The following is a 56,666-nucleotide window of genomic DNA, read 5'->3' on the forward strand; positions in this document are numbered from 1 at the left end:
TCCTGTTAAAAAACAAAGCCACTCAAGAAGCTGAGACGAAGGAGGCCGCGATTGATCGAGCCGCTGGTTCTATTGCCCGGATTGATGTGCGATTCTAGGGTATTCGCCCCTCAGATCGCGCACTTTTCCCGTCAGCGTGCGGTCACGGTTGCGCCGGTTTCGCTGGGCGAGCGGATTGAAGAAATCGCCTCGCGCCTTTTGGATCAACTGCCACACCGCTTTGCGCTTTCGGGGTTTAGTATGGGTGGTGTGGTGGCTCTTGAACTTATTCGTCGCGCGCCCGACCGGATTTCGCGCCTGTGCCTCATGGCCACCGATGCGCAGTCCGACACGCCGCAGATCGCGGCGACACGAGAAGAGCATATGGTTGGTGCCAAGGCCGGGCGGCTTGAAGAGGTTATGCGAAAGATCCTTGGGTCAGATACGTTGGCCCCTGGGCCAAGGCGCGTTCCCATTCTGAGTGACGTGACTGCCATGGCATTGGATCAGGGGGCAGATGTGTTCGAACGCCAGATGCGCGCTTTGCAGCGGCGTCCGGATCAGCAAGGTGCGCTGCGAATGATCAAGGTTCCCACACTGGTCTTGTGTGGGGCGCATGACCTGCTGACACCAGTAAGAAAGCACGCCTTTATGGCAGATCTGATCCCAAATGCGGAACTAAATGTGGTTGAGGACGCGGGGCATTTGCCAACGCTCGAAGCGCCTCAGGTTGTCAATGAAGCACTTGAGAACTGGTTAAACATGCCTGCGCGAACCACTTATGGGTAAAGGGCTGCACGGTCGGATTTGCTGAGGATCACAGGCTCGGCAATCGGGTCGAAGGTACCTGTGTCGAAGAAGGGTGTGTTCTTCCAACTGCCTGACATCCGCGATTTCGCGACGCGGGTCGCCAGCCCGTATATGGCCGACCCAATCTTTTCATGGGTCTGTTTGCCGCGGCTTGTGGGGATAAACCCGCGCGTGGTGATCGGCCCCAACCCACTTGGGTCGGGGATACGTTTAACGATAAAACCTGCGAATGGGAACTTCGGCGTTGTTGGTGTGGTCGCCAGTGGCGCATTGCAGCAACTGGCATACCAGCGCATCATCCCTTTGGGGCTCAGTTGCATCAGCGCGAGATGCTCGGCACCGCCGTCGAAAAGGATCTCTTCCGGAAGCATCTGCAGGATTTCAACAGGACCGGGGGCAGGATCGGGTTGCCCAAAGTACAACTGAGCCGCGCGGCAATCGTGACAGTAGCACACGACATGTGTGCCGTGTTTCACGCCTGCGGCGCTGATCCGTCCATGTAGGGAACCGCAAGAGCAGGAAAATGGGGTGTCTTTCGCCACTTTCCTGCTCATGATTTTTAAGCCACTTTGTTTTTGTTTGCGGCGCGACGTTTTGGTTTGCGCGTATTTGCATTCATGAAGTCAATCACAAGCGGCCGGATGTTATCCCGCCAACTGCGGCCTGCAAAAATGCCATAGTGACCCGCGCCGGGTTCGACATGGCTAGCCTTTTTTGCATCCGGCAAACCGGTGCAGAGTTCAAGCGCGGCAATACACTGGCCGGGCGCCGAGATATCGTCATTTGCGCCTTCAACCGTTTTGACCGCAACATCGGTGATTTTGCCGATATCGACCTTGTGACCTGCGACAACGAACTCATTGCGGGCGATCTCGCGGTCTTTGAACACGCGCTCGACCGTGGAAAGGTAAAACTCGGCGGGCATGTCCATGACCGCCAGGTATTCATCGTAAAAGCGGTTATGCGCATCGTGATCGGACGCTTCGCCTCGCATCACGCGCTGGATCTGATCGGTGAACGCTTTGGAGTGGCGATCCCCGTTCATCGACATGAAAGACGCCAATTGCAGCAAGCCTGGATATACCATGCGGCCGACGCCTTTGTATTTGAAGCCGACGCGCTGGATCATGGTTTCTTCCAGCTGTCCCATGGTCACACGACGGCCGAAATCGGTTACGTCGGTCGGGGTTGCATCAGGGTCAACCGGACCACCGATCAGGGTCAATGTGTTGGGCTGGGCCTTGGGCTCGACCTCGGCCAGATAAGCGGTTGCGGCAAGCGTCAGAGGGGCGGGCTGGCAAACTGCAACAACATGAGTGTCCGGGCCCAGCTCTTTCATAAAATCGACAAGATACAGCGTGTAATCCTCGACATCGAACTTGCCTTCGGAAACAGGGATATCACGCGCATTATGCCAGTCGGTTACGTAAATCTCACAATTGACCAGCAGGCTTTTGACCGTGGAACGCAACAAAGTCGCGTAGTGGCCGGACATTGGCGCCACCAGCAGCACCTTGCGGGGTTGTTCTTCGCGTCCATTGACGCGAATATGGATCAGGTCGCCAAATGGGCGCTCCATTACGGGAACAATATCAACAAGGTGGTCTTTGCCATCCTCACACGTGAACGTTCGAATACCCCAGTCCGGCTTTGCGATCATGCGCTGAAACGTGCGCTCGGTCACCTCGCCCCATGCAGCCATCATGCTGAACGCAGGATTGGGTATCATGGAAAACAGTGGGTAAGACGCCATAGCACTGGCAGTTGCCCCCATCCATTGGTTCGTGTTGCGCATGGTTTCCATAAGGTCGTAGGTCATCATGTAGCGCATTTAGGGGGCCTCCTGGCTGCCGGTGTGAGTGTCGGACCATTCGTCGCTTTGCTCCCCAAGCCCACGACGATTATTCTGCATAGCAGCGAGGTTAAGGGGGAATTGTTAAAATGACAACAAGTGAACACCGGACGCCGGAGCTATCCCCGGAACACCTTGAGAGGCTTAAAGAAAATATGGACAAGGTGGAGGAGCTTTCGAAGCGACTTGTTGATGCGATGTCGGGAAAGAAGGGACACAACCCTGCTTTGGACGGTCCGAATCAAGAGCTTTATGCAAAGGCAGCATCGGCGTATTGGGCTGAAGCGATGCAAAATCCCGCGCGGCTTATGGAGCAGCAGATCGAGTTCTGGGGTCAGTCTGTTATGAACTTTGCCGAGGCGCAGCAGGCGCTGGTGGGCAGCGAGGCAGAAGAGGCCGCATCCGGACCCCGGGACAAGCGGTTTTCCAACCCCTTGTGGGATACCAATCCGTATTTCAAATTCATCCGTCAGCAGTATCAGACAAATGCCGATGCCATCGCGCAAGCGGTGGCTTCGGTCGAGGATCTGGATGTGCAGGATAAGCAGCGGCTGGCGTTCTTCTCGCAGCAGATCATCGACATGATGTCTCCGACGAACTTTCTGGCGACCAACCCGGATGCGCTGGAAAAGGCGGTTGAGACGGAAGGTCAGTCACTGATCCAGGGTCTGGAAAACCTGGTGGCCGATCTCGAGGCCAATGATGGCGAGATGGTGGTGAAGCTGGCCGATGACAGCGCCTTTGAGGTCGGCGGCAATATCGCGACGACGCCCGGCGATGTGGTCTATCGCAACCGGTTGATGGAGCTGATCCAGTACAAGCCTGCGACCGAGACGGTGCACGAAACGCCGCTGGTGTTGTTCCCGCCGTGGATCAACAAGTTCTACATTCTGGATCTTAAGGCGCAGAACAGCCTGATCAAATGGGTGACCGAGCAGGGTTATACCCTGTTTGTGGTCAGCTGGGTGAACGCCGATGAATCCCATGCCGATATCGGCATGGAGGATTATATCCAGGACGGATTCCTGACCGCGATCGAAGAGGTCAAATCGATCTGCAAGGTCAAACAGGTCAACGCTGTCGGTTACTGCATCGCGGGCACCACGCTGAGCCTGACATTGTCGCTGCTCAAGCAGCGCGGCGACAAGTCGATCAAATCGGCCACGTTCTTCACGGCCCTAACCGATTTTGGCGATCAGGGTGAGTTCACGCCTTTCCTGCAGAACGACTTTGTGGACGGGATTGAGGATCAGATCTCGGAGGACGGTGTTCTAAAAGCGTGGATCATCGGTCGCACGATGTCGTTTCTGCGATCAAAGGATCTGATCTATGGGCCTGCGATCCGCAGCTATATGATGGGCGAGACACCGCCCGCGTTCGATTTGCTGTTCTGGAACGGGGATGGGGCCAATCTGCCCGGCCGCATGGCGGTCCAGTACCTGCGCGGCTTGTGCCAGCGCAATGACTTTGTCACCGACGGGTTCGAACTGCTGGGGCATAAGCTGCATGTGCGCGACGTGGACGTGCCCCTGATGGCGATCACCTGCGAGACGGATCACATCGCGGCGTGGAAGGCGTGTTATCGCGGGGTGCAGCAGATGGGGTCGCGGTCGAAGACCTTCATCGTCTCGGAGTCGGGGCATATTGCGGGCATCGTGAACCCGCCCAGCAAAAAGAAATACGGTCACTATACCAACACCGACCTGAAGGCAGATCCAGAGACCTGGTTGAAAGAGGCCACGTATCACGAAGGCTCCTGGTGGCCCCGGTGGGAGGCCTGGCTGAAGAAGCGGTCGGGTAAACAGGTGCCCGCGCGCGCGACTGGCGATTCGGCCCATCCTGCCCTGACCTCGGCGCCTGGGACCTATGTGCGAGTCAAGGCAAGTATTTGATTTCAATGCGCCTTGCAGAATTATGCCGCAGTGCAGCAAGAAAAATCTTGCAATGCTGCATTGCGGCATCCATATTGTCCTTAAGCTGATGAAAACCGGGGTGGGCTCGGTTCGGCAAAAGGATTTAGGACAATGGCAAAGACGCAAGACTTCACCGCGACCCTGAAAGACGTTATGGGCGCGTTCCCCGTTGACACCACCGCTCTGGAAGGTGCTTTCAAATCGACCGCGACGCTGAACGAAAAGCTGTCGGGTGTTGCACTGGAAGCGGCTGAAAAGTCGGCTGAGATCTCGAGCAAATGGACCAAGGACACCCTGGCCAAGCTGACCGAGATGTCGAAAGCCAAGGCAGAGCCTGCAGACTACGCCAAAGCGGCCACCGACTTCGCCAGCGCATCGGCTGAAGTTGCAGCTGAAAACATGGCGGCCTTCGCAGAGATCGCGAAAAAAGTTCAGTCCGAAACCGTTGAGCTGCTGATGGCGGCTGGCAAAGACGTAGCCGAAGACACAACCGCGGCTGTCAAAAAAGCCACCAACGACGTGACAGCAGCTGCCAAGAAAGCAACTGCCGCCAAGTAAGCAAACGCCGCGAGGCGCACCCACTCCTCCCAATCGGTGCTATCGCGCAGGGCAGGTCGAAAGACCTGCCCTTTCTTTTTGTGCTGCGCTCGCATAATCTCTGCTGCAATGCATCATCCTTGGGGAGGGTAAACGGTGTCGGAACAAGAAAAACCACTGTTGATCAAACGTTATGCCAGCCGTCGGCTGTATAACACCGAGACCAGCGACTACGTCACACTTGAAGATATCGCGTCATTTATTCGGGACGGGCGCGAAGTGCAGATCATTGACCTTAAATCTGGTGATGATCTGACGCGGCAATATCTGCTGCAAATTATTGCTGAACACGAAAGCCGCGGCGAAAATGTGCTGCCGGTCAATGTGCTGAACGATCTGGTGCGCAGCTACATGTTGCCGGGTGGCGGTGTGATGCCGCAATTCCTGCAAAGCTCATTCGAGATGCTGCGGGAAAACCAGAGCAAGATGATGGAAAACATGAGTGCGATGAATCCGATGTCTCAGATGCCGGGGTTTGATGCAATGCAGGCCCAGCAGCAAGCATTCCTGAAAGCTATGACTGGTGGTCTGTCCGGCGGATGGTCCGGCCCGGACAAAGACGATGACGCCAAATCCGAGCCCAAGGAAGATTTGGACGACATCAAAAAACAGTTGGCGGAACTGCAGCAAAAGCTGTCCAAGCTTAACTGACGCGGCCTAAGATGCGCTGGTTGATCCTGAGTATCACGATACTTTGGATGCAACCCGCGTTGTCGCAGGGCATTTTCTCAGACCAGTGGTCCCAAATTTGTACATTGGGGACACGGGCCGCAGCCGGATGTGATGCGATTCGTGCACGCGAAATTCTTGCGGCCGATCAGCCACCGTGGCGCGCGATTGGACGTGTTAATTTTGCCAGTCGGGATCAGAAGTCCCATTGCACCGGGGTTCTTGTTTCGGACAATCTTGTCCTGACTGCGGCGCATTGCCTGTACAACACACCGCGTCAGCGGTGGATTCCACCCTCAAGCATCCGTTTTGCCGCCGGTTATCAGCGCGGAGAAGCCGCTGTGGTTTCAGGAGTGAAAGCGTATCGGGTTCATCCTGAACAGGGCGTTGAAGGCCGGTTTGATGACAGAGCAAACTTGGATTGGGCGGTTCTGGAACTCAGTGCACCGATTGGGCAGCAAGTCGGCTATCTGCCGCTGGGGGATGATAGCGCCACTAGCACGTTTGTTGCGGGGTATCCCGGTATCCGGCCCCATGTGCTGAGCAAAACAAAGACCTGCCAGCCGCGCCGCCATTCAAGCGGGGTTTTGCTGGCGACATGTCCTGTCATGATGGGCGATTCTGGTGCACCTCTCTTGGTCGAGACGGAAACCAGTTTGCAGGTTGTCGGAATTCTATCCAGCGTGGCTGCAACCCCCAAGGGGATCACAGCACTGTTTCTGCCGGTCGATCTTTTTGACCTTGGACCCTAGTTTTCGTCAGGTTCCGTACACCGGAACCGGGCCTGTAACCTCGCCCACAGACGCCAGCAGGATATCCGAAATCACATCCAGCTCTTCGCGCGTCAGGCGCACAGGCAACCGGACATCGCAGGCCTTCATAAGCATTGCGCGGGTTTGCGTTAGCTCGAACTTTTCCGGCAGGAATTGCCAATTCCAGAATGCGCGGGCGTTGTCCTGACTCAGGCCAAAGACCTGAACTTTGACGCCACGCGCCTCAGTCGCCGCAGCGAAGGCGCGGATATCGTTGTCGTCCATGTCTACCAGGTTGAACTGTATGGAATCCGGTGCCCGGTGTTCGGGCTCCAGAGGGGCAGGGACGTCGATATGGGGTGATGTATTCAGCCGGTCTGCAACATAGTCGTGGTTGGACAGGCCATCACGCACACGACGCGCAAGTTCCGGGATTTGTGGCCGGATTACTGCAGCACTGAGATTGCTCATCCGCAAGTTATAGAGCGGCAATTGGTTCTGCCAGCGGGCAAATGCCTGCTCCAACTCGGGCGAGTTGTCGCCTTGCGGTCCCTTGTGCTTCTTCCAGTTATGTTCATAGGCGCCCGACATGATCACGGCTTGCGCCACCAGATCGGCGTCGTCGGTGATCAGAATACCGCCTTCGCCCGCGTTAATCATCTTGTAGGACTGGAACGAGAAACAGCCGATCTTGCCGATCGTGCCAATATTGCGCCCGTGCCAAGTTGTGCCTAGCGAGTGCGCCGCGTCCTCGATCACAGGGATGTCGCGTGCGTCACAAAGCGCCATGATGGCATCCATGTCCGAGGTGTGGCCGCGCATATGGCTGATGATCACGGCCTGAACGCCGTCCAGCTTGGCCTCGAAATCGGCCATGTCGATGCGATAATTTTCACCGACTTCGCACAGGACCGGAATGCAGTCTGCGTGCACGACCGAAGACGGAACGGCGGCGAAGGTGAAGCCGGGGATCAATACCCGCGCATCCCGCGGCAGGCCGAACGCTTTGAGGGACAGGAACAGAGCGGCCGAGCAGGAGGATACCGCCAGGGCATATTTACTGCCCAGCAATTTGGCAAATTCGGCCTCAAGCAAGGCAACCGGCGCGTCCTGCGGCGCGGTATAGCGAAACAGATCGCCTGACTGCATCAGGGCGTCGATGGCTTCTTTTGCTGCTGGGGGGATGGGTTCGGCGGCATGAACGTTTGGCGGAAGCGTCATATTTGATTTTCCCAAATTCTATCTTTGGGAAAGATAAAGCTATTTTTTCAGCAATCCAACCCTTCAATCGCCCCTAAGGCGAAATTTCACCGATCTGTCAAATTCGGATGCTCTGAGGGATTACGGAGCTTCGACCGGCCAGCTTTTGGTCTTGCAGCCGACGCGAAAGTAAGGTGCGATTGGTTGAACTCTGCTTTTGTTATTCACGGGTTGGACCCCAGATTTGATATTCAGACCTTTGACAAGGCTGTTGGCGATATCCTCGTTCGCAACAGTCGCACACGCCCAATATGTTCTCTCGGATGGAACCGAAGTCGCGCCGCTCGAGATATTTCAGGAATGCGATGTTTGCCCCGAGATGATTGTCTTGCCTTTGGGTGAGTTTCTGAGGGGCGGACCTCCGGGAGAGTCAAAGCAGAACATCAAGTTTGATGAGGCAGGCAACTGGATATCTGTTACGCCCGACAACCCGTATATCGCCTTTCATGAGGGGCCGGTTCACCAGGTCACGATAGACATGCCCGTCGCCATGGGCCGGAATGAGATCACCTATGATCAGTGGATGGCCTGTGTGCAGGATGGCGGCTGCGGCGGGTACGAGCCGCAGGACTTTATTCGACTGCCTAAGTCCAAGCGCGCAAAGGTCAGGGGCAACCATCCCGTTATCACGGTCTCTTATCTGGATGCGGTTTCTTACACCGATTGGCTGAACAGTAAGGTCGGGATGGACGTCTACCGCCTGCCGACTGAGGCAGAGTGGGAATACGCCGCCCGCGCCGGAACGCAGACACCCTTTGCGCAGGGCGAAGAAGTCACCACGGATCAGGTGAATTTTCTGGGCAGCGCGACCGAAATCATGCTGGGCGAAGAGCGGCCTGACCTTGTTTCGCGCGGCACGCCTGTACCTGTAGACCAACTGGACGCCGCTAATGCGTGGGGACTGCGCCACATGTCGGGCAATGTGATCGAATGCACGATGTCCTGCTGGACCGACACCTATGCGGGGTGGGAAACATCCAGCCGCTATCTGGAAATGGCTCTCGAAACGCCGTGCGCGAAAACAGTGAGCCGGGGTGGAGCGTATGCGGCAGCAATGAACACTTCTCGTGTTGCCAATCGTGGGAGAGCCTTGCGGGATACCCGATCGACTTTGGCGGGGTTCCGCGTTTTGAGAGAGTTCAAGCAAGCGCCTTAGCGTCACACCCCCAACCGGTCCCGCAACGCAAACCATGTCATCGCAAGCACCAGCAGCGGGCTACGCAGCGCGGGCCCTCCGGGAAAGGGCAGGGCGGGGACGCGGGCCATTGTGTTAAACCCTTCGGCTTGCCCCTGGATGGCCAGCGCCATCAGTTGACCCGCGTGCGTGGCCGTGCCGACCCCGTGCCCGGAATAACCCGACGCGGACAGGATATTGGGCGCGATCCGCGTCAGATACGGCATCCGACGCATTGTGATGGCCAGAGTGCCGCCCCAAGCGTAGTCGATCTTTACATCCCTCAAGTGCGGGAAAATCTCGGTCATCGGTTTGCGCACTGTTGCCGTGATGTCACTGGGAAAACGGTAGCCGTAGCTTTCGCCGCCGCCGAACAGCAGGCGGCCATCGGCGCTAAGGCGGAAGTAATTCACCACGAACTTGGTGTCGGCGACAGCCACGGCTTTTGTCAGAACGCGGGCGGCATCCGCGCCCAAAGGCTCGGTCGCGGCGATGAAGTTGTTGATGGGCATGACCTTGGTGGCCACCTTGCGGTTCAGATCGCCGAGATATCCGTTGCAGGCCAGAATGACGTGGTCTGCCGTCACATTGCCCTGCGCGGATTTCACAACGGCTGGGGTGGTTTCTTCGACGCCAAGAACCTCGGTGCTTTCATAGATGCGTACGCCTGCTTTTGCCGCTGCCTGAGCCAGCCCCAACGCAAAATTCAGCGGATGCAGATGCGCCGCGCCCATATCCAGATAGCCGCCCCGATAAGAGGGCGAAGGACACAATGCCTGACCTGCGCCTTCGTCCAGAACCTCCATCTGGTCATAACCATAGCGGTCGGACAGATGTGCCGCGTGATCGTGAAGCTCTTGCTGTTCACCATTGCTGAGGCCCAGAACGGCTACGCCGGGTTTCAGATCACAGTCGATCTGGTGCTTCGCGATCAGGGACTTGACCAGATCTTTTGCGTCTTCGGCTAGGTCCCACAGCTTGGCGGCGTCATCATCGCCGACCAGCCGCTCGAGGTCTTCCTGATCCATCCGCTGTGCGCTGCCCAATTGCCCGCCATTGCGGCCCGAGGCCCCAAAGCCAACGCGGTGCGCCTCAAGCAGAACAACATCGAACCCTGCTTCGGCCAGATGCAATGCGGCGGACAGGCCGGTATACCCGCCGCCGACAATGCAAACATCAGCCTTCACATCGCCGGACAGCGCGGGGAAGCGATCCACCGGATTGGCCGTAGCAGCGTACCAGCTGGCCGGGTACTCGGCCTTGCGGTCATTGGAATAAAGCAGGTTCATCGGGTGCCTCAGACATTCATCAGCAGATGTTCGCGCTCCCACGGAGAGATGACCTGCAGGAACTCTTCGTACTCGGCCCGTTTGACGATGCCATAGACGCGGGCGAACTCAGGGCCCAGAACTTCGTGCAAGGCAGTGGCCTCATCAAACAGGTCCAAAGCGTTGCCCATCACCTGCGGGATGTCACCTTCGCCCTCATATGCGTCACCATAGAATTGGCGGCGCGGGCGTTCTTGCCGGGTCAGGCCCAGATAACCACAGGCCAGGGACAGCGCGATGCCCAGATAAGGGTTGCAATCCATCCCTGCGATCCGGTTTTCCACGCGGCGTGCCTCGGGGCCGGACAGGGGCACGCGAATGCCGGTGGTGCGATTATCACGCGCCCATTCCAGATTGATCGGTGCGGCGTGGTCTTTCACATAACGGCGGTAGGAATTCACGTATGGGGCCATCACGGCCAGACCTGCCGGCAGGTGGTTCTGCAACCCGGCAATGAAGTTGTAGAACGCGTCCGTTTCACCGCCCTGAGGACCGGAAAAGATGTTCTGGCCTGTTTCCATGTCGATAATCGAGTGGTGGATGTGCATCGCCGAGCCTGGCTCATCCTCGATCGGTTTTGCCATGAACGTGGCAAAGCAGTTGTGGCGCAGCGCGGCCTCGCGGATCAGACGTTTGAAGTAGAACACTTCGTCGGCCAGTTTGACCGGGTCGCCATGGCGCAGGTTAATCTCTAGCTGACCCGCGCCCCCTTCCTGCGTGATGCCGTCAATTTCGAACCCTTGATGCTCGGCGAAATCATAGATGTCGTCGATTACAGGTCCGAACTCGTCCACCGCGGTCATCGAATAGGCCTGCCGCGCGGCCGCCGGGCGGCCCGAACGGCCCATCATGGGTTTGATCCCATGCGCCGGGTCGACATTGGGGGCGACCAGAAAGAACTCCATTTCGGGCGCGACGATCGGGTCCCAGCCTTTGTCGTGATACAGCTGCACAACACGCTTCAATACGTTACGCGGGCTGAAGGGGATCGGCTCACCATCCCGGTCGTAGGCGTCGTGAATAACCTGCAATGTCCAGTCACCCGTCCACGGCGCGGCAGATACGGTAGAGAAATCAGGTTTCAGGATCATATCCCGTTCGATAAACCCGTCCTCACCCGCTGCTTCGCCCCAATCGCCGGTGATGGTTTGGTAAAAGATGCTGTCGGGCAGGTGGAAATAAGTCTGCCGCGCGAATTTGCTGGCAGGTACGGCCTTGCCGCGTGCGATGCCCGGCAGGTCCGAGATGATGCATTCGACCTCATCCAGCCGGTGGCCGGAGATATAGGTTTTTGCTGCTTCTGGCAGCTGGTCTGTCCAGTTGGCCATCAGGCCCTCTCTTTCTTCAGAAATTCTGCCATGTGCCGTCCGATGGTCGCGTTGTCGTCGGGGCCGGGCAGCCGGTTAGCGGCAGCTTCCATCAACGGGTCGGGAACCACACCCTTGCCGCGCGTTTCCATCAAGCCCTGGATAAAGGCATCGCCGTATTCCGGGTGGGCCTGCACGGTCCAGATGTTGTCGCCATAACTTACCATCGCATTACGGCAAAAGTCGTTGGCGCCGATCACACGCGCGCCTTCGGGCAATTCAACAACCTGATCCTGATGCCAGGCATTCAGGGTGACGGATTGGCCATCCAAGTCATATTCGGTGCGCCCCACGGCCCAGCCACCGGTAAACTTTTCTACTTTGCCGCCAAGCGCCTGCGCGATGATCTGGTGGCCAAAGCACACACCGATCAGCGGGCGACCGCTGTGTTGAATGGCGCGGATTAGATCTTCGAGCGGTGGTATCCACGCATGATCCTCATACGCACCATGGCGCGAGCCGGTGATGATCCAACCATCAGCCTGAAACGCGTCCTTGGGGAATTGGCCGTCTACAACGGCGAAGGTTTCGTAGGTAAAGCCGTTGCCTTCCAGCAGCGCGGCAAACATCGCGTCATATTCGCTGAATTTGTCCTGCAGTTCATCAGGTGGATGGCCGGTCAGTAGGATGCCGATTTTCATGGGTCACCAAATTTGATCAAATTTATTCTAGCCCAGCGGATGCGGGCGGGCAAGAGGGCTCATACGGCTTCGACATAACTCAGCCAATGGTTTTCGGATGGGCGTTCGGCGAACCGCCTGATTTCCTGTCGCTTGGTCATGGCGAAATAGCGGATCAGGTCGGCCGGAAAGATGCGCGCGACATTGGGGTCTGTTTCGAATGCTGCAATGGCTTGGGTCCAGTCGGCAGCCAATTGCGGCAGCCCGTCGACTTCATAGGCATTGCCCGTAATAGGGGCAGGCGGTTCCGACTGATCTTCGATGCCGTTCATGGCGCCCCCCAGAACAGCGGCCAACATCAGATAGGGGTTGATGTCCCCACCGGCGACGCGGTGTTCGATCCGTCGCGCGACCGGCGCGCCACCGGGAATACGCACAGCCGCAGTGCGGTTCTCATAGGCCCAACACGCACCGGTTGGGGCGTGCGCGCCCGGGACCAGACGCGTGTATGAACTCCCGTGCGGTGCAAAGACAAGCGTACATCCGGGCATCGCCGTCAGGCATCCCGCCACCGCCCACCGAAGAAAATCGGTGCCTTCGGGTCCACCGTTGTCAAACACGTTGCGGCCCTGTTGATCCACGACCGAGAAATGGACATGCATCCCGTTGCCAGCGTCATCGGCGTAGGGTTTCGCCATGAAGGTTGCGGTGAACCCGTGTTTACGGGCAAGGCCACGCGCCAAGGCCTTGAAAAGCCATGTATCATCGGCACAGCGCATGGCGTTTTGGTGATTCAGGTTGATTTCGAACTGGCCAATACCGCTTTCCGAGATGGCGGTTTGCGCGGGAACTCCCATCGCAGCGCACCCGTCATAAAGGTCGGTGAAGAACGCATCGAAGGCATCCATTTCTGCCATCGACAGGACTGCCTCATCCTCCAGTCGTCGCTGGGTCACGGGATTGACCGGCGGCTGCGGATGCGCACCCGAGGCGTCTAGCAAGGTGAACTCCAGCTCTGTCGCCGCAATGACCGACCAGCCACGCTGTGCATAGCGATCAAGAACAGAGGCAAGTGCATGCCTGGGGTCGCCAGCAAACGGGGTGCCTTCGTCGTCATACAGGCACATGGGGACCAGTGCGGTTTCCGTTTCCAGCCAAGGCACTGGCACTGGGCCGCGCTCGGTCGGAAGCAAGACACCATCTGCGTCACCGGATTCGAATACCAGCGGGCTGCCGTCGATATCCGCGCCCCACAGGTCGACATTCAACGCTGAAAACGGCATGCGCAGCGTGCCTTTGTCCAGCTTGTCGGCGTAAGAGGGCGGCACACGCTTGCCTCGCATCTGACCATTCAGGTCACATGCGGCAACGCGAAAACTGTGCAGGGCGCTCAGATCCATCACTGACTCCATTACTCTGGCTACCCGAGGTGTAATAGAGGAGCGACCTGTTGTCACGAAATTTGATCAAATTTTCTTTGGCTGAGAAAAACCCCGCGCTCGTCCATTGGGACAGGCGCGGGGTTGGTCGTCAGACGAAGCTGACGCCGTTTTCCACCATCGGCAGAGTGGTGACTTTCACGCCGGAAAGCGCCCGGATCGCATTAGCCAGCGCGGGGGCCGAAGGCGGTGTGCCGGGTTCTCCAACACCAGTGGGGGCTTCGGCGGAAGGCACGATATGAACGTCAATCTCGGCAATATCGCCGATGCGCAGCGGTTCATAATCAGGGAAGTTGTACTGATCCACCGCGCCTTGGGTCAGCGTGATCTGATCACGCATGACGTGGCCGATACCATATCCGATACCGCCCTCCATCTGCGCGCGCACCACGTCCGGGTTCACGGCAATCCCGCAATCCACGGCGCATGTGACCTTCTCGATCTTGATGCCGTTTTCCGGATCACCGGACACCTCAACAACCTGTGCGGCATAAGACCCAAAGGACTTATGCACCGCGATACCTTGTGCGCGACCCGCAGGAGCATTGCCCCAACCGGCCTTCTCAACAGCCAGCTTCAGAACTTCTGCCTTGCGTTGCTGATCCGCATTATTGGTGTCCGCCAGATGGAATAGACGGAATTCTACCGGGTCACGACCCGCGGCCTCGGCCACGGTATCCATCATTGTCTCCATGACATACCCGGTGTGCGTGTGCCCCACCGAGCGCCACCAAAGAACCGTTGTTGCCTTGGGGGTGTCGGTTAAACCCAAGGCCATTCCGGGGATGTCATACGGGCTGTCGGGAATGCCCTCGACAGAGCTGTGGTCGACGCCGTCATGTACCGCGACGGCCTCAAACGGTGTGCCCTTGATGACCGACTGACCGGCGACCTGATGCTGCCAGCCGACGATTTTGCCATCGGCGTCCAGGCCAACGCGAACCCTGTGGCCGACGGCGGGGCGGTAGTAACCGCTGCGGATATCATCTTCGCGTGTCCACACCAGTTTGACCGGGCGCGAGCGGTCGGTGACCACAAAGGCCAGCGCAGCCTCAACCTGATAATCTGCATCTGGCGTCGCCCGCCGTCCAAAGGATCCGCCGGCCAGCATTGTTTTGATGTGAATCTTTTCTGGCGGCAGTTGGAAGATCTGCTGATAGGCCATATGCGGGCCGGTCGGCATCTGGGCACCATCGTGCAGGACAATGTCACCTTCGGCAGTTTGCTCGATGGTGCAGTTCAGCGGTTCCATCGGGGCATGTGCCAAAAGCGGGAAATAGAAGGTGTTTTCAACGACCGTGTCCGCGCCATCAATGGTCGCCGACACCGCTGCGACATCCGCCTTGTTCACGTTATACGTGGCTTCGGCGTCCAGAGCGGCCATGATTTCGGCCTTGATCTGGTCCGAGTCGCGGGTCTCAGATCCGGACATGTCCCAGTCTACCTCAAGCGCGTCGCGCGCCTGAATGGCGGCCCAGGTGTTTTCGGCATAAACCGCGACGCCTGCCTGATTTGGAAGAACTGCAGCGCTGATATAGCCTTTCACCTCTTTTGACGCGCTGTCGTCAAAACTGTTGGCGATACCGCCCTTCGATTCAGGGCGCTTGATCATGGCGACCATATGGTTCGGCAGATGGACGTCCATCGCGTACATTGCCTGACCGTTGCCTTTGATTGCCGAATCCTTGCGGCGCACCGTCTCGTTGCCGATCAGACGGAACTCTGACGAGTCTTTCAGGCGCGGCTCAGCCGGAGCCTCCAGTTGAGAGGCCGCGGCCACGAATTCAGCGATTGGGGCCGATTTGTCGCCTGCCTTGACGATACCTTCCTCAATGGTGATGCCGGATGCGTCCACGCCCCAGCTTTGCGCGGCGGCATTGATCAGCATCTCACGCGCTGCCGCACCTGCCTGACGGTATTGCATCCATGAGTTCGCCATTGCAGTCGAGCCGCCGGTGCCTTGGAAGGGGCCGAACAACAGGTTGTTATAGACCTGCGGGTTGGACGGGGCGAATTCGTATTCGATCTGGTCCATGGTCAGGCCGATTTCCTCTGCGATCAGCGTCGGCAGGCCGGTAGCTGGACCTTGGCCCTTTTCAAAGTGTTTTACGATGGCTGTTACGGTTCCATCTGCATCGATCTTCACGAACGGGTTGAATCGAGCGGTCTCTGACGAAGCAGCCGCCAGCGCCCCATCAGGGCGTGCGCCAACCAGCAGGACGGCACCGGCAGCAGCGGCACCTTTCAGAAATCCACGGCGGGAGGTGTTGATGGTCATGGATCAGGCCTCCAAAATTTCAGATGCGCGCTGGATGCCGGCGCGAATGCGTTGATAGGTGGCGCAACGGCAGGCGTTGCCATGCATGTAATCGTCAATCTCTTCGACGCTGGGTTTGGGGTTTTCGGACAATAGTCCAACCGCCGACATCACCTGACCCGACTGGCAATAGCCGCACTGGACCACGTCGAGTTCGATCCAAGCTTGTTGAATGGCCGCACCGATTTTGTCGTCTCCAACCGCCTCGATTGTGGTGATCTCAGCATCTTCGACATCTTCGATGTAAGTCTGGCACGAGCGCACAGGCTCGCCGTTCAGATGCACGGTGCACGCGCCACAGGATGCGACGCCGCAGCCGAATTTTGTTCCAGTCAGCTTAAGTTCATCCCGGATCACCCAGAGCAGGGGCGTGCCGGGTTCGGCGTCGACCGTGTGGGTCTCGCCGTTCAGTTTCAAAGTCAATGCCATGAGGGGGCTCTCCGTGTTGGGCTGGTTACCTGAGTCGGTAAACTGGCGGGTTTACACTAGGCCAGAAACCCGCGCGTGTAAACTGGTGAGTTTACGTAGTGTTTGACCTTGATCTGTCAATGGGTCTATAGCTTTAAAATATGAACGAATGCACAGCGCCGAATGCGTCCAAACATGCCCAGATCATCGAAGCGGCCGTAGCGGAATTCCAAGAAAAGGGGTTCGCCGCCGCCAGCATGGACCGTATTTCAGCGCAGGCCGAGGTGTCCAAGCGCACGCTTTACAAGTACTTTGAAAGCAAGGAAAACTTGTTTAGATCCATCGTGTTGGAGCTGTCTAACCGGTTCGCGGCCGTTCGGGATATCCGCTATGAAAAAGGGCGCGACATTCGTAAGCAGCTAACCGATCTGGCCTGGGCCGAGGGGCGCATTCTGATGCTGCCCGAAGTGATGGCGATGGCACGGATGGTGATCAGCGAAACTCTGCGCAACCCTGATCTGGCTGCCGCTGCGCAAGGCAAACTGGACAAAACAGCGATCTTTATCGAGATGCTGAGGGATGCAGCCGAAGACGGGCAGTTACGGATCGAAAACCCCGAACAGGCGGGACAGGAATTCATCGGCCTGATCAAGTCGAGAGCTTTCTGGCCGATGGTTTTCTCTGGCAATGTTCTGACCGAAGTCGAAATGACCGCGACTATAGACAGCAGTGTCGAGATGATACTGAGCCGTTACGGCGTCTAGTTTCGGTGCGTGATTAGGGCAGGCGGAAATACTGCTCGCCCTGAGTGTGCCCTTTACGCGGTTAAGGCCTGTCGCATGGCCTGCGGCAGGATGAACGGAACCTGAGCTTTAGGCAGGGTGCTGATAGGCAGGTCGATACCATAGACCTGCAGCATCGTCTGGTCGTTCAGGATCGCAGTTGGCGTGCCTGAGCCCCAAACAGATCCTTCGGACATGACATACACATAATCGGCAAACAGCGCCGTCAGGTTCAGGTCGTGCATAACCACAACAACGCCGCCGCCTTGTGTGGCGAAGTTTCTTGCGACGCCCAGCACAGTGAACTGATGTGCGATGTCCAGGCTTGCAACGGGTTCGTCCAGCAACAGCCATCTGGGCTGATCGTGGTATGTCGCGTCCCAGACTTGGGTCAGAACGCGGGCAAGCTGAACTCGTTGCTGCTCACCACCCGAAAGGTTCTGGTAAGACCGGTGCTCAAACCCAGCGAGGTCGACATGAGCCAGCGCGCGGGAAGGCAGGCTGTCATCCGCTGCAGCTAGCCCGTTTGCAAGGCCCAGTCGGACGATCTCGAGCACAGTGAAGGGAAAGGCAACGGTTGACGATTGCGGTAGAACCCCGCGCATTGCAGCTAGTTGCCAAGGCTTCAGCTCGGAAATGCTGTGCCCGTTCAGGGAAATCTCTCCACAAGATTCAAGTTCGCCTGATAAGGCTTTGAGTAACGTAGATTTCCCCGAGCCATTCGGGCCGATGATGGCTGTGACTTTTCCGGGTTCTGCGTCAAAGTCCACGCCGTGCAGAATCTCTTTACGGCCGAGTTTGACGTGTATGTTTTCGCCCTTCATCACTTACATTCCCATTGTTCCGTGACGCCGCAGCAGAATCCACAGGAAGACCGGTGCGCCTAAGATTGCAGTTACGATGCCAATCGGCAGTTCGGCCGGTGCCACGATCAGGCGACTGATCATGTCGGCACACAGCAGTAAGCTAGCCCCTAACAGGGCCGAGTTCATCAACAGGCGGTGGTGGTCCGGTCCGGTCGCCAACCGCAGCAGATGCGGCACAACGATACCGATGAAACCAATGCCTCCGGAGACTGCGACGGCGGCTCCGGTCGCGCCGGCCACGGCCAGAATGGCGATGTTTTTGCTGCGCTGAACCGGGATTCCCATGTGGTGCGCCACGGCTTCGCCCATCGCCATGCCGTTCAGCGCACGGGCAAGGAACTGGGCCGTGAACACGGAAATCAAGATGATCGGAGCGGCCGTGGCTGCTTTGGTCCATGTTGCGCCGGCCAGCGAGCCCATGCCCCAGAACGTCAGGTCGCGCAGCTGTTGGTCATCGGCCATGTAGACCAGAACCCCGGACACAGCGCCCGACAGCGCACCCAACGCGATCCCTGCCAACAGCATGGTTGCAACCGATGTCTGCCCGCCTCGTGTTGAAACGCGATAGAGCAGCAAGACGGACGTCCACCCGCCCAGGAATGCCGCCACGGCGACCAAGCTATTACCGACCCAGGCCAGAATGGAGGCGGGCAGGTACGCACCGAGGATGATCGCGGAAATCGCGCCCAGACCGGCACCTGCGCTGACGCCCACAATTCCGGGGTCAGCCAAAGGGTTGCGAAACAGGCCCTGCATCACCACGCCGGAAACCGCCAAAGCGGCGCCGACAAGAATTCCCATCGCCAGCCGGGGCAGGCGGATATCCCACAGGACGATCCGGTCGAGGTCCGACATGTCCCGCCCGGCAATCAGGTCTGCGAATGCTGCGCGAACGGATGCGTCCGACGCGCCGACCGAGATGCTGCAGATGCTGGTGAAGACCAACAGCGCCAAAAGGGCCAGAGTGACCCGGCGTGCCGTCACTCGGCGGTCGTGCGCAGCCACGTTGAGGCCATCGTGATCCATTGCAACGGTCATGAGCCGATTATTCTCTGCAATTCCGCCGACAGATCAGCAATCGCCTCGGCCGTTCGGGGGCCAAACCCCAGCAGATAAGCACCCTGCATGCGGATCAGACGTTTTTTCTGTCCAGCGGGCGTCAGCTTGATGGCTGGCATGGCAAACAGATCTTCATTGGCAGTGATGTGGTTGCCTTGTCGATCCATCATCAGAATCACGTCCGGCGCGGTTGTGGCGATCGCTTCGGGTGTCATGGGTTTAAAACCCGATACGTTGCCAGCCGCGTTCACGCCGCCAGCCAGACGAATGATACTGTCTGCCTGTGTGTCCGCGCCGCCAACCATGATGCGATTATCCTGAGCCGACAAGACAAACAGAACCCGGGGTGTGCCGCCCACCGAAGCATCAACTGCATTCGAATGGGCCCCGTCAATCTTGGCACCGGTCTGATTGGCAAGTTCTTCGGCGGCATCTTCGACACCCAGGGCGGCCCCGACAGCCCGGATTTTTTCCACCACGCCGTCGCGTGAATAGTCTTCACTGATCGAGACGAAGGGCACACCGGCCTCTCTGAGAACCTCGACAGCCTCCGGTGGTCCGGACCCTTCCAGTGCCACGATCAGATCGGGTTTCACCGACAAGACCCCTTCGGGTGACAGCGCACGAATATAGCCGACATCGGGCAGGTCCAGCACATCAACCGGGTAGGTCGAGGTCCGGTCCCGCCCAACAAGGCGGTCCTGCTGACCCAGGGCATAGACGATCTCTGTCACGGAACTGCCGATGGCGATGATGCGGTTGGGTTCTGGCTCATCTGCTGCGATAGCCGCTGTTCCGATCAGCGCGCCGGCTACCGCGACGACCGATGAAAACCTGCAAAGCGGGCTCATCACGCCACCTCGGTTTCTTTTTTGGATTGCAGGCCTGCTACCAGTTGGTCCCAGGCCGGGCGGTGATCGTTTTCGCCTGAACGGCGGCCAAATATCTGCAGAATAAGACCACCTTCGGCATCGAACGCCTCAACTGAAACGGCGGGACCGCGTTGGGTTGGTTTGGTCACGGCCCAAACCTCGGCAATATGATCCGAGCGCAGGTGCAAATTGAAGCGCGGATCAAGCACGTTGAACCACGGACCCATCTGTTTAAGCGTCTCAACCGACCCACCGTGAATTTCGATGCACCCCCGGTTGCCGACGAAGACCATGATCTCAAGCCCTTGGTCCCGGACCTGTTCGAACATCTGGGAAACCGCTGCCGGTTCAAGCGCGCGAACCAGCGGTTCACCAGCGACGCGGTAGGCGCCCAATCGGTTCATCTTCAGCTTTGAGGTTAGGCGCAGGAACTGGTGTGTATCCGTCATCTTGGCCCATTCCGTTCGCAGAAGTTCGACCTTGTCGGTGTTCACCTTGGCGGCCTCGGTTGGCTTTCGCGGCTCGACACTCAGCGTCTGGGATTGGTCATCTGCCTGCAATTTCCTGACAAGTTCGTCCCAGTGGTTCAGGTCAGAGCCATCACGCAGAAAGATCTTGTGCACCGCATCCCCAGCGGCATCAAAAACTTGAAGGGATCGCTTTGTCCCTTTGTCCGTTTCACGTTCGATGGCAAAGGCGTGGACCCAATGGCCGGGGAACATGCGCAGGTCAATCTCTTCGGTCAGAACCATCGAAGCATGCGCACCGGAGTGGTAGTTGTCGTATTGCCCGACCTTTTCAATGACGCAAGAGAGGTTGCGCGTCAGCACCATGACCTCACCCAGCCCGTTGAGCATCGGGAAGATGTCATCAAGGCTTGCCGAAAGCCGCGTTACGTCGATACCCGCAAACGCCGCAACGAGTTGACCTTCGGTTATTCCAAGTGATTCCGCTAAGTCGCGGTCACGTTTTCCGGTGTTTTCAACATAGGCCGCACGAATTTGATCCGGGGCCAGAAGCACCTGTTCCGTCATGGGTTTTTCCATCTTCGATTGTCATGGGTGTCGGGCTGGCACGGCCACCGTTGAACGCGGTGTACTGCTGGCGGCGGTCGTAAGAACGACCAGGAATTTATGTTGACTGTTTTAGTCAACTTTATTAACGAGCACAAGTCGCCAAAAAAGGCGATTCCAAAAATCATAAAAGACTGACCAAGCCAGCGCGGAGCAAGCATTTCCGGTCCTCTTAAAATTTCGAAGGGACAGAAATGCGTTCGCGTATTCAAAAGATGGGGTTGCTTGGTACGGTGTCGTGCCTGAGCATGGTGGCGGCTGGTGCTTCGGCGCAAGAGCAGGATGAAGGCTTTCTGGGCACGCTGGAACTGGGTGAAAGCAAACGGGAAATCCAAACGGATACTGCCGTGCCGGTCACCAATATCGATCAGGAAGAGATCAACGACCGTCAGGCCAACACCGTCGCAGAACTGATTGACACGGTGCCCGGTGTGACGCTGGTCAATGGCTCGACACCGCAAGGGTCGGGGATCAATATCCGTGGGTTCGGTGCCAACGGCACCTTTGGGACCGACCAGAAAGTGCTGATCCTTGTCGATGGGGCTACAACCGGCGCGGAGGAGTTGTATCGGATCGGCAATCAGTTGTTCACTGATCCGCAGCTATATAAAAGCGTCTCAGTCATTCGCGGCACTGTGGGGTCGTTCGAATACGGTTCGGGTGTCGTAGGCGGCGTGGTTCAGTTGGAAACCAAAGACGCGTCAGATTTCACCGGTGGTGAGCCCGGCTTCCGGTTCCGTCAAACGCTGGAAGGGTATTCCAACGGGAACGGCTTTGCCTCGTCGTCCATCCTAGCCTGGCAGCCAAACCGCCAGACCGAATTCCTGTTTAACTACACCTACCGTGATCAGGACGATCAGAAGGACGGCAATGGCGATACGATCGGTAACAGTGCCTTCACGCTGCCGTCGCTTCTGGCAAAGGGTAAATACAGCTTTGGTGACGACCTCGAACACTCGATCACCGCGTCCTATAATCAGTCGACGTCGGAAGAACGCGATGTTCCGTATGACTCGTTCGGCACGACATCGGATTCATTTGGCAACGTAGACCGCGATATCGAAACGAAAATCGGCATTCTACGGTATCAATACCGTCCGGCGGGCAACGACCTGATCGATCTGGACGTAAACCTCAGCTACTCGGAGCAGGAGATTGACAGCTCTTACGTGCCCGGGTCCTCAAGCCTGGAAGGAACGCCATTCTTCCCAAGCATTCGTGGGCTGGCTGACGCGACGCACAACTATGAAACCACGAAGCTGACGATCAAGAATACGTCGTACTTCCAAACCGGTGTCGCCTCGCACGACCTGCGCGCCGGGATCGAATTCATCAATCGCGAGCGTCTGGACGCGCCCTCGGCCCCTGGTGGTACCGATCGTCGTGTCGCACTGTTTGCCGTGGACGATATTCAGATCGGCGATCAGCTGACCATCACTCCGGCGATCCGGTACGAGACGCAGGACATCAAAGGCGACGGTGATGCACCGGCTCCGCGCAATGAAAGCTATGACAACAACGCGCTGATGGGCGGTTTGTCTGCAAGGTACGAATTCGCCAGCGGCTTTGCCGTGTTCGGCAGTGGGGCATACACGGAAAACCTGCCAATCATCGACGATCTGGGCACACCAGCATACATGACCCAACCTGAAAAGTCGCGCACATGGGAAGCGGGCTTCTCGTATAATCGTGGCGATGTTTTTGCTGCGGGTGATGTGGTTCGTGCCAAGGTCAATTTCTATAAGACAGATCTTTGGGACATCACGTCTTATGTATCGGGCAGTCCTTCCCGCCCGCTGCAGGAAGTTGAAACCAAAGGCGTTGAAATCGAGGCATCTTATGCCAGCGCGGCTGGGTACTATGTCGACTTCAACGCAAACATCGTCAAAGGGACTGAAACCAGCTCGCTTGGCGTGGACTCACCATGGCGGAACGAGCCGACAGACTCGGCGCGGGTAACAGTCGGCAAACGCTTTGGCGAAACTCTGGACGTCAGCTGGGAGCTGTTCGGCGCCAAATCCGGCACCGACTCAAGCGGAGATCCGGTTGCTGGCTACGGCGTGAACACCCTGCGCGCGACCTATCTGCCGCAGGAAGGCGCGTTTCAGGGTTTCGAAGTTCGCGCAGGCGTCGAGAACATCTTTGACAAGAACTATCTGCCGAACCTTTCGACCCGCAACTCACCGGGCCGGAACTTCAAGCTGACCCTGGCCAAAACCTTCTGATCCACACGAAAGGACCAGTCATGCAGACAACAATCAAAAGAAATGCTCGGGTGGTCCTGCTGACCCTGCTCCCAATTTTGGGGGCAGGGATTGCCAGCGCAGAGGAAACGCAAAAACCCAGCGGCGTATCAATCGAACTCAGCAGTGCCGAGGCAAAGGGCGAAAGCTGTTTGCTGAGCTTTGTCGCTGAAAATACCTATGGCATCGATATCGATGGCGCGGTTTATGAGACCGTTCTCTTCGGCGCAGAAGGTCAGGTGGCCCTTCTGACACTACTTGATTTTGCCGAATTGCCTGCGGGCAAGCCCCGTGTGCGGCAGTTCCAGTTCAACGACATGGCTTGCGATCAGATCAGCCGAATACTGATCAACGGTGTACAGGAATGTGTGACACAATCTGACATGGCCGATGCCTGCATGTCCGGGCTTACGCTCACAAGTCGCCTTGAAACGGAAGTGATCGGGTGAGGTTATGGACGCAGTAATAAGAAAAATAATGGAAATTCTGGAATTGGGCGGGCCGGTTGTTGCCATCCTGATCGTGACCTCAATCGCAACACTTTCGTTGGTTCTGTACAAGCTGTGGCAGTTTCGCGTCGCAGGTGTCGGTCGTCATATTGAGCTTTCGCGCGCCATTCAGGCCTGGGATCGCAGGGACCTTGCCGAGACAACGGCACATCTGCGCAATAGCCGCAGCTACTTGGCGCCGGTGATCGCGATGGCTTTGTCTGGAGAGGATCGCACCTTGTCAGAGCGTACCGACGCCGAGGCCGAAGCGCGGTTTGCCCAACTTGAGCAAGGGTTCAACGTCTTGGATATGGTCGCCCAACTTGCGCCGCTTCTGGGGCTTTTCGGGACCGTATTAGGCATGATCGAGGCGTTCCAAACTCTACAGGGCGCGGGCAATTCTGTTGATCCGTCGCTGCTGGCCGGTGGTATTTGGGTGGCCCTGTTGACGACCGCTGCCGGCCTTGCAGTCGCTATGCCGACATCAATGGTCCTGACGTGGTTCGAGGCGCGCATGAACCGTGAGCGTACCTTTGCCAACCGCGCTTTGCGAACTGTGTTTGCACCGGGCTATGCTGAGGACGCGCCGATGGCTGACCAAACCCCGCAACAGGTTTTCGCCCATGGCACTTAACGTCCGCAGAAGACGGCGCAGGCGCTTGTCGATGACGTCCTTGATTGACGTCATCTTTCTGCTGTTGCTGTTCTTCATGCTGACGTCGACGTTCTCCAAATATGGCGAAATCGAATTTGCCACTGCCGCTGCCGGAGGGGCGGAAACTGACCGGGTAATCCGCTTTGTCAAACTTGAGGCCGACCGTATTTTGGTTGATGGCACGCTTGCCGCGTTCGAAGACATGGCCATGGTGATGGCGACCGATAAGCCTCAGACCGCGTTGATCAGTCTTGGACAGAACGCGACTTCGCAACAGCTGATTGATTTGCTTTCGGTGCTGAAAGGCATCGACCATTTGCGCGCACAGGTGATCGGATGATTCAACTCAAACGCAAGGCAAAACAGGGTCGAGAGCCAACGATCGCACTGATCAATGTCGTCTTTCTGATGCTCATCTTTTTCATGATTGCAGGCACGCTTGCACCGCCGCTGAGTAAATCGGTGAAGCTGGTGGAAACCAGTGATCTGGACGGTCGCGAGCCACCCGATGCTTTGGTCATTCGTAGCGATGGTTCACTGGAATACCGGGGCGCCGAACTGACTGGAGTTGAGGCGTATGTGGAACGCGCGTCGATCAACCTGCCGCTGGATGATGTTCGCGTCGTGCCGGACCGGGCTTTGCCTGCTGTTCGGCTGAAAGAGGTCAGTGATGCCTTGCGCGCGCTGGGTGCAAAAAGGGTGTACGTGGTCACAGAAAGGGGTTTGCAATGATACCCAGATCGCGTGGCATAGCTGTTGCCGCTTTGGCGCTAGCCGCAGCCACTCATGTTCTTGCCCTGCATGACTTTTCCGCAGGTGAACCGGTGCTTGTCGAAGGTGGCGGGTCGGGCGAGGTTGCTGCGCTGGGGGATGCCTTCAAGGACTATGTGACGGGGGCCACCGCCTCGACACCCGCTACTGCACATCAACCGACCGTCGCACCGACACAGCGACAAACTGCGGTCAGCCCAACCTCTCAGGCCCGGGCGTCAGTTCCCGGGGCGATAAAGCATACTGTCGCCGACACCAAAGCCGCCGTCGCGGTGACCCATCGACAAGCATCCGCCGAAGCGCAAGAAGCAGCGCCGTCAGAGACGGAAGCCGTCGCGAAAACCCCAGCCGTGAAACCGGCGGACCCGACCAAACAAAAGGTCGATCAGGTTGCGTCGCAGGCAGGAAATTCTGAAAAGAGCGCCAGAAAAGGCAATGCATCGGGAAAAACCAGCAAAGGCGCTGCGACGGCCAAAAAGACAAGTTCCATAGCGGCCGGGCAGGGTAACGCTGAGGTCAGCAATTACAGAGGGCACGTAATGCGCAAGATCACCCGTGCCCGTCGTAAGAACGTCAATATTCGTGGTGCGGTGTTGGTGAGTTTTCGGATTGGCGACAATGGGGCGCTTGTAAGTGTCACCGTCAAGCGCAGCTCGGGGTCGAAACGACTGGATCAGGTGGCACTTGCGCAAGTACGCGCGGCAGCGCCGTTTCAGCCACCACCTGCCGCAGCCCGTCGTGATTACATGATTGAGATCGTTGGAAAGTAAGAACGACTTGCGCTGCCCGATCAGAGTTTTGAATCAGACAGAAGGCGGCGCTTTTCGGCCATTGCCTCACGGCGGCGTCTTTCAATGCCAAGCTTGAAGGACTCTTCAACAAAGTCGATGTGGTCATACGCAGCCTTTTCCGCGCGTGTTTCGTCGCCTGCGATGACCGCCATTCCAAGTTCGCGATGCTGCTCCATCAGCAGCTTGCCCGTGCCGTCGATGGTCTTTAGAAAATCACGATTGTAGAACACGCCTTGCCGTGTGAGCTCGTAGATAGACGCCATCATGTGGATGAGTGTCGCGTTTTGGCTGGCGTCCACAATTGCCGCGTGCAGCGCAAAATCCGCCTCACGCGATGCAAGCGCGTCTTTCTCGCGCCATGCGCGTTCATCCTCGGCCAAGATATTCGTGATCCGTTCCTTATCCGCTTTGGTCGCCCGCCGCGCGGCGAGCTTAGCGGCAAAGCCTTCCTGTTCGCGCCTGTATTCGAGATAGTCAAAAAAAGCGGGCTCATGGCGTTCGTAAAGCGCCAACAAGGCAGGGAGCATGGCGCTGCCTGTCAACGCAGCTACGAAAGTGCCTTCACCATGCTGTGTCGTCACCAGGCCTCGTTCTTCAAGAACCGCCAGCGCCTCACGCAGTTTGGGGCGGGAGACGCGAAGGGTTTCCGCCAGATCGCGTTCCGATGGCAGTTTGCGACCCTGCTTGAGAATGCCCGAAGCAATCAGGTCTTCAATCTGAGCCACCACTGCATCCGAGAGTGATTCGTGCCCAATCGGTTCGAAAATCGCTGTCGTGTTCATCGTGGTTTACCCTTCTGAAGAAGTTTCAGAACCCCTTTGGTAAATAAAAGTAATCTTTGAGTGTGTGTTTTTCAATGCCTGATTTAGTGGGGAAACCTCTCGGATTATTTGGAGTGCAACTGGTTATCGTTAAACAAAAAAAGATCGAAACACTCGCCCAATCATCGTCGGCGGCGGCCCTCTTAAGTTTAGGCGTTCTGGATCTTCTCTAGGCAAATAGCAATCGAGCCATTGGTAAATAAAGTTGTTGACTGAAATGTTTGGTCAACTTTATTTACCAATGTGGCGCAGGAAGATCTCGCGTCACAAATTCATCGGACGCCAAGTCCGACCGACCCTGGAGGAGATTTCATGAAAAAGACCCTGACGAGCCTTGCCGTGGCTGCCAGCCTGATGGCGGCACCTGCGATTGCTGCTGACAAACTGCTGCTGAAAACCCCGATTGCTTTCTCGACCGAGCTTCCAGGGTTGGGTTCCCCGATCCCTCGTGTTGCCGAGCAGCTTGACCTGATGTCTGGCGGTACGCTGAAGATGAAGGTTTACGAGCCGGGCAAATTGGTCCCGCCGTTCGAAATTCTGGATGCCGTGTCGACTGGCAAGATTAACTCGGGCTACACCACCGCTGGTTACTGGGCGGGTAAAATCCCGGCTGCGCCGCTGTTCTCGGCGGTTCCGTTTGGCCCTGAGGCGGGCGAATACATGGCGTGGCTGTATTACGGCAACGGAATGTCACTGTATCAAGAGATGTATGATCAGGCAGGATACAACGTTCATGTAATCCCCTGCGCGGTCATTGCCCCTGAAACGTCGGGCTGGTTCGCGACCGAGATCAACACCCCTGAAGATCTGAGTGGCCTCAAGATGCGCTTCTTCGGTCTGGGTGGAAAAGTCATGCAGAAACTGGGCGTGGCAACCTCGTTGCTGCCGGGCGGTGAGATTTTCCCCGCGCTTGAAAAAGGCGCCATCGACGCAACCGAGTTTTCGATGCCTGCCATCGACGCGCGTCTGGGCTTTCACAAACTGGTTAAGTTCAACTATTTCCCCGGTTGGCACCAGCAGGCGACCGTGTTCGAGCTGATGATCAACAAGGACGTCTGGAACGAAACCAGCGAGCAGCACAAGGCGATCATCGAAAACGCCTGTAAGGCTTCGATGGCTGACAGTTTTGCCGAAGGTGAGGCCATCCAGCATGCGGCCCTGATCGACAACGTTGAAAACAACGGCGTCACCATCAAGCAATGGTCGCCCGAGATGCTGGACACCTTCCGTGCCACCTGGGATGAGGTTGCTGCCGAAGAGGCCGCCAACGATGCCTTCTTTGCCAAGGTTCTGTCCGACATGAACGAGTTCCGCGACGGCTATGTCCTGTGGAAAACCAATGCGTTCCTCCCCCGTCAGTAACCCGACTTGCTGACGCGTCCGGGGCAGGGGCAACTCTGCCTCGGACATTATCAGGATTTCAAACCTGCATTCCCTTGACCGCGCTAGCGCCGGTCAACTGAGCGAGGATTACCCATGGCCACGCAAAAGAACCTCAATGATCCGGTCGAAGCCTATGAAGGCATCCTGGAGCACCCCGAAACTGACCGCCAAAAAATGGCCGTTGCTATTGATACTGGTGTAAAAACCGTCGGGCATGTGGTGATGTGGGCCAATGTCCTGTTGATGGCCGCGATCTTCAGCCAGGTTTCGCTGCGCTATCTGTTCAGCCAGAACTATCCCAAACTGGACGAGATCCAGTGGCACTTTTACGGCATCGTCACGATGATCGGCATATCCTATGCCTTGATCACAGACAGCCACGTGCGCGTTGACGTTCTGCACATGCAATTATCCCGTCGCGCGCAGCGTGTGATCGAAGTGATCGGCATTCTGACTCTGCTGACCCCATTCATCTATCTGATGATCGATCAAGGGTATGATTACTTCTACGAAAGCTTCCGCGTCAGCGAGCGCTCGGACAGCCCAACAGGTCTGCCTGCGCGCTGGGCCTTCAAGGCGGTCATTCCGATCAGTTTTGTTCTGCTGGGCTTGGCCGCGCTGGCGCGATTGATCCATGACGGGCATGCGCTTATGTACGGGCCTGCGTCAGAGCGCGAAGGTGCACCCCTGCGCCGAGTCCTTCTGGTGCTGGCCGTATTTGCCGCGGTTTGTATTGGCCTGACCTTCCTGGTTGAAACGACTGAGGAAAAGCTGGTCATCGCAATGTTCCTGACATTCATTGCGCTGCTTTTCACCGGGTATCCGGTGGCTTGGGTTCTGGCCGGTGTCGGCGTTGCCTATTGTGGGCTGGCCTATCTGTTCGACAACGATCTGATGCTGTGGACAGGGTTGGAAAGCACCTTTACGGGACTCGATTATCTGACCTTGGGGGCTGTGGTGAACCGGGTCTACGCGACCATGTCCAACGCGGTTCTGGTTGCGCTGCCGATGTTCATCTTTATGGGCCTGATGCTGGACGAAAGCGGCGTGGCCGAGCGTCTGATGTCCTCGATGCAGCGCCTATTTGGTACGGTGCGCGGCGGTTTGGCGATCACGGTCACGCTGATCGGGATCATCCTTGCCGCCTCGACTGGTATCATCGGTGCATCCGTGGTTCTGCTAGGTGTGCTGTCGCTGCCGTCAATGATGCAGCAAAAGTACCAACCCACGCTGGCGGCTGGAGTGGTTTCGGCCTCAGGCACGCTGGGCATCCTGATCCCGCCGTCGATCATGCTGGTGATCATGGCTGACCAGATGGCATTGTCGGTAGGCGATCTGTTCATGGCCGCGGTCTTTCCGGGTGTCATCATTGGTGGCCTTTACCTGACTTACATCTTTATCCTCGCTTTGGTGAAACGCGATGCGGCACCAGTGCCCGAGGGTGCAAAAGCCCCCGATTGGGCCGCCGTCAAGGACGTGCTGTTTGCCGTCATCCCAACCCTGTTGTTGATCCTTGCGGTACTGGGTTCGATCTTTGCCGGGCTGACGACGCCAACCGAGGCTTCGGGCATCGGTGCGTTGGGTGCAACACTGCTTGCGCTGGGCTATCGCAAGCTGACATTCGCCAAGCTGTGGAATGTGCTGGTGTCGACCTTCAACACGACCGCCTACATCTTCGCAATCTTCCTGGGCGCGACCGTATTCTCTTATGTCCTGCGGGAACTCGGTGGGGATGAGTTGATTGAACATGTCGTGCAGTCCACCGGCTTTGGTGCGAACGGCACGATCCTCTTCATCCTGTTCATCGTCTTCCTGCTGGGTTTTGTTCTGGACTGGATCGAAATCACGTTGATTGTGCTGCCGCTGATGCGCCCCATCGTGAACGGTCTGGGAATCGATATTCCCGGATTTGGAGTACTGGATGAACCGGCGCTTGTGTGGTTCGTGATTCTGGTGGCAGTTACGCTGCAGACCAGCTTCCTAACCCCACCCGTTGGTTTCGCCTTGTTCTATCTCAAGGGCGTCTGCCCGCCCGAGATCAAACTGACGCATATCTACAAGGGCATCATCCCCTTTGTCCTGCTGCAATTGACCGGACTGGCTCTTGTCTTCCTGTGGCCCACACTTGCCACCTGGTTGCCATCCGTCGCCTATTAAGGAGGAAGAGTCATGCGTCTGAAGGACTGTCATAACTTTCAGGATTTCCGCAGATTGGCCAAGCGCCGCCTGCCGGGGCCGATCTTCAACTATATTGACGGCGGCGCGGATGATGAGGTGACTTACCGCGAAAACACACGGACGTTTGATCGGTGTGATCTGCTGCCATCGGTCCTGCGTGGGGTGACGGACGTGGACATGTCGGTCACCGTGATGGGGCAAAAGCTGGATATGCCGTTTTATTGCTCGCCGACGGCTTTGCAGCGCCTGTTCCACCATCAGGGCGAACGCGCTGTGGCAGCGGCCGCCGAGAAATATGGCACCATGTTCGGGGTTTCGTCGCTGGGCACTGTTTCGTTGGAAGAATTGCGCCAGAAGCATAAGAACCCGCAGGTCTATCAATTCTACTTCCACAAGGATCGCGGCCTGAACTCTGCCATGATGCAGCGCGCCAAAGAGGCGGGTGTCGAGGTCATGATGCTGACCGTCGACAGCATCACCGGCGGCAACCGAGAGCGCGATCTGCGGACGGGGTTCTCGATTCCGTTCCGGCTTACGCTGGGCGGCATGATCCAGTTTGCGATCAAGCCGATGTGGGGCATCAACTATGTCACGCATGAAAGGTTCCGCCTTCCGCAGCTGGAAGGGCATGTAGATATGGGCGGCGGTGCCAGTTCGATCGGCGGCTATTTCACCGATATGCTGGATCCGTCGATGGACTGGGACGATGTGGCCGAAATGGTGCGAGAGTGGGACGGTCAGTTCTGCCTCAAAGGCATCATGACCGTCGAGGACGCACGCCGCGCGGCTGACATCGGGTGTACCGGCATCATCCTGTCGAACCACGGCGGTCGCCAGTTGGACGGCTCGCGTACGCCGTTTGATCAGTTGGCCGAGATTGTGGATGCCGTCGGCGACAAGCTGGACGTGATGATGGACAGCGGAATTCAGCGCGGAACCCATGTGCTCAAGGCGTTGTCTTTGGGTGCCAAGGCGGTCGGGGTAGGGCGGCACTATCTGTATCCATTGGCTGCCGCTGGTCAGCCGGGCGTCGAACGGGCGTTGGGATTGATGCGGGCCGAGATCGAGCGCGACATGAAGCTGATGGGCGTAACGCGGCTCGACCAACTGTCGCGCACTAACCTGCGCTTCCGGGACACAGCGACCAGTCCTGGCGATGCACATCGGAACGCGGCATGATCAACGAAGCCCTCATAACCAAATTTCGCGCCATCGTCGGCGCCCGTAATGTGCTAAAAGGCGAACGCGCGACCGAGCGGTTCCGCCGCGGGTTCAGATCGGGTGAGGGCAAAGCACTCTGCGTCGTTCGACCCGGTGCTTTGCTGGAACTGTGGCACGTTCTGCAGGCCTGCGTCGCCGCCGACAAGATCGTCATCATGCAGGCGTCCAATACTGGCCTGACCGAAGGGTCTACACCCAAAGGCGGTTACGACCGTGACGTTGTGCTGATTAATGTCAGTCGGATGAAAGCCCTGCACCTTTTGCAAGACGGTCAGCAGGTTCTAAGCCTGCCGGGCGCGTCTCTGTTTGAGTTGGAGAAGCAGCTAAGGCCACTGGGGCGAACACCGCATTCGGTAATCGGGTCCTCCAGCATTGGGGCCTCGATCGTGGGTGGGGTTTGCAACAATTCCGGCGGTTCCTTGTGCGAGCGCGGACCCAGTTATACAGAGCTTGCCCTTTTCGCCCAGATCGCCGCGGATGGGACGCTGAAACTGGTGAACCATCTGGGGCTGGATTTGGGCGACACTCCAGAGGAAATCCTGACCCGTGTTGAAGCCGGGGATTTCGACAAGGATGCCCCGACACCTCAGGGTCGCAATGCGTCGGACCCGGATTACACTGCGATCCTGCGCGATGTCGATGCGGACACGCCCTCGCGTTACAGCAATGACGAACGGCTGTTGTACGAAGTGTCCGGCTGTGCGGGCAAACTGGCGGTATTCGCAGTGCGGCTTGATACCTTCCCGACCTATGAGCGTGAGCAGGTCTTTTACATCGGTACAAACGACCCTGCTGACCTTACCGACCTACGTCGCCACATCCTGACGCGTTTCGAAACTCTGCCTGTTTCGGCTGAATACGTGCATCGCGAGTGTTTCGATATCGCTGCGAAATACGGCAAGGACACTCTGGTTATGATCGACAAGCTGGGGACCGACCGGCTGCCGATGTTCTTTGCTATGAAGGGCGCGGTGGACTCGCGTCTGAACAAGTTTTCGTTGACCCGGGGTTTCACCGACAAGTTCATGCAGGTTGTTGCAAAGCTTTGGCCCGAGCATCTGCCGGAGTTCCTGTATGAGTATCGTGACAGGTATGAACACCACCTCATCTTGAAAGTGCATGACAGCGGTATCGAAGAGGCGGCGGTGTTTCTTCCCGAATTCTTTGGTTCCCGCAGCGCCGAATTTGTCACCTGCACCCCGCGTGACGCCAAGATCGCCGGGTTGCATCGATTTGCTGCTGCGGGTGCCGCTGTGCGGTATGGCCATGTCCATTCCGACGAAGTCGAAGAGATACTGGCGCTGGATATCGCGCTGCGTCGCAATGATCGTGATTGGTTCGAAACGCTGCCGCCTGAGATCACCGATCAGTTGGTTGGCAAAGTCTATTACGGCCACTTGATGTGCCACGTGATGCACCAGGATTACATCATCAAAAAGGGATGCGATCCAAGGGCGATCAAGACTGCGATGCTTCGAATACTTGATGAGCGCGGGGCCGAATATCCGGCCGAGCACAATGTCGGCCACCTCTACAAGGCCAAGCCGGATCTCGCGGCGCATTACAGGCGCTGCGATCCAACTAATTCCTTTAACCCCGGGATCGGTAAAATGTCGAAGTTCCGGGATTACGTTGGTGACAAGCCCCGGTGACCGTGGTCGCAATCGCGTGCCGTCCTTTGCGTGTTGACCGTGAGCGGTTGCATAAACACTCCGATAACTCTCTGTAAGAAAATAATTTTAAGATTAAAATTTCAAGTAGTTTAATATTAAACCTTTCCTAAAACGCATAGCCGCTATTCCGCTCAGGCCTATCCGGTGGTAAAAAATTACGCTACGTAACACTGCAAGTTAGGTCAAAGTCACTGACTAATTGGAGGGATTAGAGATGACACGAACTGCACTTGTAACCGGTGGTAGCCGGGGTATCGGCGAAGCGATTTCCAGAAAGTTGAAAGCTGAAGGATATACTGTTGCCGCGACCTATGCCGGCAATGACGAAAAGGCGGCTGCTTTTACCGCCGAGACCGGCATCAAAACCTATAAATGGAATGTCGCAGATTACGAAGCCTCGGCCGCTGGGATCGCGCAGGTCGAGGCCGAGATTGGATCGATCGATATTGTGGTCGCCAACGCCGGGATTACCCGCGACGCGCCGTTCCACAAGATGACGCCCCAGCAGTGGAAAGATGTCATAGACACCAACCTGACCGGCGTTTTCAACACCATCCACCCAATCTGGCCCGGTATGCGCGAGCGTAAGTTCGGCCGTGTCATTGTCATCAGTTCTATCAACGGCCAGAAAGGCCAGTTTGCGCAAGCCAACTATGCCGCCACCAAGGCAGGTGATCTGGGAATCGTCAAATCTCTGGCACAGGAAGGCGCGCGCGCAGGCATTACCGCAAACGCTATCTGCCCCGGTTATATCGCCACTGAGATGGTCATGGCCGTGCCTGAAAAGGTCCGCGAGGCCATTATCGGCCAAATCCCGGCGGGACGGCTGGGCGAACCCGAGGAAATCGCCCGCTGTGTGGCCTTCTTGGCCTCGGATGACGCCGGGTTTGTCAACGGCTCAACGATTTCTGTCAACGGCGCACAATTCTTCGTCTGACACTCCTCGGGACACAGTTTGAGAAAGGAACCTGCCCAATGAAAGACCTCGAACCCGATATCGACCCGGTAGAAAGTCAGGAATGGCAGGACGCCATTGAAGACGTGATTGAACGAGACGGTGCGAACCGTGCGCATTTCCTGTTGGACAAGGCCGTGCAGAAGGCCCGCGCCGCCGGGGCGACGCTGCCGTTTTCGGCTACAACGCCCTATCAGAATACCATCCCGGTCGATGATCAGTACGCCTTTCCCGGCGATCCTGAGATGGAGTGGCGGATCCGTACGATCAACCGCTGGAACGCCATGGCTACCGTGGTTCGGCGCAACAAAGTCAGCAGCGAATATGGCGGCCACATTGCCTCCTTTGCCTCATCAGCTGTTATGTATGACGTGGGCCTGAACCACTTCTGGCGATCGAAATCGGCGATCCACGGTGGCGACCTGGTGTTTTTTCAAGGCCATGTGATCCCCGGCATCTATGCCCGGTCCTTCATGGAAGGGCGCATCACTGAAGAGCAGCTGGAAAACTTCCGCTCCGAGGTCGATGGCGGCGGGCTGTCCAGCTATCCGCACCCGTGGTTGATGCCGGATTACTGGCAGTTCCCGACGGTCTCGATGGGCTTGGGTCCACTGATGGCGATCTATCAGGCGCGGTTCATGAAATACATGCACAACCGGGGTCATATCGACATGGCCGACCGTAAAGTGTGGTGCTTCCTCGGCGATGGCGAGATGGACGAACCCGAAAGCCGGGGTGCAATTGACCTGGCCGTGCGAGAAGGCCTGGATAACCTGATCTTCGTGATCAACTGCAACCTGCAACGGCTCGATGGTCCGGTTCGCGGCAACGGCAAGATCGTGCAAGAACTTGAGGGCGACTTCCGCGGTGCGGGCTGGAACGTGATCAAGCTGCTTTGGGGTAAGGGCTGGGATCAACTGCTGGAAAAAGATACGAGCGGGCGGTTGCGTCAGTTGATGGATGAAACCGTCGATGGCGACTACCAAACGTTCAAGTCGAAAGACGGTGCTTATATCCGCGAACATTTCTTTGGGAAATACCCGGAAACCGCTGCTTTGGTCGAAGACTGGACCGACGATCAGATCTGGGCATTGCGCCGGGGCGGACATGACCCAGAAAAAGTCTATACCGCATTCAAGCGCGCGACCGAGAACGAGGGCACGCCGACCTGCCTGCTGGTGAAAACCGTCAAGGGCTACGGCATGGGCTCGGCCGGTGAGGGGCAGAACACCACCCACCAGCAAAAGAAACTGGCCGAAGATCAGTTGCGTGCGTTCCGTGATCGGTTCCAGATCCCGGTCAGCGACGAAGACCTGCCCAACGCGCCGTTTGTGTCGTTGAACAACGCGCAAAAAGCTTATCTTGCCGACCGGCGCAAGGCTTTGGGCGGTGAGTTCCCCAAACGCGACAGTAGTGCACCAGCGCTGGAAATCCCCGCGCTTTCCAAGTTCGAAGCTCAACTGAAGGGCACCGGTGATCGTGAGATTTCGACCACAATGGCCTTTGTCCGCATCCTGACTACGCTGCTGCGTGACAAGGGAATGGGCAATAACGTGGTTCCGATCGTGCCGGACGAAAGCCGGACCTTTGGGATGGAGGGACTGTTCCGCTCGGTCGGGATCTACAACCCGTCGGGTCAAAACTATACCCCTGAAGATGCTGATCAGATGATGTTCTATAAGGAAACGACCAACGGTCAGGTCCTGCAGGAAGGCATCAACGAGGCTGGCGCCATGGCCGATTGGATTGCGGCAGCGACTGCCTATTCCAATCACGGCGTACCGATGATCCCTTTCTTCATCTACTACTCGATGTTTGGCTTCCAGCGCATCGGTGATCTGGCCTGGGCGGCTGGTGATAGTCGTGCGCGGGGCTTCATGCTAGGCGGTACAGCTGGTCGGACGACGCTGAACGGTGAAGGTCTGCAGCACGAGGATGGCCACAGTCACATTCTTGCGGGCACCATTCCGAACTGCATCACCTATGACCCGACCTTCAGCTATGAGGTCGCGGTGATCATCCAGAACGGCCTGCAGCGCATGTATGGCGATCAGGAAGATATCTATTTCTACCTGACCCTGATGAACGAAAACTATACGCACCCCGATATGCCGATGGGCGCGGAAGAGGGGATCATCAAGGGGCTGTACCGGTTCCAGGAAACCAAGAAGCCGGGCAAGAAGCACGTCAACCTGGTGGGCTCGGGTACAATTCTGTTGCAGGCGATGAAAGCGGCGGAATTGCTGAAGAAGGATTTCGGCGTGACGTCTGATATCTGGTCGGCCACCTCGTTCAACGAACTGGCCCGCGACGGGCAGGATGCGGCACGCGCCAACCGTCTGGACCCGCTGGCCGAGGAACGTGTGCCTTACGTGACCGAACAGCTTTCAAAGGCCAAAGGTCCGATCATTGCAGCCACTGACTATATGAAGAACTACGCCGAGCAGATCCGCGCATTTGTGCCGGGCCGCTATTCGGTGCTGGGCACGGATGGCTATGGCCGTTCGGACAGCCGGGTGAACTTGCGCCGGTTCTTTGAGGTCGACGCCAATCATATCGCAGCGGCGGCAATGGTCGATCTGTATCGCGAAGGTGCGGTGACCAAGGCCGAGCTCGAGAAGGCGCTCAAGACATATGAAATCGACGGCGACAAGCCGAACCCCCGGTTGGTTTAAACCCACGGGGCACGAGGAGACGTAGAAATGGCAATCGAAGTAACAGTCCCGGATATCGGGGATTTTGCGGATGTCCCGGTGATCGGCATCCTGGTCTCGGTCGGTGATACCGTCGCTGCCGAGGACCCGCTGATCGAATTGGAAAGCGACAAGGCCACGATGGAGGTTCCGTCGCCTGCCGCGGGTGTCATCAAGGAAATCAAAGTGTCCGAGGGCGACAACGTATCCGAGGGGGCGCTGATCCTGCTGCTCGAAGGCGAGGGGGCACCTACCGCCCCGGCCGAGGCCGCGCCCACGGTCGCACCGGCACCTGCGGCTGCCCCCGCACCAGCCACCCCGGCGGCGCCGGTGATGGACCAAGGGTTCGGCAAGGCCCATGCCTCGCCATCGGTGCGCGCCTTTGCCCGTCAGCTGGACATTGATCTGTCCAAGGTCAACGGCTCGGGCCGCAAGGGTCGTATCCTGCGCGAGGACGTCACCAAGTTCCTCAAATCCACAACTGCTGCCGCTCCGGCTGCTGCAGGTGCATCGGGTGGCATGGGTATCCCGCCGATCCCGGTGGTCGATTTCTCAAAGTTCGGCCCGGTCGAAGACGTGGAAATGCCTCGGATCAAAAAGCTGTCTGGCCCTGCGTTGCACCGGTCATGGCTCAATATCCCACATGTCACCCATAATGATGAGGCCGACATCACCGAGCTGGACAAATACCGCAAGGAAATGGACACGATGGCCAAGGAAGAAGGCTATCGCGTCACATTGCTGAGCTTTGTGGTCAAGGCCTCGGTCAATGCGCTGAAACAGCATTGGGAGTTCAACTCGTCGATCCACCCCGACGGCGACAAGCTGATCCGCAAATCTTACTACAACATAGGCTTTGCTGCAGACACGCCGAACGGCCTGGTTGTTCCGGTCATCAGAGATGCGGATCGTAAGGGCATTGTCGAGATCTCCAAGGATCTGATGGAGCTGTCGGGCAAGGCGCGTGCAGGTGAGCTGAAATCGAACGACATGCAGGGCGCGACGTTCACGATCTCGTCGCTGGGCGGTATCGGTGGCACCCATTTCACTCCGATCGTCAACGCGCCCGAGGTGGCCATTCTGGGCCTGACCCGGTCGAAGATGGCTCCGGTCTGGAATGGTGAAGAATTCGTGCCGCGCCTGATGCAGCCCTTGTCGCTCAGCTATGACCACCGTGCCGTTGATGGCGCCTTGGCTGCACGCTTTTGCGTCACGCTCAAGACGCTGTTGGGTGACATGCGCAAGTTGATGTGGTGAGGAGAGATCAGATGGACGTCAAAGTACCCGATATCGGTGATTTCTCCGATGTGCCCGTGCTCAGCATTCTTGTCTCGGTTGGTGATACCGTCGTCGCCGAAGACCCGCTGATCGAACTGGAATCCGACAAGGCCACGATGGAGGTTCCGTCCCCCGCCGATGGCAAGGTCGTCTCGATTGCCGTTGCCGAAGGTGACAATGTCTCGGAAGGCGCGCTGATCCTGACTTTGGAAGCCGCCGAAGGCGCAACACCCGAGGCCGCCCCAGCAGAAGCACCCGACACACCGCAGGCTGTGGCCGCCACCGACACTGCAGCCGGGCAGGGCGACGTACATGCCGAAGTGGTTTTGCTGGGCTCAGGCCCCGGTGGCTACACGGCAGCCTTCCGCGCCGCAGATCTGGGCAAAAAGGTTGTAATGATCGAGCGCAATCCGACGCTGGGCGGTGTCTGCCTGAACGTGGGCTGTATCCCTTCGAAGGCGTTGTTGCACGTGGCAAAGGTCATCACCGAGGCCGAAGAGATGGGCGCACATGGTGTCAGCTTTGGCAAGCCCAAGATTGACCTGGACGAATTGCGCGCCTTCAAAGACAGCGTTGTCGGCAAACTGACCGGCGGTTTGGACGGTTTGTCCAAGGGTCGCAAGGTTCAGATCGTGCGCGGCTACGGTCGCTTCTCGGGTCCGAACATGATCGAGGTCATGGGCGATGACGGAATGACAACGGTTTCCTTTGGCCAATGCATCATTGCGGCGGGATCTGAACCGGTTGAGCTGCCCTTTCTCCCCCATGATGACGACCGCGTGATCGACTCGACCGGTGCGCTGGAACTGGCGGATGTTCCAAAGCGGATGCTGGTTTTGGGCGGCGGTATCATCGGTCTGGAGATGGCTTGCGTTTATGACGCGCTGGGCTCGGACATCACCGTGGTCGAGTTGATGGATCAGATTATCCCTGGTGCGGACAAGGATATCGTTAAACCTCTGATGACCCGCATCAAGGGCCGGTACGAAAACATCTTCCTCAAGACCAAGGTCACAGCGATTGAACCGCTAAAGAAGGGCCTCAAGGTCACGTTCGAGGATGACAAGGGCGACAGCTTCACCGACACGTTCGACAAGGTTCTGGTGGCCGTGGGACGCAAACCCAACGGCAAACTGATCGACGCAGAAAAAGCCGGAGTCGCGGTGGATGAGCGTGGGTTTATCGCCGTGGACAACCAAATGCGCACCGGCGTGCCGCATATCTTCGCCATCGGTGACTTGGTCGGCCAGCCGATGCTGGCGCACAAGGCCGTGCACGAAGGCAAGGTTGCAGCCGAGGTTGCCGCCGGTCACAAGCGGTTCTTCGACGCGAAACTGATCCCTTCGGTCGCCTATACCGACCCGGAAGTGGCTTGGTGCGGCCTGACTGAAACCGACGCCAAAGCTAAAGGGATCAAGTTCGAAAAAGGCGTGTTTCCGTGGGCCGCGTCGGGCAAATCTCTGTCCAATGGCCGATCCGAAGGCATCACCAAGCTGCTGTTCGATCCACAGGATCAGCGCATCGTTGGTGCCTGCATCGTCGGCACCAACGCCGGTGATCTGATCTCCGAGACTGCTCTGGCCATCGAAATGGGGGCGGACGCGGTCGATCTTGGTCACACGATCCACCCCCACCCGACGCTGAGCGAGACAGTGAACTTCGCGGCCGAGATGTTTGAGGGCACGATCACCGATCTCATCCCACCCAAGAAACGCAGCTAGGATCATGGCGATGTAGATAGGCACACCGAGAGAGACTTATGACGGTGAGAACCGTGTTGGGATGTCGCCGGAGTCTGCGTTGCAGCTACAAAAGTTGGGCTATGAATGTCTGATTGAGAAGGGTGCTGGTGCTGCGGCTGGATTTTCTGATGCGTCGTATGAGGCTGCAGGGGTTGAGGTCGTCAAGACGGCTGCGGCTCTGTGGAAGGCGGTCGACATTGTTGCCAAGGTGCGTCAGCTAAACGAGGCCAGGGCACCGGGTGCTCGGGCATCAAAAACTCGCTGATCTTTAAAGAAAACACCCGCATGTTCTACGGCGACGCAAGGGCAAGCCTCGACAAACTCCTGCCATTGATCGACTAAGCGGAGCGGTTTGGTCCAAGATGTCTTGTCACTTGAAAAATTCCGTGCGCCTTTTGGAGTAGCGGATTGAGTTTTGGGGTCAATCTGTTTGGAATTTTGTCGAGGCGCAGTCATCCCAGGTGGGAGGCCTAGCTGAAGAAGCGGTCGGGTAAACAGGTGCCCGCGCGTGCGACCGGCGATTCGGCCCATCCTGCCCTGGCTCCGGCGCCTGGGACCTATGTGCGGGTCAAGGCAAGTATTTGATTTCAATGCGCCTTGCAGAAGTATGCCGCAGCGCAGCAAGAAAAATCTTGCAATGCTGCGCTGCGGCAACCATATTGTCCTCAAGCTGAAGAAAACCGGGGTGGGCCCGGTTCGGCAAAAGGATTTTAGACATGGCAAAGACGCAAGACTTCACCGCGACCCTGAAAGACGTTATGGGCGCGTTCCCTGTTGACACCACCGCTCTGGAAGGTGCTTTCAAATCGACCGCGACGCTGAACGAAAAGCTGTCGGGTGTTGCACTGGAAGCGGCTGAAAAGTCGGCTGAGATCTCGAACAAATGGACCAAGGACACCCTGGCCAAGCTGACCGAGATGTCGAAAGCCAAGGCAGAGCCTGCAGACTACGCCAAAGCGGCCACCGACTTCGCCAGTGCATCGGCTGAAGTTGCAGCTGAAAACATGGCGGCCTTCGCAGAGATCGCGAAAAAAGTTCAGTCCGAAACCGTTGAGCTGCTGATGGCGGCTGGCAAAGACGTCGCCGAAGACACAACCGCGGCTGTCAAAAAAGCCACCAACGACGTGACCGCAGCTGCCAAGAAAGCAACTGCCGCCAAGTAAGCAAACGCCGCGAGGCGCACCCACTCCTCCCAATCGGTGCTATCGCGCAGGGCAGGTCGAAAGACCTGCCCTTTCTTTGTTGAAGGAGCTTCTTATCGGTACGCGTCTTGATCACAGTGTGCCCTTGGTTGCGAAACGCCGTCCGGTGCAGTAAGCCACCTATTCAGTGTACACCGAGACCCATCCATGACCGCATCGTCAAACCCTGTTTTAAAGTGCCGGTCGGCTTCAACAGGCCTTGTCACCAAGGCCGCGAGGCTGTCGGTTGCACCCATGATGGATTGGTGGGAATTATATTTATAATCAAGTAATTAGTGGCGTGCGTGTGCAGGCAGTGTGCAATCAATTACGGAGTGCAATTGATCTATGAAGATTTTCCTTTTTTCCTCGGCAATTTTTTTAATGGGTTGCTCCGCTGCTCTCGCTGCAAGCGCAATCAATTGTTCCTTTAAGTATGAAGATGAAGGCAAGCAGGCTGAACTTGTAGTCTTGGGGGAAGGCGGGCTTCTGGAATTGCAGGGCCAAGAAGGTGACAAGCCAACCACTTATGTCCTGATATGCAATGAAAATCCCCACACGCAGACGTGTATCTACTTTTGGACAAATCCAATGAATGGTGCAGTAATTCACAATGTATTTTCCGTCACCAAAGACCTAAAGAGTGTCGTGGTTTCGCGAAGCGGACCTAATGCACCAGACCAAGCGTTTGTCTCGATATATCCTGCGCAGTGCAGCCGCAATTAGTGTCGATCGCGCCAAGCCATCCGGTTTTGCACTAGGGCAACCTGAAAAACCCCGCTTTTGGTCTAATTTCGCGGCAAAACCTCCCGGCACATGGATAGTTTGCGATTTCCCTCACCGTGGCAAAAATCAGTTAACCGGTCGCGTTGGGTTGTCGCATTGGTTTGAGCGTCGCGTCGCGCCTGGCTGGTCATATAGGCAACCGGACGATCTGCACAGCCTGCTACTTTTCGTGGCCCGGTCGGTCGCAGTTAGCTATCCTTTTGGATAGTCCCCTATTCTTATGACCGTCTATCAGTGTCGGTCTTTTCGTGTTCAAAGAAATTAGCGTAGTTCCCCGTGATTGCGCTGCCCTCCTGCGGCCATCATCCCAGAGCCGTAGGATTCATGCCAGCTCTGCAACGTCAGTGAGTGGATTTGCGGAGCTGGCCTTTCTCCTAAGCATAAATTCCGGCGACAAGTTTTTTGGATACCGACCGAACCAGGATAGAAAGGTCCGGTCGGCCACCGGTGACAGAAAACTCTTTACCCCCTAACCAAAGCCCAAAAAAACCCGCATTGTTCAGAGGGAAACCATGTGACAAACGCGGACAGCAGTTTGGGGTGCGTAATTTTAGAACCGGAATGGTCGACGGACCGTTCATGTCACATGCATCGACGATTTTTCATGGGTCCGAATGGTGCCGGAAACAATCACTTTGTCCCTAAAGCGGAGGCAAACTGAAACAGTTCCAGATCGAGTATTCACCCATCTTCCTCTGAGATTCGCTCAGTTTTATCGTATTCGCAAACTCCCGAAAGTCGGCAAGAGCCTCTTCCTTTGTGTCGTACCTGAATCGATAGGATGCTAACGAATTTGGAAACTTATCTGCGTGGTCGAAGATTCGCTGGAGGGCCAGCTTTCTCTGTCGTTCAGGGAGCGATTTATCGACTGGAAATGCCGCAAAAAGCGTTTCCGTAATACACAAAGTATCTTCATGATGCTGAAGGGTCCATTCAGCGTATGCTGGCGTTGTGCAAACAATCGATAGCGCCGAAATTACCCATGTTAAACTTTTCATGGTTCCCACTCTTTTCTTCACATTTTGAGAGTTTTGAAAAAATTTGGATAGAAAGCCCGCAGCGTCAAAGTGCTGAGGTGTTGCTGGCTAACTAACCCCATGCCACCGCGGCGGGAGACGTACCGCATGCTTCGAGGCGACCTGCCAAAGCGATTAGCTTACCTTTTGTAGCGGAAATCTCTCCTTCCAAGTCGGCACCGGAAAGGCTTGAGACCGGCACGCCAATCAAGAAAACGCCCAACGCATCGCCCGTTACGGCATTCTTCTGTGCGGCCACCAATGTTGGAACTTTTGCCGACTCCTGTTTGTACAGGTTTGTGGCGCGGGAACACGATACTTCACTGTAAGTGTCGCCCATAGAAACTGGAGTTATTGACCCCGGCTGTTGTGCGCAGGCAGATGTGAACAGAGTCCCACACACGCCCAAAACTGGAATTGTCTTCTTGATCTTCATCGCTTAGTTCTCCTTTCCTTCAAATCAGAGCTAGGAAGAGAACCCAAAACTTGCTTGCGAATTTCTGCCAAAAAAACCGAGAGTTAACTGAATTTGACTTAGCTCCAAAAAAACATGCGGATTTCGTTATGTATATTACCAGGTGATGGCATTTTTCAGATGAACAAGAAGCCGAGAAACCGTTTTGCCCGACCTTGAGAACCCCGCCCTGATACTGTCGGCTGTCATCGGTCTCATTCTGGTCATTTCGCTGATCGGCTCTGCCCGTCACTTTTTTTCTGCCCGTCGTTACACAGGCAACGTCGTACCATTTCGGGGCAAATCACGCCTCAAATTGCGGCGCTCACTGACACCGGGATGGTCGGTAGTAGTCTGGATGGCCGCGCTGTTCGGTGCCGTGTTGTTTATCACCAGCTTTGATAGTAGCCCACCTGACCGGCGCACAGTGGAAGGTATAGCGAGGGTCCGAGACGTAGACACCATCGTCGTTCAGGGCGTTCCAGTGAGACTGAACGGCATAGACGGGCCGGAATTGAGAACAAACGCTGGAATTGCTGCGAAGCTATGGATGGCAGATTACCTGCGCGGCAAGACCGTCACCTGTAAGCTGAGTGGAGAGCGTACGTATGATCGTTGGGAGGGCGTTTGCTATGTGGACGGCGAAGACATAGGCGCGGTCTCAATCGTTGCCGGACATGCGCTGGACTGCCGTCGGTTTTCGGGTGGCCGCTACCGCCGCTTGGAAACGCCGGAAGCAAGAGCAAGAATAGTGCGGGCTGGGTATTGCTAGGTCGATGAACCGTTAAGAAGTTAGTCGTCCGTAAAGCGGCCATTCTTTCTATGTTGTAACTTTCGGATGATAGTCAATTGATTGCGTTCGGTTGCCAGAAAGTTGTTGAACATTCTCACTACTCAACCTATCCCATTATCGTTTCATGTGCTTTTTCAGGCACCTATGGATTGATGGAGCGAAAAAAATTGACCCCAGTATTTGGAACGCTTGTCGGAGAACCGATGCCCTTTAAGGACGTCGACAGCATCAACAACCTTTATCGGGGCCAAGTGGAACTGGGAGATGGATCGATTAAATCCTGCCTAGTAAAGAACATCGACCGCATTGAGACTGTAAACGAGCTGATCGCGAACCAAGTGGCTCATAGGATGGGCCTACCGATTCCAATGGCAGTTCTCACTTTCGTTCCCGACACCTACAACGACAAAAACCAGTTTTCAAAATCGCACATAATCACTGGTGGCGTTCTCACGTTTGCCAGCGTGGATGTACAGACACCCAACCTTTCTCAACGAATTTCGTCCGCACACTCCCTCGGAAAAATGATTATTGTAAATGCTTTAAAAAACTGGAACAAAAAAAGCAGTTTGTACGGTTTTGACACTTGGGTTGCGAACGTCGATAGGCACATGGCTAACCTACTACTGGGAACCAAGAACGAAGTTTGGCTGATTGACCACGGTCGGTGTTTCACGAGAGAGGATTGGTCGCCGCGTGACTTAAACCCCAACGTTAAATACCTAAATCGTCTCAAAGAATGGTATACTCTGATCATGGATGCGCCTTTAAGGTTAGCAACAGCAAGCGAGTTACCTAGCGTTGAAGCAGACATCGGTAGTTTTGATATTGGTTCCATTTTGACTGACAGCCTAGCCTCAGGGCTCACTAGCGCTGAGGAATACTCAGCGCTGGAAGATTTTCTTACGCATCGAATAGGCCGCGTAAGAACGGATGGCGCAGCTGCCTTGCAGCCCTAGAGAGGAAAAATCATGGTTAACATCAAGTTTAACGCCGCATCTTTTCCCTCTCTTAAGAGCCACGAAGAGGTGTTTTGGGCTCCCGTTTTCATCTCACCCATTCTGGGATCACCGGAACGGTTTGTCGCTGCCGTAGCCGTAGCAGGCGCCAAGGACCGCTATTTATCATTAGCTAGTGGTTTAGAGAAGCTACGATGCCTTTATGGAGAGAACGCGCAACTTATTATTGCCGCCACAGAAGCAGCACTTGAAGACCTTCAGGTCGATCTGAATGCTCGGGGCAGCGAGGCGTTGCTTGCCCCTTCAAAGAGTTTGGGGATTCTATCGGTTGGCGAAGCAAGAAGAGTTTCGGCTCGGGACGTAAAAGAGGTAGCTTCTAGCTGGCTAGAGACGATTTCTTCGCTCCATGACGCTTTTGCATTGACGATGCAAAGCGCGGATTCAGCAGTCTCTCATCGTCCCCCACGAGGCGATCAGCTTCCTTCAAACGTATGCAGTCTCGCGATTCACAGAAATTCCCCGGTCTCGCGTTATTTTCACCAATCCATTCGGAAGGGAAAACTTCCAAGAAGATCGCTGACAAATGTCAGTCTAGATTTTGAAGGACAACATGTAGTTGCAAACTTTAGCACTATACGACCTAGCCAAAATGTTCGAACTGAATTTGATAGGATGCTACGTCGACTTTGGGAATTGGACGTAAGCCAAGTGAGAGCAGGTCATGGCGAAAGCGATGCCGTTAAGTATGAGCTGATAATTCAAAAGCCGGACTTGGGTGATTTCTTAGGAAAACCGGACCGAATAAAGAACGCTTTGGAAGACCTTGGAGGGCAAGCAGACGAAAAAAATCTTATTTTGAGACAGTTTGACGGACCAAAACAAATTTTGGATCACCTTGAACGCCGAGAAGCGGCTTAGTCTGCACCTCAGTTTTGCGAGGTATTTAACTCGGACAGCGCCCATAAATTCTTAAAGTTATTGACAGAGGAACGGCAGGACTTGACGCCGAGGTTTTGGCTAAATCCGGTATTTCTGCATTTACCGACCGCGCACTGCGGAACCGAAGCGGAAAACTAATTGCATGAAACAGACTCCGTTTGCTCATATGGGCGGCTCCCAGTCCTTTAGCGCGTTGTCGAGAAGCGCCAGTTCACGTTCGTCTGGTTCTCGGCCCAAAATCTTGGCCATTTTGTTGATCAACCCGACCCGCACCAGTTTCTTCAGGTCTTCAGGTTTGCGCTTAGGCTTCGAAATATCAAAGGGCATCTTTTAGGCTCCTTCCTCTCTTTGTCAGATCACTGTCAATCGTCCGAGTCCTTTCGGGTTCTCCGTTCGTGCGAGGGTGTGAACAGCTTGTCGTTGCTGGGCGGTGTCGGGGTTTTGTTGTAATCGTTGGTCAGTAAACCGGCATCGTACCGGCTTTGGCGGATGCCCTTCAGCCCGTTCGGGTCCGTAACAATCATGCCACGACTCCTTCCTGATCCAGTCGGGCCAAAAATGGGGCCAGCGCAGCGGCCACCTGATCGGCCAGAACGTCCGTGCGGGGCTTGTGCAGCGTGACGGTACGCTCCACGGCTGTGGCTACGATTTCACGGCTTTGGCGGTCCTGTACGGCCGCGCACAGCCGGTGCTGGCCATCACGATCAACGGCCAGCAGCAGGTTGGGTACGTTTGCGACGGGTTCGAACATTACCACGCTACCCCCGTGACATACGCAGCCGTACCTTGCCTCAGCATGCCGTGCGCGATGGGCTGGACCATGCGCAGAACGGTGGCGTTGATCTGGAATGAACTGACGACCTGTGCGCCATCGGTCGCAGCATCAGACACGTGGATCGATCCGCCTGTGTCGTTCACGGCGTTCTGGTCTTCCATCTGCGGTGTGGGCGCCACGTCATCGGCCATAACGACCGCTGCCGATCCGTTGGTGTCGATTTCGGGTGCAGGCAACCACGATGCAAAGTCGGCCAGATCAATCACGAACAGATGGTCGGTCGGTACCGTCGCAGAAACGATCAGTGGCAGGCCGAACAGTTCGCCGCGTTCCACTTCGCCACGGAACAGGAACACACCGGCTTCACGCATCATGCGCAACCGCTGCGCCCGCATGTTGTCCATGATGATGACCGGGTTTCGCGGACGTTGTGCGCTGATGATCCCGGTCAGATACGCAATGTCTGCGATCACGTTGTCCAGACCGGTACCAGCGGACGCTTGGTTGGCCGCGCCAAACCAAGGCGATGCGGGGCGAATGCCAGCAACGGCTGCGTTCGCCGGGTTCAGAATATGAGCGTCCAGCATTTCGGCAGTATCGGCCACCACGTTACGGCGGATCACCGACTCGATGCTGGGTGTGCTGGTGTCGCGCAATTCGTTCGTGAAGACGGACAGGACGGCCATTTTCAGGCGGTGGAAACTGACCGATCCGACAACGGTCGATTTGACCGGGATCGTGCCTTTCTCACCAACGAAACTACCGCTGATGTCACCTGTTCCAGGGTTCGTCGGCATGGTGATGCTGGCCAGTCCGCCCATCGGCAACGGAACGCCACCCGCAGCCATAGCGGCATAGACCGATACCGGGCGCAATTCTTCCACCCACGGGCCAATCTCATGTTCGACCAGTTCGGCACCCCAACCCGCATCAACGGTGCTGGCTGGGGCTGTCGCGGCCTTGCGTTGCAGCTTGCCATGCTCACCCGGCCACAGGTCTTCGGCCACCTGTGCGATCTGGCGTTGGCTGAAATGGGCAGTGGCTTTGGCAAAGGCTGTATCGACCACGCAGGGCCGCTTGGTGACGCCTTTGACCTGTGCCGGTTTGGGTGCCTGCACTGTTACGGATACGGGCCGATCTACCTGCGTTTTTAGCGCTGCGTTTTCCGCCTTCAGGGCCGCATGTTCGCGGGCGATCTTCGGTGCGTCACGGGCCGCTTCCAGAGCCGAGTCAAATGCTGCGGCCTTGGTTTCGTTCAGCAGGATTTCAGCCGCTTTGTTGTCGCTGTTGCGGCGGCGGGTGGTGTTGCTCATTCCGGCGTTCATAGGTCAATTCTCCCCAATTGTTTGCTGGCGGTTTTGACGAACAGATCGCGCCATGTCGGATGATCGCGGACAAAGTCTTTGCCACGTTCGGTGTAGAATGCTCGGACCTTCGTCTTCGCCATTTCCTTTGCCGTTTGACTGTCGTGGCCAGCCAGTCGATACATGGCCGCTTCTTTGACCAGCTTGGACCTGATGGCACCGGGCATGTCGTGCAGGATTCGGTTAGGCATTCCCATTTCGTGCCTCCTTGTCGGCCATGTGTTTTTTCATCATGTCGGCCAGTTCGGCTGCGGTCGGCGCGTCGTCGTCCGTCTGACCTATGAACCCGTCAATCTCTTGCTGGACCGCCTTGGCTGTGTCGTCGCGTTTGATGTCCAGCGCCTTTTCCAGCGTGTCGATGCGGTCGATCAACGGGCAGATCAGATTTGCCATAGCACCGGCGATGTCATCAGCATTCAACGTGCGCTTAACAACCTGCTGCAAAATCGATCTGGTGAACGCCAGACCTGCGGGATTTACGGTGTCGTTGGCCGGATCGTAAACGACCGTATTCACGACTTGTGCTGCGCCACGGGTGTCCAGTTTGCCGCCGACCAGCGGACGGTCGTACGGGTTGTCGTTGGACTGTCGAAACGGATTGGTCATTTGCGCCCGCGGCTTACTGTTTTCCACGCCATAAAGTCGCGGTGTTTTGCGCGAACGGCTGGGTTGTCTTTGTCGAAATTGTGCTTGCTCAACGCGGCCAGATAATCCGCCATCGCGTCGGTCACCCGCAGTTCGTCTTCGGCCCCATCCAGCCGGTCAGATGCACGGTCGGCTGCGTCGTTGGCTGTCTTGGCTATGGTGTCGAGTTGGTCGGCCAAATGCGCAACAGTGTTTCGCTTTTCACCGCAGGACATACGGTGCAGATCGGCGCATTTTTCGTGCAGCGGATCGTCGGTCGGGTGTCCACCTTTCAGCACATTGGCGGCACGTTGGTATCGGGTTGCAGCCTGTCTGGTGTCGGAAATGGCCCGTTGTGCGCGATCCTGATCGTGGGCGAATTTGGCGGTTGTTCTAATTCGCTTTTCGAACGCGCCCTGAACGCCGCCTTGTTCAGCGCGGGATGCAGAGTCGAGTTGTTGGCGGATATGGCCGACGCTTTTGACCACCGAATTAACGGCTCTCGTCGCGGTATGTTGGTGTACTGTCATGCGTCGGTCCTTCTCAGGTTGCCGACAGCATGGCACCAGATGTGGTGTTGAGTCCACATTTCTGGTACGACAAAAACCTTATTTTATTGATACTTAGCATATAGAATTAATCCTATATGCTGCCAGATATAGTTTCCAGGTAGCATCTCAAAAAAACTTCAATAAAATAAATTTAGATATGTTTCGAGGTTAGAGATATGTGGAAGTGGCTTGTCATCATCGCACTGATCGCAGCGGGCGGTTATGTCTATTATGACTTAGACAGGACGGGCTTTTTTTCGATGCCTGAAATGTCCGAGGACTCTTTTCCACTGTCTTTCGAAAGTGGGTTTCGCGGAGTGATGAATGGCTTTGGCGAGAAAGACGACGACCGCCGCTATATTGCTTATGCAGCCAATGATGTTCCCACCGTTTACGAGGAAGTATGGTCCATTTGCCGACGCCCCACAGATGACGAACATAAAGTATACGAAGAAGAGGGATCAAATTTACCGGGCCTTCGTTGGGAGGCGGTCTGTGAAATTGATGCCGATGGCGATGTCTTTGTTCGCGGTTGGATCGCCTCAATCCCGCGCCTTTGATTGCTGGTTCGTGAACTGGACAAAGACCGGAAAGCAACTGATATGGCCCTCAATCAAAATGACATAGAAAATTTAGCCTACGTCGCTTTTCTTGCAGGTATTCTTCTCATTCTTTGGTTGCTTCGCTCCCCTTGGCTTAAAGGTAAGTCGGGCGAGTTTTGGGTAAAGTTGTTTCTTCGCCGAAGTCTCGATGAAAGCGGCTATCAGATACTAAACGATCTGACACTGCCAATTCGCGGCGGAACCACTCAAATCGATCACGTCATAGTCTCTCGCTACGGTATTTTCGTTGTGGAAACGAAGAATTTATCGGGGTGGATATTTGGCGGCGCAAACCAAAAGACTTGGACGCAAACGTTTCGGCGCAAGAAGTTCAAGATGCAAAACCCGACGCATCAAAATTTTAAACATGTCAAAGCTGTTCAGGAACTACTACGCATTCCACAATACAAAATTCACAACGTGGTTGCGTTCGTCGGTTCAGCGCAACCGCGAACGGTAATGCCATCAAACGTCGTCTGGAGCGTCCGAGAACTTGTTCGCTACATAAACAGTTTTGACCAAGTCCTGTTAAACGAAGACGAGCTATCCTCGATTTCTATACAACTTTCTGAGGGAGCGTTATCGCCTAGCCGAAAGACACACCGCAGTCACGTGAACCACGTCAAGGCGCAAAGTGGTCAACTGGGTGCAAGTAAAGCAAAGTGTCCGCGCTGTGGGTCCAAAATGGTGGAGCGTTCAAACCGAAACTCTCAAAACCGTTTTCTCGGCTGTTCGAAGTACCCAAAGTGCAAAGGCACTCGAAGGATCGGATAGCGATAAAGGGTTCTGGGATTACTGCAGAGCCTTTATGCGCAACTCCTGAAGCGGTGATAGCCGTTAGTATTTTGCCTTTTTTTCAGCAAGTGTTTTCGGGTGATAGTGCCAGCATTAACCCACGTTTCCCCGCAACCGAGAGCCGCGCCAGCGGGCGCGAGGCCTTACTATCGTAGCATACGAAACAGCCGGTGGGAAATAAGGAAAGCTGATCAACTTAGTTCGGTGAAAATAGATGGTTAGAAACGACCTTTTAAGGCGACTTCTATAGTATTTTAGTGATCGACATTTTTTGGCGTTAGTTCTAAAAAATCAGTCCCCCGCGCGGTGCCGACCCCCCGAACTATGTTTAGCGATACCCCGCCCCATACTTTGACAGCGACGGTCGCCATCACACGCAAAGTATGTCTTCGCAAAATGCGAAGGCATACAATCGTTCCAAATCTGTCCTTGCGAAATGCAAGGACATACTTCGCACCAAGTATGTCCCTCCAAAATGGAAGGGCGGACTATAGCAAAACGATTATACGATAGCTGGTTGGTGGTTGGTTGTTTGGTCTGTCCTGTCCGCATCCTATAGCCATTTGACTAGAGCATTTGGGGTATAGCTGGATGGGTATATGTCCCGAGTTACAGCCCTACAGCCGACAAGCAAACAAGATGACAAGGATTCCCATACAATCTTCAACTGTCTTCCTTGTCACATTTTCATCCCAGATTATTCAATGAAAACAAAGCAACCATACCATTTTCACGACTCTCTAAGAATCCTTGTCTTCTTATCTTCTTATGTACTTTGCCGCGTTCCGAAACGTTCCGTTGGTGATTAAACCGTCACGTTTCCAGCCGTGTGCTTTCAGTATTCCAGCCACACGGTTGCTGTCACCACGTGTCAGATCGCTTTTGGTTACGACACCAGATAGCTTTAGAATTTCCCTTATAGAAACTTCGTGCTTGTTCTCAACGTAGCCCAACACATCACTTGTCCACGGGTCGTCTTCGTTGCGTTTCTTCTGTTCACCGGTCGCCAACTGTTCGGCTATGCCCTGAAGCCACCACACCGGACGCTGGTGATATGCCGCAACCGCTTCGGCCCAAATCTGATCGCGGTCTGTCCGTAACGCTTCCAGATTGATCTGCGTGACCTGTACGGGCCAAAACCGTCTGTTGCCTGTTTCGTCTCTCAGATAGTTGTCCTGATTGGTGGTACCGACAAAGATGCAGCGGCGTGGTCGTTTGATCTTGTCGCGGGCGTAGGCTGGACGAAACCGGTCGTCCTGTCGCGCCAAAAACGACTTGGTGGTTTCCATCGTGGCGCGGTTCATCATGTCCAGTTCGGCCATTTCCACGAACCACAGACCGGCCAAATAATCGGCTGCGTCTTTGTCTTTCAGTGGCGGCAAGCTGTCACCAAAGTATTCATCACCAGCCAACACGCGCAGCATCTGGGATTTGTTGATCCCCTGTGGACCTTCCAAGATCGGCATGGTGTCCACCTTACAGCCGGGTTGCAGCACACGTGCGACCGCACCAACCAACATGCACCGCCCCACTTCGTTCGTATAGAAATTGTCTGGTGCGCCCGCGTAGGTCGTCAGCCACTTACCCAGACGCGGCACACCATCCCACCGCAGGTCTTCCAGATAGTGCCGCACCGGGTCGATCACGTTCTGGTGGGCGACTTTGACCATTGCGCGACGGATCGTCGTTTCCTTGGCATTGTGAAACCCGATCCGGTTAAACCACGATTCAGCGTGTGCCACGTCCAGATCGGTCATGTGGTGGGGTTGGAAACCGCGACCGTCCGACGACGGGACAGGTCGGCAGATCACAATTTCCCCGGTGAAGTCGTTGAACGCTAGAACGTCGGCCCAATCGTCATGACATTCCAAGATCGCCACGGCAGTGGCCAGACACCAGCGCAGTTTACCGTCCACCGTCACATATTCACCTTCGCGGACAGATCGTCTGTTCGGTGCCACCGGTACTGCCGTTGCGGTGTCGGGCATCCGTACCGGCCCCAAAGCAGCCACGTGTGCCGCCATGTCGGCCTGTGCCGCATCCCACGCGCGACGTAAAGCGCGGGTGTAGTTCACATCGGCCCGTTCGCAGTGGTCCAGTGCGTCTTCGGAAAGTTGACCCACCACAGCGGCAAATTCGTGGCTGGTAAATCCGGCTGCGGCCAGTTTGTTGGCAATGCCCCATAGCGCACCGGACTTGTCGTCATTGCCTGATCCCATGTGCCGATCAAAGCGGTCATCCTTGGCCCGCATGTCGGCCACACGTGCGATCAGTACCGGGTCCAGCGGTGCTTCGACAAACGCGGCGTCCTGTGTCTGTTCAACCTGACGCTTTGGCGGCACGTATGCGGCCCCCGCAGCTTTGAATGTATCGACCGACAGGATCGCCCCGTTGACGTACACAACACCCGCCTGTGACGCTTCAGGATAACCGTCGTCCAGCTTCTTTTGATTACTGAAGGCAATGGTTCCTGGTAATTTCAGAATGCGATCTGCGTTGAATGTTCCACCAACGCCGTGGCTTGCGTTCCAAGCATTGTTGGCCGTGTCGTACGTGTCCACATCTACCGGTTCGGACAGCCGCCAGAGGGGATAAAAGCCGTTGCCGCTGTCGAATATCAGTGTGGGCGGTGTCGGCCCGTGCAGCAAACCTTCCACGGTCCGCCACGCCTCAGATCGCGCCACGGCGTACGGTTTGCCCTTGGTCGGATCAATGTCGGACTGCACCCAATCACACGCCACAATGTCCGTCTTCTGCGCTTTCTTCGACAACCCCGGCCTGACGGCATTCGGGTGAAAATAGATGTTCCAACGTGCCGCTTGTTTCGCTGTGATCCAATCGTGCGCCTGTTGCCAGCTTGGCGGGTCAGACACGTTCACTTCCAGCCCTACGGCTGTCCCACCCATCTGCGGTATCGCCACCAGCACGTGGTGATCACGGATCAATTTCAGTGCGTCACGTGCGGTTTGTGTGTTCAGTACAGGTGCGGTATTGTCGTGCATGTCTGACGACCCTTTCTAGGCAAGTAGGGTTACAATTCGGCCCGCTGCGTTCCATGCGCTGCGGGTCGTTCCTTTTCGGGTCGATGGGTTTGCGTCAGTTCGGGTCAGCCACGCCCGCCCCCCATCGGTCTTTTGGCTTATTCGGCAATGGTCACCATCCAGTGCCGTTGCGCGTTACGGTTACTTTCCGCACTGTTTGGGTCATCGCCGTTTTGACGTGCGCGTAACCGGAGTTTTTGCTTCAGGCGGTTCGCGCACTTTGGGCAAAAATTTCAGTCATCATAAAAGCGGTGAAAATGCAGACCGCGCCAACTGAAATTCGATACCAGATTTTCGTCGGCCAGCGTATCGACCAACGTTTTTCCTTTTGCATTCCGCAAGCCGCACAAGGCTTTTCCGTTGTTGGTGATATGGGCGATCACGCGGCACCGTTCAGCAGGTCTTGTGATGCGGTCACAACGCGGGGTTTTTTGTCTTTGCGTTTGCTGCGGATCATGTCGGCAATGTCAGCCGTTTCGTAAAACGTGCGTTTGCCTTGGCGATAGAACGGGGGCATTTCACCACGACTGCGACGTGTCTCAATCGTGATCAGTTCGCAGCCTTCAAGTGCGGCCACCTGTTCTTCGGTAATCAGGCCGTGATCGGCCAAAAACTTTTGTAGGATTGGATCATCCATCGGACGGACTCCTAGCGTTCATTTCGTGACGAAATGGGTGCTAACGAGCGACCATCACTATGGTGGTCTACATCACCCGATGTGAATCAGGCAGTCAGACTATCTCGAACCTGCAATTTTCTGCAAGGCATTATGCACGTCAGCCGCGCCAAGCTGGGTGTAGCGTTTCAAATGCTTCCAGTCGCGGTGGCCCGATACGACCGCCACCAGTTCTATGGGCAGACCCAGCCGGAACAGTTCGGTGATCGCCAAGTGCCGCAGATCGTGAAAATGCAGGTCTTCTATTTCACAACGTTCCACGGCCCGTCGCCACGCAGTACCAGCCGACTTGCCGTTATACGGGAACAACCGGCCTTCTGTGCGGCCTTCGGCCATCTGGCGGGCGATCTGGTACGCGTCAGCCACAAGCGGCACGTCCTGATCGTTGCGGGCCTTGCGCTTCGGGTCTTTCCGTTCTCGGATCAACACCGACTTTTCATTCCACCTGATGTCTTCGATCCTGATCCTGCAAATCTCACCAAGGCGCATTCCAGACGCAGCCGCAAATCTGATGATCGTCGGCATAGGAATCTTCTGTCGCGGGTTGGCTTCAAAACACGCGATAATGGCGTCCAATTCGTCCTGTGTCGGTATCCGGGTTCGCTCTTGGCTGCGTGTGTCGATACGGGCCGTTGTCAGGGCCGCACGTGCGTCTTTGGCAAGGTCTGGGTCGATGTCGATCTGGCGGCTGTGTCTGACCCATTTCAGGACGCCGGACAGGGCGGACAGATCACCCGAAAGGGTTGCGCCCGTCACGCCTTCTTTCAATCGCTGGTCAACGTATTCCTGCACTGTAACGGCAGATAGGTTACGCAAGCTGGTACCGCCAATCCGACTTGCGATCCGTTCCAGATTGTACCGGTTCGTGCGGCCCGTATTCACCTGTTCCAGATAGGTCATGATCGCCATCGTCAACGTCATGTCCTTACCGGGTTGGACAGTACCAGCGGTGCGTCCGCCTTCCAGTGCGCGTTCTATGTCCGCAGCCCAGCCGGTCGCGTCGATCTTGTGCGAAAACGTCCGCGCTTTGTAGGTGCCTTTACGCCTTACCTGCGCCCGCCATTTACCGCTGGGTAGCTTGGTGATAGTAGCCATGTGCAATCCGTGTGCTAAGTGTCTGCACACTTCTACCATCACCGTGCAAGCGTGTGCAATATGTGTGCAAATTTGGTCAAATCTTGAGGTTTTACGGGTGTCTAAGCTGTTAAATTATAACGCTAAATTATCAGTCGCGCCCATGATGGATTGGACAGACCGGCATTGCCGATTTGTGCACCGACTGCTCAGCCAGCAGACACTTCTATACACGGAAATGGTAACCGCCCCGGCGTTGGTGCGAGGTGGAGCATTGCATTTGTTGGACTTCAGTTCGCAGGAACACCCCGTCGCGCTGCAATTGGGCGGTTCTGACTCAGAGGAGCTGTCGCAGGCGGCCCAGCTGGGCGCGCAAGCGGGATATGATGAGATCAACCTGAACTGCGGCTGTCCTTCGGATCGGGTGCAATCGGGTACATTCGGGGCCGTCCTGATGAAAGATCCTGCCCGTGTTGCTGATTGCGTTGCCGCGATGCGCGATGCTGTTGATGTCGAGGTGACGGTCAAATGCCGTATTGGGGTCGATGATCAGGATCCGGAACGGGTCTTGCCTGAATTCCTGCAGGCCATTCATGCGGCCGGATGCCGTCGCGTAACAATCCACGCGCGCAAAGCATGGCTGCAAGGGCTTAGCCCAAAGGAAAACAGGGATATACCGCCTTTGGACTACGACCTTGTGCATCGGATGAAAAATGCGTTCCCGGACCTGCACGTCTCGATCAATGGCGGAATCACGTCTCTGGAACAAGCAAAGACGCAACTGGACGCCGGGCTGGACGGTGTCATGATTGGCCGCGCGGCCTATCACCAACCCACGGATATTCTGGCCCAGGCGGATGCCATGATCTTCGGCAGCGGGCAGGTAGCTGATCCGATTGATGTCGTTCACAAAATGGTGCCCTATGTCGAAAACCACCTTGCCGAGGGCGGCCGCCTGCACCAGATCACGCGTCATATGCTGGGCCTGTTTGCCGGACGTCCCGGTG

54 protein-coding genes and 1 pseudogene (1 of these 55 cut by a window edge) are annotated in these 56,666 nt (G+C 56.4%); 30 read left to right on the plus strand and 25 right to left on the minus strand.

Features of this window, described 5'->3' with window-relative positions; all coding sequences use genetic code 11:
* Window positions 1–51 precede the first annotated feature (51 nt).
* On the plus strand, window positions 52–768 hold the full coding sequence (locus tag AC2FLJ_RS07340) for an alpha/beta fold hydrolase (protein WP_496696952.1): 717 nt from the start codon (window positions 52–54) through the stop codon (window positions 766–768).
* Here the strand turns inward: AC2FLJ_RS07340 and AC2FLJ_RS07345 are convergent.
* A complete protein-coding gene (locus AC2FLJ_RS07345; protein WP_496705065.1) occupies window positions 759–1,331 on the minus strand; it encodes a DUF6151 family protein in 573 nt (190 codons plus the stop codon). The genes AC2FLJ_RS07340 and AC2FLJ_RS07345 overlap by 10 nt on opposite strands.
* Before the next feature lie 17 nt (window positions 1,332–1,348).
* The gene (phaZ, locus tag AC2FLJ_RS07350) at window positions 1,349–2,620 is read right to left on the minus strand and encodes a polyhydroxyalkanoate depolymerase (RefSeq protein WP_496696948.1); all 1,272 of its coding nucleotides are present in this window, start codon (window positions 2,618–2,620) and stop codon (window positions 1,349–1,351) included.
* A 110-nt stretch (window positions 2,621–2,730) separates the two neighbouring features.
* Here phaZ and AC2FLJ_RS07355 point away from each other — a divergent pair, with 110 nt between their 5' ends.
* The 4 genes from AC2FLJ_RS07355 to AC2FLJ_RS07370 all read left to right on the plus strand — a co-directional run bounded on the left by AC2FLJ_RS07355 (window position 2,731) and on the right by AC2FLJ_RS07370 (window position 6,572).
* Complete coding sequence (locus AC2FLJ_RS07355; protein ID WP_472724081.1) at window positions 2,731–4,533, plus strand: PHA/PHB synthase family protein; 1,803 nt, start codon at window positions 2,731–2,733, stop codon at window positions 4,531–4,533.
* A 132-nt stretch (window positions 4,534–4,665) separates the two neighbouring features.
* A complete protein-coding gene (locus AC2FLJ_RS07360) occupies window positions 4,666–5,112 on the plus strand; it encodes a phasin family protein (RefSeq protein ID WP_058275892.1) in 447 nt (148 codons plus the stop codon).
* Between the two features lie 135 nt (window positions 5,113–5,247).
* Window positions 5,248–5,802 (plus strand): polyhydroxyalkanoate synthesis repressor PhaR, encoded by a 555-nt coding sequence (gene phaR / locus AC2FLJ_RS07365; protein WP_058274099.1) that lies wholly within the window; start codon window positions 5,248–5,250, stop codon window positions 5,800–5,802.
* Between the two features lie 11 nt (window positions 5,803–5,813).
* Complete coding sequence (locus tag AC2FLJ_RS07370) at window positions 5,814–6,572, plus strand: trypsin-like serine peptidase (RefSeq protein WP_496696944.1); 759 nt, start codon at window positions 5,814–5,816, stop codon at window positions 6,570–6,572.
* 6 nt (window positions 6,573–6,578) lie between these two features.
* Here the strand turns inward: AC2FLJ_RS07370 and AC2FLJ_RS07375 are convergent, their stop codons facing one another.
* Window positions 6,579–7,793 (minus strand): DegT/DnrJ/EryC1/StrS family aminotransferase, encoded by a 1,215-nt coding sequence (locus AC2FLJ_RS07375; protein WP_496696942.1) that lies wholly within the window; start codon window positions 7,791–7,793, stop codon window positions 6,579–6,581.
* A gap of 250 nt (window positions 7,794–8,043) precedes the next feature.
* Here AC2FLJ_RS07375 and AC2FLJ_RS07380 point away from each other — a divergent pair, with 250 nt between their 5' ends.
* Window positions 8,044–8,988 carry a formylglycine-generating enzyme family protein gene (locus tag AC2FLJ_RS07380; RefSeq protein ID WP_496705069.1) on the plus strand — a complete coding sequence of 315 codons (945 nt, stop codon included), beginning with the start codon at window positions 8,044–8,046 and terminating at the stop codon, window positions 8,986–8,988.
* Between the two features lie 2 nt (window positions 8,989–8,990).
* On the opposite strand, the gene AC2FLJ_RS07385 is transcribed toward AC2FLJ_RS07380, so the two are convergent.
* The 6 genes from AC2FLJ_RS07385 to AC2FLJ_RS07410 all read right to left on the minus strand — a co-directional run bounded on the left by AC2FLJ_RS07385 (window position 8,991) and on the right by AC2FLJ_RS07410 (window position 16,506).
* Window positions 8,991–10,295: an NAD(P)/FAD-dependent oxidoreductase gene (locus AC2FLJ_RS07385; RefSeq protein ID WP_496705070.1), complete on the minus strand. Its 1,305-nt coding sequence runs from the start codon at window positions 10,293–10,295 to the stop codon at window positions 8,991–8,993.
* Between the two features lie 8 nt (window positions 10,296–10,303).
* Window positions 10,304–11,662, minus strand: coding sequence for a glutamine synthetase family protein (locus AC2FLJ_RS07390; protein WP_108862197.1), 1,359 nt, complete (start codon window positions 11,660–11,662; stop codon window positions 10,304–10,306).
* The gene (locus AC2FLJ_RS07395; RefSeq protein WP_282121503.1) at window positions 11,662–12,342 is read right to left on the minus strand and encodes a type 1 glutamine amidotransferase; all 681 of its coding nucleotides are present in this window, start codon (window positions 12,340–12,342) and stop codon (window positions 11,662–11,664) included. The genes AC2FLJ_RS07390 and AC2FLJ_RS07395 overlap by 1 nt, the downstream gene beginning before the upstream one ends.
* Window positions 12,343–12,401: 59 nt before the next feature.
* Window positions 12,402–13,721 (minus strand): glutamine synthetase family protein, encoded by a 1,320-nt coding sequence (locus tag AC2FLJ_RS07400; protein ID WP_496696935.1) that lies wholly within the window; start codon window positions 13,719–13,721, stop codon window positions 12,402–12,404.
* Between the two features lie 130 nt (window positions 13,722–13,851).
* Window positions 13,852–16,038 carry a xanthine dehydrogenase family protein molybdopterin-binding subunit gene (locus AC2FLJ_RS07405; protein ID WP_496705073.1) on the minus strand — a complete coding sequence of 729 codons (2,187 nt, stop codon included), beginning with the start codon at window positions 16,036–16,038 and terminating at the stop codon, window positions 13,852–13,854.
* Window positions 16,039–16,041: 3 nt separating this feature from the next.
* On the minus strand, window positions 16,042–16,506 hold the full coding sequence (locus AC2FLJ_RS07410; protein ID WP_282154201.1) for a (2Fe-2S)-binding protein: 465 nt from the start codon (window positions 16,504–16,506) through the stop codon (window positions 16,042–16,044).
* A 140-nt stretch (window positions 16,507–16,646) separates the two neighbouring features.
* Here AC2FLJ_RS07410 and AC2FLJ_RS07415 point away from each other — a divergent pair, with 140 nt between their 5' ends.
* Window positions 16,647–17,249, plus strand: coding sequence for a TetR/AcrR family transcriptional regulator (locus AC2FLJ_RS07415; RefSeq protein ID WP_058274090.1), 603 nt, complete (start codon window positions 16,647–16,649; stop codon window positions 17,247–17,249).
* Between the two features lie 53 nt (window positions 17,250–17,302).
* On the opposite strand, the gene AC2FLJ_RS07420 is transcribed toward AC2FLJ_RS07415, so the two are convergent.
* From AC2FLJ_RS07420 to AC2FLJ_RS07435, 4 genes are read right to left on the minus strand one after another with little or no spacing between them, the layout of a single operon-like run.
* Complete coding sequence (locus AC2FLJ_RS07420) at window positions 17,303–18,091, minus strand: heme ABC transporter ATP-binding protein (protein WP_282169278.1); 789 nt, start codon at window positions 18,089–18,091, stop codon at window positions 17,303–17,305.
* Window positions 18,092–18,094: 3 nt separating this feature from the next.
* Window positions 18,095–19,171, minus strand: coding sequence for a FecCD family ABC transporter permease (locus tag AC2FLJ_RS07425; protein ID WP_496696931.1), 1,077 nt, complete (start codon window positions 19,169–19,171; stop codon window positions 18,095–18,097).
* Window positions 19,168–20,043, minus strand: coding sequence for a heme/hemin ABC transporter substrate-binding protein (locus AC2FLJ_RS07430; protein WP_496696929.1), 876 nt, complete (start codon window positions 20,041–20,043; stop codon window positions 19,168–19,170). The genes AC2FLJ_RS07425 and AC2FLJ_RS07430 overlap by 4 nt, the downstream gene beginning before the upstream one ends.
* Complete coding sequence (locus AC2FLJ_RS07435) at window positions 20,043–21,098, minus strand: hemin-degrading factor (RefSeq protein WP_496705075.1); 1,056 nt, start codon at window positions 21,096–21,098, stop codon at window positions 20,043–20,045. The genes AC2FLJ_RS07430 and AC2FLJ_RS07435 overlap by 1 nt, the downstream gene beginning before the upstream one ends.
* 233 nt (window positions 21,099–21,331) lie before the next feature.
* On the opposite strand from AC2FLJ_RS07435, the gene AC2FLJ_RS07440 reads away from it, so the two are divergent.
* From AC2FLJ_RS07440 to AC2FLJ_RS07465, 6 genes are read left to right on the plus strand one after another with little or no spacing between them, the layout of a single operon-like run.
* Entirely contained in the window at window positions 21,332–23,362 is a 2,031-nt protein-coding gene (locus tag AC2FLJ_RS07440; protein WP_472724068.1) for a TonB-dependent receptor domain-containing protein, read from the plus strand.
* Between the two features lie 20 nt (window positions 23,363–23,382).
* Entirely contained in the window at window positions 23,383–23,829 is a 447-nt protein-coding gene (locus AC2FLJ_RS07445) for a hypothetical protein (protein WP_282154207.1), read from the plus strand.
* Between the two features lie 28 nt (window positions 23,830–23,857).
* Window positions 23,858–24,502: a MotA/TolQ/ExbB proton channel family protein gene (locus tag AC2FLJ_RS07450; protein ID WP_496696925.1), complete on the plus strand. Its 645-nt coding sequence runs from the start codon at window positions 23,858–23,860 to the stop codon at window positions 24,500–24,502.
* The gene (locus AC2FLJ_RS07455; RefSeq protein WP_496705078.1) at window positions 24,492–24,863 is read left to right on the plus strand and encodes a biopolymer transporter ExbD; all 372 of its coding nucleotides are present in this window, start codon (window positions 24,492–24,494) and stop codon (window positions 24,861–24,863) included. Before AC2FLJ_RS07450 ends, AC2FLJ_RS07455 begins: the two co-directional genes overlap by 11 nt.
* Complete coding sequence (locus AC2FLJ_RS07460; protein WP_496696921.1) at window positions 24,860–25,255, plus strand: ExbD/TolR family protein; 396 nt, start codon at window positions 24,860–24,862, stop codon at window positions 25,253–25,255. Before AC2FLJ_RS07455 ends, AC2FLJ_RS07460 begins: the two co-directional genes overlap by 4 nt.
* The gene (locus AC2FLJ_RS07465) at window positions 25,252–26,064 is read left to right on the plus strand and encodes a cell envelope integrity TolA family protein (RefSeq protein WP_496705080.1); all 813 of its coding nucleotides are present in this window, start codon (window positions 25,252–25,254) and stop codon (window positions 26,062–26,064) included. The genes AC2FLJ_RS07460 and AC2FLJ_RS07465 overlap by 4 nt, the downstream gene beginning before the upstream one ends.
* Before the next feature lie 20 nt (window positions 26,065–26,084).
* Here AC2FLJ_RS07465 and AC2FLJ_RS07470 read toward each other — a convergent pair whose 3' ends face one another.
* Entirely contained in the window at window positions 26,085–26,867 is a 783-nt protein-coding gene (locus tag AC2FLJ_RS07470; RefSeq protein WP_496696917.1) for a FadR/GntR family transcriptional regulator, read from the minus strand.
* 351 nt (window positions 26,868–27,218) lie between these two features.
* Between AC2FLJ_RS07470 and AC2FLJ_RS07475 the strand changes: the two genes are divergently transcribed.
* The 11 genes and pseudogenes from AC2FLJ_RS07475 to AC2FLJ_RS07525 all read left to right on the plus strand — a co-directional run bounded on the left by AC2FLJ_RS07475 (window position 27,219) and on the right by AC2FLJ_RS07525 (window position 41,936).
* A complete protein-coding gene (locus AC2FLJ_RS07475; protein ID WP_496696915.1) occupies window positions 27,219–28,268 on the plus strand; it encodes a TRAP transporter substrate-binding protein in 1,050 nt (349 codons plus the stop codon).
* 114 nt (window positions 28,269–28,382) lie between these two features.
* A complete protein-coding gene (locus tag AC2FLJ_RS07480) occupies window positions 28,383–30,446 on the plus strand; it encodes a TRAP transporter large permease subunit (protein ID WP_496705083.1) in 2,064 nt (687 codons plus the stop codon).
* A gap of 12 nt (window positions 30,447–30,458) precedes the next feature.
* Window positions 30,459–31,646 carry an alpha-hydroxy acid oxidase gene (locus tag AC2FLJ_RS07485; protein WP_496705085.1) on the plus strand — a complete coding sequence of 396 codons (1,188 nt, stop codon included), beginning with the start codon at window positions 30,459–30,461 and terminating at the stop codon, window positions 31,644–31,646.
* Complete coding sequence (gene dld / locus AC2FLJ_RS07490; protein WP_496705087.1) at window positions 31,643–33,340, plus strand: D-lactate dehydrogenase; 1,698 nt, start codon at window positions 31,643–31,645, stop codon at window positions 33,338–33,340. Before AC2FLJ_RS07485 ends, dld begins: the two co-directional genes overlap by 4 nt.
* 235 nt (window positions 33,341–33,575) lie before the next feature.
* Window positions 33,576–34,298: an acetoacetyl-CoA reductase gene (gene phbB, locus AC2FLJ_RS07495; RefSeq protein ID WP_472724058.1), complete on the plus strand. Its 723-nt coding sequence runs from the start codon at window positions 33,576–33,578 to the stop codon at window positions 34,296–34,298.
* 38 nt (window positions 34,299–34,336) lie between these two features.
* Entirely contained in the window at window positions 34,337–36,991 is a 2,655-nt protein-coding gene (aceE, locus tag AC2FLJ_RS07500) for a pyruvate dehydrogenase (acetyl-transferring), homodimeric type (RefSeq protein ID WP_496705089.1), read from the plus strand.
* 27 nt (window positions 36,992–37,018) lie between these two features.
* Window positions 37,019–38,266 (plus strand): dihydrolipoyllysine-residue acetyltransferase, encoded by a 1,248-nt coding sequence (gene aceF, locus AC2FLJ_RS07505; protein ID WP_496705091.1) that lies wholly within the window; start codon window positions 37,019–37,021, stop codon window positions 38,264–38,266.
* A gap of 11 nt (window positions 38,267–38,277) precedes the next feature.
* A complete protein-coding gene (lpdA, locus tag AC2FLJ_RS07510; RefSeq protein WP_496705093.1) occupies window positions 38,278–40,008 on the plus strand; it encodes a dihydrolipoyl dehydrogenase in 1,731 nt (576 codons plus the stop codon).
* Between the two features lie 61 nt (window positions 40,009–40,069).
* Window positions 40,070–40,288, plus strand: a pseudogene (locus tag AC2FLJ_RS07515) (Re/Si-specific NAD(P)(+) transhydrogenase subunit alpha); the annotation flags it as partial.
* Between the two features lie 457 nt (window positions 40,289–40,745).
* The gene (locus tag AC2FLJ_RS07520) at window positions 40,746–41,192 is read left to right on the plus strand and encodes a phasin family protein (protein WP_058274073.1); all 447 of its coding nucleotides are present in this window, start codon (window positions 40,746–40,748) and stop codon (window positions 41,190–41,192) included.
* A gap of 366 nt (window positions 41,193–41,558) precedes the next feature.
* Complete coding sequence (locus AC2FLJ_RS07525) at window positions 41,559–41,936, plus strand: hypothetical protein (RefSeq protein WP_496705095.1); 378 nt, start codon at window positions 41,559–41,561, stop codon at window positions 41,934–41,936.
* Between the two features lie 1,149 nt (window positions 41,937–43,085).
* Here AC2FLJ_RS07525 and AC2FLJ_RS07530 read toward each other — a convergent pair.
* Window positions 43,086–43,448, minus strand: coding sequence for a hypothetical protein (locus AC2FLJ_RS07530; protein ID WP_496705097.1), 363 nt, complete (start codon window positions 43,446–43,448; stop codon window positions 43,086–43,088).
* A 184-nt stretch (window positions 43,449–43,632) separates the two neighbouring features.
* Between AC2FLJ_RS07530 and AC2FLJ_RS07535 the strand changes: the two genes are divergently transcribed.
* The 3 genes from AC2FLJ_RS07535 (at window position 43,633) to AC2FLJ_RS07545 (ending at window position 46,136) form a co-directional block, all read left to right on the plus strand.
* Window positions 43,633–44,238, plus strand: a complete 606-nt coding sequence (locus AC2FLJ_RS07535; protein ID WP_496705099.1) for a thermonuclease family protein — start codon at window positions 43,633–43,635, stop codon at window positions 44,236–44,238.
* A 77-nt stretch (window positions 44,239–44,315) separates the two neighbouring features.
* The gene (locus tag AC2FLJ_RS07540; RefSeq protein ID WP_496705101.1) at window positions 44,316–45,218 is read left to right on the plus strand and encodes a HipA family kinase; all 903 of its coding nucleotides are present in this window, start codon (window positions 44,316–44,318) and stop codon (window positions 45,216–45,218) included.
* Between the two features lie 12 nt (window positions 45,219–45,230).
* Window positions 45,231–46,136, plus strand: a complete 906-nt coding sequence (locus tag AC2FLJ_RS07545; RefSeq protein ID WP_496705103.1) for a hypothetical protein — start codon at window positions 45,231–45,233, stop codon at window positions 46,134–46,136.
* Between the two features lie 183 nt (window positions 46,137–46,319).
* On the opposite strand, the gene AC2FLJ_RS07550 is transcribed toward AC2FLJ_RS07545, so the two are convergent.
* From AC2FLJ_RS07550 to AC2FLJ_RS07580, 7 genes are read right to left on the minus strand one after another with little or no spacing between them, the layout of a single operon-like run.
* Window positions 46,320–46,484 carry a hypothetical protein gene (locus AC2FLJ_RS07550; protein WP_496705104.1) on the minus strand — a complete coding sequence of 55 codons (165 nt, stop codon included), beginning with the start codon at window positions 46,482–46,484 and terminating at the stop codon, window positions 46,320–46,322.
* A 35-nt stretch (window positions 46,485–46,519) separates the two neighbouring features.
* Window positions 46,520–46,681, minus strand: coding sequence for a hypothetical protein (locus AC2FLJ_RS07555; RefSeq protein ID WP_496705106.1), 162 nt, complete (start codon window positions 46,679–46,681; stop codon window positions 46,520–46,522).
* Window positions 46,678–46,908, minus strand: a complete 231-nt coding sequence (locus AC2FLJ_RS07560; RefSeq protein WP_496705108.1) for a hypothetical protein — start codon at window positions 46,906–46,908, stop codon at window positions 46,678–46,680. Before AC2FLJ_RS07560 ends, AC2FLJ_RS07555 begins: the two co-directional genes overlap by 4 nt.
* Window positions 46,908–48,245 (minus strand): phage major capsid protein, encoded by a 1,338-nt coding sequence (locus tag AC2FLJ_RS07565; protein WP_496705110.1) that lies wholly within the window; start codon window positions 48,243–48,245, stop codon window positions 46,908–46,910. The genes AC2FLJ_RS07560 and AC2FLJ_RS07565 overlap by 1 nt, the downstream gene beginning before the upstream one ends.
* Window positions 48,246–48,253: 8 nt before the next feature.
* A complete protein-coding gene (locus AC2FLJ_RS07570) occupies window positions 48,254–48,493 on the minus strand; it encodes a hypothetical protein (RefSeq protein WP_496705112.1) in 240 nt (79 codons plus the stop codon).
* Window positions 48,480–48,902 (minus strand): hypothetical protein, encoded by a 423-nt coding sequence (locus AC2FLJ_RS07575; protein WP_496705114.1) that lies wholly within the window; start codon window positions 48,900–48,902, stop codon window positions 48,480–48,482. Before AC2FLJ_RS07575 ends, AC2FLJ_RS07570 begins: the two co-directional genes overlap by 14 nt.
* Window positions 48,899–49,450: a hypothetical protein gene (locus AC2FLJ_RS07580; protein ID WP_496705116.1), complete on the minus strand. Its 552-nt coding sequence runs from the start codon at window positions 49,448–49,450 to the stop codon at window positions 48,899–48,901. The genes AC2FLJ_RS07575 and AC2FLJ_RS07580 overlap by 4 nt, the downstream gene beginning before the upstream one ends.
* 197 nt (window positions 49,451–49,647) lie before the next feature.
* Here AC2FLJ_RS07580 and AC2FLJ_RS07585 point away from each other — a divergent pair, with 197 nt between their 5' ends.
* Both AC2FLJ_RS07585 and AC2FLJ_RS07590 read left to right on the plus strand, forming a co-directional pair.
* Window positions 49,648–50,031 carry a hypothetical protein gene (locus tag AC2FLJ_RS07585; RefSeq protein WP_496705118.1) on the plus strand — a complete coding sequence of 128 codons (384 nt, stop codon included), beginning with the start codon at window positions 49,648–49,650 and terminating at the stop codon, window positions 50,029–50,031.
* Complete coding sequence (locus AC2FLJ_RS07590) at window positions 50,032–50,847, plus strand: NERD domain-containing protein (protein WP_496705119.1); 816 nt, start codon at window positions 50,032–50,034, stop codon at window positions 50,845–50,847.
* 779 nt (window positions 50,848–51,626) lie between these two features.
* On the opposite strand, the gene AC2FLJ_RS07595 is transcribed toward AC2FLJ_RS07590, so the two are convergent.
* The 3 genes from AC2FLJ_RS07595 to AC2FLJ_RS07605 all read right to left on the minus strand — a co-directional run bounded on the left by AC2FLJ_RS07595 (window position 51,627) and on the right by AC2FLJ_RS07605 (window position 55,680).
* Entirely contained in the window at window positions 51,627–53,870 is a 2,244-nt protein-coding gene (locus tag AC2FLJ_RS07595; protein WP_496705121.1) for a virulence-associated E family protein, read from the minus strand.
* A gap of 418 nt (window positions 53,871–54,288) precedes the next feature.
* Entirely contained in the window at window positions 54,289–54,546 is a 258-nt protein-coding gene (locus AC2FLJ_RS07600) for a hypothetical protein (protein WP_496705123.1), read from the minus strand.
* Window positions 54,547–54,645: 99 nt separating this feature from the next.
* On the minus strand, window positions 54,646–55,680 hold the full coding sequence (locus AC2FLJ_RS07605) for a tyrosine-type recombinase/integrase (RefSeq protein ID WP_496705125.1): 1,035 nt from the start codon (window positions 55,678–55,680) through the stop codon (window positions 54,646–54,648).
* A 97-nt stretch (window positions 55,681–55,777) separates the two neighbouring features.
* On the opposite strand from AC2FLJ_RS07605, the gene dusA reads away from it, so the two are divergent.
* Window positions 55,778–56,666, plus strand: the 5' portion of a protein-coding gene (gene dusA / locus AC2FLJ_RS07610; protein WP_496705127.1) for a tRNA dihydrouridine(20/20a) synthase DusA. The gene runs 107 nt beyond the window's last position; only the first 889 of its 996 coding nucleotides appear in the window; its start codon is at window positions 55,778–55,780; the stop codon falls past the right edge of the window.

The sequence above is a fragment of the Ruegeria sp. CDSA034 genome, assembly GCF_059612275.1.

Excerpts from the sequence above, each read along its gene's own strand:
- phaZ (WP_496696948.1), bottom strand. The coding sequence starts at position 2,620 with ATGCGCTACATGATGACCTACGACCTTATGGAAACCATGCGCAACACG.
- AC2FLJ_RS07355 (WP_472724081.1), top strand. The coding sequence starts at position 2,731 with ATGACAACAAGTGAACACCGGACGCCGGAGCTATCCCCGGAACACCTT.
- AC2FLJ_RS07360 (WP_058275892.1), top strand. The coding sequence starts at position 4,666 with ATGGCAAAGACGCAAGACTTCACCGCGACCCTGAAAGACGTTATGGGC.
- AC2FLJ_RS07370 (WP_496696944.1), top strand. The coding sequence starts at position 5,814 with ATGCGCTGGTTGATCCTGAGTATCACGATACTTTGGATGCAACCCGCG.
- AC2FLJ_RS07375 (WP_496696942.1), bottom strand. The coding sequence starts at position 7,793 with ATGACGCTTCCGCCAAACGTTCATGCCGCCGAACCCATCCCCCCAGCA.
- AC2FLJ_RS07385 (WP_496705070.1), bottom strand. The coding sequence starts at position 10,295 with ATGAACCTGCTTTATTCCAATGACCGCAAGGCCGAGTACCCGGCCAGC.
- AC2FLJ_RS07390 (WP_108862197.1), bottom strand. The coding sequence starts at position 11,662 with ATGGCCAACTGGACAGACCAGCTGCCAGAAGCAGCAAAAACCTATATC.
- AC2FLJ_RS07395 (WP_282121503.1), bottom strand. The coding sequence starts at position 12,342 with ATGAAAATCGGCATCCTACTGACCGGCCATCCACCTGATGAACTGCAG.
- AC2FLJ_RS07400 (WP_496696935.1), bottom strand. The coding sequence starts at position 13,721 with ATGGATCTGAGCGCCCTGCACAGTTTTCGCGTTGCCGCATGTGACCTG.
- AC2FLJ_RS07405 (WP_496705073.1), bottom strand. The coding sequence starts at position 16,038 with ATGACCATCAACACCTCCCGCCGTGGATTTCTGAAAGGTGCCGCTGCT.
- AC2FLJ_RS07410 (WP_282154201.1), bottom strand. The coding sequence starts at position 16,506 with ATGGCATTGACTTTGAAACTGAACGGCGAGACCCACACGGTCGACGCC.
- AC2FLJ_RS07415 (WP_058274090.1), top strand. The coding sequence starts at position 16,647 with ATGAACGAATGCACAGCGCCGAATGCGTCCAAACATGCCCAGATCATC.
- AC2FLJ_RS07420 (WP_282169278.1), bottom strand. The coding sequence starts at position 18,091 with ATGAAGGGCGAAAACATACACGTCAAACTCGGCCGTAAAGAGATTCTG.
- AC2FLJ_RS07425 (WP_496696931.1), bottom strand. The coding sequence starts at position 19,171 with ATGACCGTTGCAATGGATCACGATGGCCTCAACGTGGCTGCGCACGAC.
- AC2FLJ_RS07430 (WP_496696929.1), bottom strand. The coding sequence starts at position 20,043 with ATGAGCCCGCTTTGCAGGTTTTCATCGGTCGTCGCGGTAGCCGGCGCG.
- AC2FLJ_RS07435 (WP_496705075.1), bottom strand. The coding sequence starts at position 21,098 with ATGACGGAACAGGTGCTTCTGGCCCCGGATCAAATTCGTGCGGCCTAT.
- AC2FLJ_RS07440 (WP_472724068.1), top strand. The coding sequence starts at position 21,332 with ATGCGTTCGCGTATTCAAAAGATGGGGTTGCTTGGTACGGTGTCGTGC.
- AC2FLJ_RS07445 (WP_282154207.1), top strand. The coding sequence starts at position 23,383 with ATGCAGACAACAATCAAAAGAAATGCTCGGGTGGTCCTGCTGACCCTG.
- AC2FLJ_RS07450 (WP_496696925.1), top strand. The coding sequence starts at position 23,858 with ATGGAAATTCTGGAATTGGGCGGGCCGGTTGTTGCCATCCTGATCGTG.
- AC2FLJ_RS07455 (WP_496705078.1), top strand. The coding sequence starts at position 24,492 with ATGGCACTTAACGTCCGCAGAAGACGGCGCAGGCGCTTGTCGATGACG.
- AC2FLJ_RS07460 (WP_496696921.1), top strand. The coding sequence starts at position 24,860 with ATGATTCAACTCAAACGCAAGGCAAAACAGGGTCGAGAGCCAACGATC.
- AC2FLJ_RS07465 (WP_496705080.1), top strand. The coding sequence starts at position 25,252 with ATGATACCCAGATCGCGTGGCATAGCTGTTGCCGCTTTGGCGCTAGCC.
- AC2FLJ_RS07470 (WP_496696917.1), bottom strand. The coding sequence starts at position 26,867 with ATGAACACGACAGCGATTTTCGAACCGATTGGGCACGAATCACTCTCG.
- AC2FLJ_RS07475 (WP_496696915.1), top strand. The coding sequence starts at position 27,219 with ATGAAAAAGACCCTGACGAGCCTTGCCGTGGCTGCCAGCCTGATGGCG.
- AC2FLJ_RS07480 (WP_496705083.1), top strand. The coding sequence starts at position 28,383 with ATGGCCACGCAAAAGAACCTCAATGATCCGGTCGAAGCCTATGAAGGC.
- AC2FLJ_RS07485 (WP_496705085.1), top strand. The coding sequence starts at position 30,459 with ATGCGTCTGAAGGACTGTCATAACTTTCAGGATTTCCGCAGATTGGCC.
- dld (WP_496705087.1), top strand. The coding sequence starts at position 31,643 with ATGATCAACGAAGCCCTCATAACCAAATTTCGCGCCATCGTCGGCGCC.
- phbB (WP_472724058.1), top strand. The coding sequence starts at position 33,576 with ATGACACGAACTGCACTTGTAACCGGTGGTAGCCGGGGTATCGGCGAA.
- aceE (WP_496705089.1), top strand. The coding sequence starts at position 34,337 with ATGAAAGACCTCGAACCCGATATCGACCCGGTAGAAAGTCAGGAATGG.
- aceF (WP_496705091.1), top strand. The coding sequence starts at position 37,019 with ATGGCAATCGAAGTAACAGTCCCGGATATCGGGGATTTTGCGGATGTC.
- lpdA (WP_496705093.1), top strand. The coding sequence starts at position 38,278 with ATGGACGTCAAAGTACCCGATATCGGTGATTTCTCCGATGTGCCCGTG.
- AC2FLJ_RS07520 (WP_058274073.1), top strand. The coding sequence starts at position 40,746 with ATGGCAAAGACGCAAGACTTCACCGCGACCCTGAAAGACGTTATGGGC.
- AC2FLJ_RS07525 (WP_496705095.1), top strand. The coding sequence starts at position 41,559 with ATGAAGATTTTCCTTTTTTCCTCGGCAATTTTTTTAATGGGTTGCTCC.
- AC2FLJ_RS07530 (WP_496705097.1), bottom strand. The coding sequence starts at position 43,448 with ATGAAGATCAAGAAGACAATTCCAGTTTTGGGCGTGTGTGGGACTCTG.
- AC2FLJ_RS07545 (WP_496705103.1), top strand. The coding sequence starts at position 45,231 with ATGGTTAACATCAAGTTTAACGCCGCATCTTTTCCCTCTCTTAAGAGC.
- AC2FLJ_RS07550 (WP_496705104.1), bottom strand. The coding sequence starts at position 46,484 with ATGCCCTTTGATATTTCGAAGCCTAAGCGCAAACCTGAAGACCTGAAG.
- AC2FLJ_RS07555 (WP_496705106.1), bottom strand. The coding sequence starts at position 46,681 with ATGATTGTTACGGACCCGAACGGGCTGAAGGGCATCCGCCAAAGCCGG.
- AC2FLJ_RS07560 (WP_496705108.1), bottom strand. The coding sequence starts at position 46,908 with ATGTTCGAACCCGTCGCAAACGTACCCAACCTGCTGCTGGCCGTTGAT.
- AC2FLJ_RS07565 (WP_496705110.1), bottom strand. The coding sequence starts at position 48,245 with ATGAGCAACACCACCCGCCGCCGCAACAGCGACAACAAAGCGGCTGAA.
- AC2FLJ_RS07570 (WP_496705112.1), bottom strand. The coding sequence starts at position 48,493 with ATGGGAATGCCTAACCGAATCCTGCACGACATGCCCGGTGCCATCAGG.
- AC2FLJ_RS07575 (WP_496705114.1), bottom strand. The coding sequence starts at position 48,902 with ATGACCAATCCGTTTCGACAGTCCAACGACAACCCGTACGACCGTCCG.
- AC2FLJ_RS07580 (WP_496705116.1), bottom strand. The coding sequence starts at position 49,450 with ATGACAGTACACCAACATACCGCGACGAGAGCCGTTAATTCGGTGGTC.
- AC2FLJ_RS07585 (WP_496705118.1), top strand. The coding sequence starts at position 49,648 with ATGTGGAAGTGGCTTGTCATCATCGCACTGATCGCAGCGGGCGGTTAT.
- AC2FLJ_RS07595 (WP_496705121.1), bottom strand. The coding sequence starts at position 53,870 with ATGCACGACAATACCGCACCTGTACTGAACACACAAACCGCACGTGAC.
- AC2FLJ_RS07600 (WP_496705123.1), bottom strand. The coding sequence starts at position 54,546 with ATGGATGATCCAATCCTACAAAAGTTTTTGGCCGATCACGGCCTGATT.
- AC2FLJ_RS07605 (WP_496705125.1), bottom strand. The coding sequence starts at position 55,680 with ATGGCTACTATCACCAAGCTACCCAGCGGTAAATGGCGGGCGCAGGTA.